Origin of the sequence: Pseudomonas sp. zjy_15 (assembly GCF_043101865.1) — a bacterium.
GTDB classification, from domain to species: domain Bacteria; phylum Pseudomonadota; class Gammaproteobacteria; order Pseudomonadales; family Pseudomonadaceae; genus Aquipseudomonas; species Aquipseudomonas putida_Y.
On sequence record NZ_JBICII010000057.1, the window covers coordinates 1 to 56,221 of the forward strand.

The 56,221-nt window shown below is 63.5% G+C and carries 40 protein-coding genes and 2 pseudogenes; 23 read left to right on the top strand and 19 right to left on the bottom strand.

The features are described from left to right. Positions 1-251: 251 nt before the first annotated feature. Positions 252-1,532, top strand: coding sequence for a serine/threonine transporter (locus tag ACF8EF_RS10845; RefSeq protein ID WP_176683282.1), 1,281 nt, complete (start codon positions 252-254; stop codon positions 1,530-1,532). A gap of 71 nt (positions 1,533-1,603) precedes the next feature. Here the strand turns inward: ACF8EF_RS10845 and ACF8EF_RS10850 are convergent. Beyond that, positions 1,604-2,792, bottom strand: a pseudogene (locus ACF8EF_RS10850) (Bcr/CflA family efflux MFS transporter). A 329-nt stretch (positions 2,793-3,121) separates the two neighbouring features. Between ACF8EF_RS10850 and tpx the strand changes: the two are divergent. From tpx to ACF8EF_RS10880, 6 genes are all read left to right on the top strand, one after another. Next, entirely contained in the window at positions 3,122-3,622 is a 501-nt protein-coding gene (gene tpx / locus ACF8EF_RS10855; protein WP_392461115.1) for a thiol peroxidase, read from the top strand. 347 nt (positions 3,623-3,969) lie between these two features. After that, positions 3,970-5,280: an MdtA/MuxA family multidrug efflux RND transporter periplasmic adaptor subunit gene (locus tag ACF8EF_RS10860; protein ID WP_392461116.1), complete on the top strand. Its 1,311-nt coding sequence runs from the start codon at positions 3,970-3,972 to the stop codon at positions 5,278-5,280. Continuing rightward, positions 5,277-8,375, top strand: a complete 3,099-nt coding sequence (locus ACF8EF_RS10865; RefSeq protein ID WP_392461117.1) for an MdtB/MuxB family multidrug efflux RND transporter permease subunit — start codon at positions 5,277-5,279, stop codon at positions 8,373-8,375. Before ACF8EF_RS10860 ends, ACF8EF_RS10865 begins: the two co-directional genes overlap by 4 nt. Further along, a complete protein-coding gene (locus ACF8EF_RS10870; protein ID WP_176683287.1) occupies positions 8,372-11,479 on the top strand; it encodes an efflux RND transporter permease subunit in 3,108 nt (1,035 codons plus the stop codon). The genes ACF8EF_RS10865 and ACF8EF_RS10870 overlap by 4 nt, the downstream gene beginning before the upstream one ends. Continuing rightward, positions 11,476-12,966 carry an efflux transporter outer membrane subunit gene (locus ACF8EF_RS10875; RefSeq protein ID WP_176683288.1) on the top strand — a complete coding sequence of 497 codons (1,491 nt, stop codon included), beginning with the start codon at positions 11,476-11,478 and terminating at the stop codon, positions 12,964-12,966. Before ACF8EF_RS10870 ends, ACF8EF_RS10875 begins: the two co-directional genes overlap by 4 nt. A 129-nt stretch (positions 12,967-13,095) precedes the next feature. Next, positions 13,096-15,183 (top strand): putative bifunctional diguanylate cyclase/phosphodiesterase, encoded by a 2,088-nt coding sequence (locus ACF8EF_RS10880; RefSeq protein WP_392461118.1) that lies wholly within the window; start codon positions 13,096-13,098, stop codon positions 15,181-15,183. 51 nt (positions 15,184-15,234) lie between these two features. Here the strand turns inward: ACF8EF_RS10880 and ACF8EF_RS10885 are convergent, their stop codons facing one another. Beyond that, on the bottom strand, positions 15,235-15,495 hold the full coding sequence (locus ACF8EF_RS10885) for a DUF1652 domain-containing protein (RefSeq protein WP_176683290.1): 261 nt from the start codon (positions 15,493-15,495) through the stop codon (positions 15,235-15,237). Positions 15,496-15,976: 481 nt separating this feature from the next. Here ACF8EF_RS10885 and pgm point away from each other — a divergent pair, with 481 nt between their 5' ends. From pgm to ACF8EF_RS10905, 4 genes are all read left to right on the top strand, one after another. After that, entirely contained in the window at positions 15,977-17,614 is a 1,638-nt protein-coding gene (gene pgm, locus ACF8EF_RS10890) for a phosphoglucomutase (alpha-D-glucose-1,6-bisphosphate-dependent) (protein ID WP_392461119.1), read from the top strand. A gap of 78 nt (positions 17,615-17,692) precedes the next feature. Continuing rightward, entirely contained in the window at positions 17,693-18,205 is a 513-nt protein-coding gene (locus ACF8EF_RS10895; protein ID WP_176683292.1) for a sigma-70 family RNA polymerase sigma factor, read from the top strand. Next, positions 18,202-19,146, top strand: a complete 945-nt coding sequence (locus ACF8EF_RS10900; RefSeq protein ID WP_392461120.1) for a FecR domain-containing protein — start codon at positions 18,202-18,204, stop codon at positions 19,144-19,146. Before ACF8EF_RS10895 ends, ACF8EF_RS10900 begins: the two co-directional genes overlap by 4 nt. 67 nt (positions 19,147-19,213) lie before the next feature. Beyond that, positions 19,214-21,619 carry a TonB-dependent siderophore receptor gene (locus ACF8EF_RS10905; protein WP_392461121.1) on the top strand — a complete coding sequence of 802 codons (2,406 nt, stop codon included), beginning with the start codon at positions 19,214-19,216 and terminating at the stop codon, positions 21,617-21,619. Between the two features lie 124 nt (positions 21,620-21,743). Here ACF8EF_RS10905 and ACF8EF_RS10910 read toward each other — a convergent pair whose 3' ends face one another. Further along, a complete protein-coding gene (locus ACF8EF_RS10910; protein ID WP_392461122.1) occupies positions 21,744-22,682 on the bottom strand; it encodes a LysR family transcriptional regulator in 939 nt (312 codons plus the stop codon). Positions 22,683-22,830: 148 nt separating this feature from the next. Between ACF8EF_RS10910 and ACF8EF_RS10915 the strand changes: the two genes are divergently transcribed. Next, a complete protein-coding gene (locus ACF8EF_RS10915) occupies positions 22,831-23,658 on the top strand; it encodes an amidohydrolase family protein (RefSeq protein WP_392461123.1) in 828 nt (275 codons plus the stop codon). Between the two features lie 285 nt (positions 23,659-23,943). Here the strand turns inward: ACF8EF_RS10915 and ACF8EF_RS10920 are convergent, their stop codons facing one another. Both ACF8EF_RS10920 and ACF8EF_RS10925 read right to left on the bottom strand, forming a co-directional pair. After that, on the bottom strand, positions 23,944-24,360 hold the full coding sequence (locus tag ACF8EF_RS10920) for a RidA family protein (protein WP_014590706.1): 417 nt from the start codon (positions 24,358-24,360) through the stop codon (positions 23,944-23,946). After that, positions 24,360-25,679 (bottom strand): flavin-containing monooxygenase, encoded by a 1,320-nt coding sequence (locus ACF8EF_RS10925; protein ID WP_392461124.1) that lies wholly within the window; start codon positions 25,677-25,679, stop codon positions 24,360-24,362. Before ACF8EF_RS10925 ends, ACF8EF_RS10920 begins: the two co-directional genes overlap by 1 nt. 317 nt (positions 25,680-25,996) lie before the next feature. On the opposite strand from ACF8EF_RS10925, the gene ACF8EF_RS10930 reads away from it, so the two are divergent. Together ACF8EF_RS10930 and argE are read left to right on the top strand one after the other, a co-directional pair. Next, entirely contained in the window at positions 25,997-26,674 is a 678-nt protein-coding gene (locus ACF8EF_RS10930; protein WP_176683298.1) for a DUF1028 domain-containing protein, read from the top strand. Further along, the gene (argE, locus tag ACF8EF_RS10935) at positions 26,667-27,827 is read left to right on the top strand and encodes an acetylornithine deacetylase (protein WP_392461125.1); all 1,161 of its coding nucleotides are present in this window, start codon (positions 26,667-26,669) and stop codon (positions 27,825-27,827) included. Before ACF8EF_RS10930 ends, argE begins: the two co-directional genes overlap by 8 nt. 41 nt (positions 27,828-27,868) lie before the next feature. Here argE and ACF8EF_RS10940 read toward each other — a convergent pair whose 3' ends face one another. The 3 genes from ACF8EF_RS10940 to ACF8EF_RS10950 all read right to left on the bottom strand — a co-directional run bounded on the left by ACF8EF_RS10940 (position 27,869) and on the right by ACF8EF_RS10950 (position 32,256). Beyond that, positions 27,869-29,137, bottom strand: coding sequence for a carbohydrate porin (locus ACF8EF_RS10940; RefSeq protein WP_392461126.1), 1,269 nt, complete (start codon positions 29,135-29,137; stop codon positions 27,869-27,871). Between the two features lie 100 nt (positions 29,138-29,237). Beyond that, the gene (locus ACF8EF_RS10945) at positions 29,238-31,655 is read right to left on the bottom strand and encodes a glucose/quinate/shikimate family membrane-bound PQQ-dependent dehydrogenase (RefSeq protein WP_209965424.1); all 2,418 of its coding nucleotides are present in this window, start codon (positions 31,653-31,655) and stop codon (positions 29,238-29,240) included. A 250-nt stretch (positions 31,656-31,905) separates the two neighbouring features. After that, on the bottom strand, positions 31,906-32,256 hold the full coding sequence (locus ACF8EF_RS10950; RefSeq protein WP_176683302.1) for a cupin: 351 nt from the start codon (positions 32,254-32,256) through the stop codon (positions 31,906-31,908). 117 nt (positions 32,257-32,373) lie between these two features. Here ACF8EF_RS10950 and ACF8EF_RS10955 point away from each other — a divergent pair, with 117 nt between their 5' ends. Together ACF8EF_RS10955 and ACF8EF_RS10960 are read left to right on the top strand one after the other, a co-directional pair. After that, positions 32,374-33,279, top strand: coding sequence for a LysR family transcriptional regulator (locus ACF8EF_RS10955; RefSeq protein ID WP_339444172.1), 906 nt, complete (start codon positions 32,374-32,376; stop codon positions 33,277-33,279). Between the two features lie 106 nt (positions 33,280-33,385). Continuing rightward, positions 33,386-34,585, top strand: coding sequence for an MFS transporter (locus tag ACF8EF_RS10960; RefSeq protein WP_392461127.1), 1,200 nt, complete (start codon positions 33,386-33,388; stop codon positions 34,583-34,585). Between the two features lie 48 nt (positions 34,586-34,633). Here ACF8EF_RS10960 and ACF8EF_RS10965 read toward each other — a convergent pair whose 3' ends face one another. Continuing rightward, positions 34,634-35,245, bottom strand: a complete 612-nt coding sequence (locus tag ACF8EF_RS10965) for a LysE family translocator (protein ID WP_392461128.1) — start codon at positions 35,243-35,245, stop codon at positions 34,634-34,636. Between the two features lie 104 nt (positions 35,246-35,349). On the opposite strand from ACF8EF_RS10965, the pseudogene ACF8EF_RS10970 reads away from it, so the two are divergent. Further along, positions 35,350-36,362: pseudogene (locus tag ACF8EF_RS10970) on the top strand (GlxA family transcriptional regulator). Here ACF8EF_RS10970 and ACF8EF_RS10975 read toward each other — a convergent pair. The 7 genes from ACF8EF_RS10975 to ACF8EF_RS11005 all read right to left on the bottom strand — a co-directional run bounded on the left by ACF8EF_RS10975 (position 36,329) and on the right by ACF8EF_RS11005 (position 44,140). Beyond that, positions 36,329-37,177, bottom strand: coding sequence for a CAP domain-containing protein (locus ACF8EF_RS10975; protein ID WP_392461129.1), 849 nt, complete (start codon positions 37,175-37,177; stop codon positions 36,329-36,331). The pseudogene ACF8EF_RS10970 and the gene ACF8EF_RS10975 sit on opposite strands and share 34 nt — an antisense overlap. Before the next feature lie 206 nt (positions 37,178-37,383). Further along, on the bottom strand, positions 37,384-37,995 hold the full coding sequence (locus ACF8EF_RS10980) for a cell wall hydrolase (RefSeq protein ID WP_392461130.1): 612 nt from the start codon (positions 37,993-37,995) through the stop codon (positions 37,384-37,386). 34 nt (positions 37,996-38,029) lie between these two features. Next, entirely contained in the window at positions 38,030-38,947 is a 918-nt protein-coding gene (locus tag ACF8EF_RS10985; protein ID WP_176683309.1) for an AEC family transporter, read from the bottom strand. A 135-nt stretch (positions 38,948-39,082) separates the two neighbouring features. Beyond that, positions 39,083-39,946 (bottom strand): LysR family transcriptional regulator, encoded by an 864-nt coding sequence (locus ACF8EF_RS10990; protein ID WP_252459178.1) that lies wholly within the window; start codon positions 39,944-39,946, stop codon positions 39,083-39,085. A gap of 93 nt (positions 39,947-40,039) precedes the next feature. Continuing rightward, a complete protein-coding gene (locus ACF8EF_RS10995; RefSeq protein ID WP_176683311.1) occupies positions 40,040-40,888 on the bottom strand; it encodes an ABC transporter permease subunit in 849 nt (282 codons plus the stop codon). Beyond that, positions 40,885-41,901 (bottom strand): ABC transporter substrate-binding protein, encoded by a 1,017-nt coding sequence (locus tag ACF8EF_RS11000; protein WP_176683312.1) that lies wholly within the window; start codon positions 41,899-41,901, stop codon positions 40,885-40,887. The genes ACF8EF_RS10995 and ACF8EF_RS11000 overlap by 4 nt, the downstream gene beginning before the upstream one ends. Positions 41,902-41,995: 94 nt before the next feature. Beyond that, complete coding sequence (locus ACF8EF_RS11005) at positions 41,996-44,140, bottom strand: methyl-accepting chemotaxis protein (RefSeq protein WP_176683313.1); 2,145 nt, start codon at positions 44,138-44,140, stop codon at positions 41,996-41,998. Between the two features lie 248 nt (positions 44,141-44,388). Between ACF8EF_RS11005 and ACF8EF_RS11010 the strand changes: the two genes are divergently transcribed. Further along, positions 44,389-45,708, top strand: a complete 1,320-nt coding sequence (locus ACF8EF_RS11010; RefSeq protein WP_392461131.1) for a Na+/H+ antiporter family protein — start codon at positions 44,389-44,391, stop codon at positions 45,706-45,708. A gap of 13 nt (positions 45,709-45,721) precedes the next feature. Here ACF8EF_RS11010 and ACF8EF_RS11015 read toward each other — a convergent pair whose 3' ends face one another. From ACF8EF_RS11015 to ACF8EF_RS11025, 3 genes are all read right to left on the bottom strand, one after another. Beyond that, the gene (locus ACF8EF_RS11015; protein ID WP_176683315.1) at positions 45,722-46,729 is read right to left on the bottom strand and encodes a FecR family protein; all 1,008 of its coding nucleotides are present in this window, start codon (positions 46,727-46,729) and stop codon (positions 45,722-45,724) included. 265 nt (positions 46,730-46,994) lie between these two features. After that, entirely contained in the window at positions 46,995-48,764 is a 1,770-nt protein-coding gene (locus ACF8EF_RS11020) for an acyl-CoA dehydrogenase C-terminal domain-containing protein (protein ID WP_392461132.1), read from the bottom strand. 95 nt (positions 48,765-48,859) lie between these two features. Then, entirely contained in the window at positions 48,860-50,482 is a 1,623-nt protein-coding gene (locus ACF8EF_RS11025) for an acyl-CoA synthetase (protein WP_019437073.1), read from the bottom strand. A gap of 196 nt (positions 50,483-50,678) precedes the next feature. Here ACF8EF_RS11025 and ACF8EF_RS11030 point away from each other — a divergent pair, with 196 nt between their 5' ends. The 5 genes from ACF8EF_RS11030 to ACF8EF_RS11050 all read left to right on the top strand — a co-directional run bounded on the left by ACF8EF_RS11030 (position 50,679) and on the right by ACF8EF_RS11050 (position 56,137). Then, positions 50,679-52,085: a sensor histidine kinase gene (locus ACF8EF_RS11030; RefSeq protein WP_392461133.1), complete on the top strand. Its 1,407-nt coding sequence runs from the start codon at positions 50,679-50,681 to the stop codon at positions 52,083-52,085. Positions 52,086-52,094: 9 nt separating this feature from the next. Then, a complete protein-coding gene (locus ACF8EF_RS11035) occupies positions 52,095-52,727 on the top strand; it encodes a response regulator (RefSeq protein ID WP_176683318.1) in 633 nt (210 codons plus the stop codon). A gap of 180 nt (positions 52,728-52,907) precedes the next feature. Then, positions 52,908-53,381 (top strand): MarR family winged helix-turn-helix transcriptional regulator, encoded by a 474-nt coding sequence (locus ACF8EF_RS11040; RefSeq protein ID WP_003247811.1) that lies wholly within the window; start codon positions 52,908-52,910, stop codon positions 53,379-53,381. Positions 53,382-53,411: 30 nt separating this feature from the next. Continuing rightward, positions 53,412-54,605 carry an HlyD family secretion protein gene (locus tag ACF8EF_RS11045; protein WP_392461134.1) on the top strand — a complete coding sequence of 398 codons (1,194 nt, stop codon included), beginning with the start codon at positions 53,412-53,414 and terminating at the stop codon, positions 54,603-54,605. Further along, positions 54,602-56,137 (top strand): DHA2 family efflux MFS transporter permease subunit, encoded by a 1,536-nt coding sequence (locus ACF8EF_RS11050; RefSeq protein WP_392461135.1) that lies wholly within the window; start codon positions 54,602-54,604, stop codon positions 56,135-56,137. The genes ACF8EF_RS11045 and ACF8EF_RS11050 overlap by 4 nt, the downstream gene beginning before the upstream one ends. The last annotated feature ends 84 nt before the right edge of the window (positions 56,138-56,221 follow it).

Here is a 56,221-nt window from a genome sequence, read left to right on the forward strand (position 1 = left end):
CTCCCACAGGCGGCTCCCACAGGCGGCTCACACAGGCGGCCCCACAGGCCCCCAGGCCGCTACATTCCATCGAACGACACCAGCAATGCCTTCCGCTTGTAAAGACAAGTGCAACCGCTCCTCGGAAAAGGGCTTCGCAAGTGCAACCTTTCCGTGCACAATCGCGCCCCTCTTTTCCGGTTGAGTTGGGCGAAACGTCTATTTCGCCATTCTCAGCCTGTTGCAGTCTTGCGAGTGGAGCTTCACCCGGAATGAATGAGCAGGCCCCAAGCGTTGAACAACGCTTTGCAGAATCGACCCCCGCCACCCTAGGCACCTGGGCGCGTCAAGACACCACCTGGATGCTGGGCCTGTTCGGCACAGCCATCGGCGCCGGGACACTGTTCCTGCCGATCAATGCGGGCCTTGGCGGCTTCTGGCCGCTGCTGATCCTGGCCGTGCTGGCCTTCCCGATGACCTATTTCGCCCACCGCGGGCTGACCCGTTTCGTCCTTTCCGGGCGCGATGGCGGCGACATCACCGAAGTGGTCAAGGAGCATTTCGGCGTCACCGCCGGCGCCTCGATCACCGTGCTGTACTTCTTCGCGATCTTCCCGATCCTGCTTATCTACAGCGTGGCGCTGACCAACACCGTGTCCAGCTTCATGGAACACCAGCTGCACATGCAGCCGCCGCCACGGGCAATCCTGTCATTCGTGCTGATTCTCGGCCTGCTGGCCATCGTGCGCTGCGGGGAGCAGGCCACGGTCAAGGTCATGAGCCTGCTGGTCTACCCGTTCATCGTCGCTCTGGCGTTGTTGGGCCTGTACCTGGTGCCGCACTGGACCGGTGGCATTCTCGACAGTGCCACAGAGGTGCCGCCGGCCTCGGCCTTCCTGCACACCCTGTGGCTGGCCATTCCGGTGATGGTGTTCTCGTTCAACCATTCGCCGATCATTTCGGCCTTTGCCGTCGACCAGAAGCGCCGTTACGGCGAGCACGCCGACGAGCGTAGCGGCCAGATCCTGCGTCGTGCCCACCTGCTGATGGTGGCGATGGTGCTGTTCTTCGTGTTCAGCTGCGTGCTCACCCTGAGCAGCGCCCAGCTGGCCGAAGCCAAGGCGCAGAACCTGTCGATCCTGTCGTACCTGGCCAACCACTTCAGCAACCCGACCATCGCGTTCGCTGCGCCGTTGATCGCCTTCGTGGCCATCGCCAAGTCGTTCCTCGGCCACTATATCGGTGCCAGCGAAGGCCTGAAGGGCATCATCGCCAAGACCGGTGCGCGTCCGGGCGCCAAAGCCCTGGACCGCGTGGTCGCTGCACTGATGCTGGTGGTGTGCTGGATCGTTGCCACGCTCAACCCGAGCATTCTCGGCATGATCGAGTCGCTCGGCGGCCCGATCCTCGCGGTGCTGTTGTTCCTGATGCCGATGTACGCCATTCGCCGTGTGCCATCGATGCGCAAGTACAGCGGTGCGGCCTCCAACGTGTTCGTCGTTGTGGTCGGCCTGGTTGCGCTGACTTCGGTGGTGTACGGCCTTGTAAGCTGATTCACCCGTTTCATTCAAGAATGCCCGGGGCGCTTGTCGTCACCCGGGCATTTTTCTGCCTGATCAAGGTTTCAACAGCGTTGCATTCCATCGTTCTTGGTGCGTGCAAGCAGCCACCACCCGCAAAGGCTGGCCACCACGAACAGCATGCCCAAGCCTGCCGGTAGCTCGCTTTCCAAAGCTGCGACCACACTGCTCGTCAAACCGGCACCGGCGAACAGCAATGTCGCATTGAGCGACGCTGCCGCACCTGCCTGACTCGGATAGCGCGCCAAAGCCTGGGTTGTTGCGGCGGGGCGTACCAAGGTTGTCCCGGTGGTACAGACAATCATCGGCAGTAGAACCCCCCAGCACAGATAAACCTGCTACCCGCCCCCACATCAAAAGGGTAATGCCCGCAGTACTTATAAGCAGCAAGCCTGCTTTTATTTGAGTTTGCGGGTTTACGCGACTGTTCAAGTAGGTCGCAGCCATGCCGCCGGCGATGTATGCCAACCCATAGCCGATAAAGACCAGAGAGAATTGATAGGCCGTCAGCTCCAGCCTGCCCATCAGCAGCAAGGGCGCTATGACGATAAAGGAAAAATGGCAGGCAAAGGCGAGGCTGGACAGCATGGAATGCGCGAGATAGTCCGTGTCTCGCAGCATCACCCGATAACTGGACATGCTTGGCGCCCGGTCGCGCGCCGCAGGTGTGTCATGAAGCAGCACATACGATAAAAGTGAAACGATTGCAGCGATGATCACGAATACCGTAAAGCTTGCCTTCCAGCCAAACGACTGTTGAAGCAAAGCACCTGCCAGCGGTGACAGGGAGATGAACAACCCGCTCGCGCTTGTTAACAGGATGCGCATGGCATTGCGTTGTGTACCGCTGTAGAGGTCCTGCACAAGCGCCTGGCCTAGCACGAGGCTGCCGCAACCCAGGGCCTGCACCAAGCGAAAGGCCATGAACGTTTCATAATGGGTTGAAAATACGCAACCGAGCGCCCCCACAATGGATACGCTCAACCCAGCGAGCAACAAACGCTTGCGCCCGATGCCATCCGACAGTGGGCCGATCACGATTTGCGCCATGGCCACACCAACAGCAAAAAAGCTCACCGAGTACGCAATCTGTTTTGTGTCGACTCGAAACTCATTGGCCAGCGCAGGGAATGACGGGAGGATCACGTCCAGGGGAAACACACCCAGCAGACATAACAGAATCAGCAGCGTCGAACACAGATAGCGCCGAAGCGAACCAGCGGGGCGGTGCACGCTGCTAACCACGAGCCAGGCTGGCCGGTTTTTCAGGTCTCGTGTTGGTAGCGTTCATCTATGTATTCCCCTTGTTGTCAGGCGTCTGATGGTAGCGCTGCCTTGAGGATGCACAAGCCGAACTGAGTGGCGAAATTTCTGATAGCGTTGTAGGTTCCTGCCGAGGGCTTATTGGCAGCCGTGAAGCAACTGGCCGTGACAGTCGGGGGTCGTCATTTTGTCCACAAAAATCGTCCGGCAATAGAACAATTTCACCTGCCCCCATAGGCACCCGGCTGCCTTCATGCTTAACTCAGTGTCCTTTTCAAACCCCGCATAAGGATTTCGTCATGGCTCAAGTGACTCTCAAAGGCAACCCGGTCCAGGTCAACGGCAACCTGCCACAGGCCGGCGCCCAGGCTCCGGCTTTCTCCCTGGTAGGTGAAGGCCTGGCTGACAAGTCGCTGAAAGACTACGCCGGCAAGCGCAAGGTGCTGAACATCTTCCCGAGCGTCGATACCCCGACCTGCGCCACCTCGGTGCGCAAGTTCAACGCCCAGGCCAACGACGTCGCCAACACCGTGGTGCTGTGCATCTCGGCTGACCTGCCGTTCGCCCAGGCACGCTTCTGCGGCACTGAGGGGCTGGACAACGTGAATAACCTGTCGACCCTGCGTGGTCGCGAGTTCCTCGAAAACTACGGCGTAGCCATCGCCGATGGCCCGCTGGCCGGCCTGGCCGCCCGCGCCGTGGTGGTGCTGGACGAGAACGACAAGGTGCTGTACAGCGAACTGGTTGGCGAAATTGCTGACGAGCCGAACTACGACGCGGCGCTGGCTGTACTGAAGTAAGGATTGCGTGGGGCAGTGCGGGCGTCTGTAGCCTGTGATGGCCTCTTCGCGGGTAAACCCGCTCCTACAACGTGCGGCACAGGTTTCAAAGGCTGTGACATCCCCGTAGGAGCGGGTTCACCCGCGAAAGGGCCAGACCAGGCAACCGAACCTTCAGGCCCGCCACCGCTCCAAGCAACACCCTGTAACGGCCCGGAACACGTTCCGGGCCGTTTTCATTTAAAATTCCGCCTCTTGGCAACGTCAGGCAAAGGTAAACCTCTGGTAAAGGCCCTTTGCTAAAACGATGGCAGTGCTTATCGTTCATCCTCCCCAAGTCGTCATTCCGAACAAGGTTCGTTCAACCCATGCAAGCGTCCAATTCCCGTTCCCTCCGTCGCTGGCTCGTCGGCCTGCTGATCCTGCTGCTGGTGGCTGCACTGGCCTGGTGGCTGTGGCCCGCAGCGACGCCTGCGCATAAAGAAGCCAGTGGCGGGCGCGGTGGCAAGGGCGTGGGCATGATCGGCGGCCGACCAGGTTTTGGCGGTTCCAGCGACCCGGTGCCGGTACGCGTCGTGCCGGCGCGGACAGGCGACTTCCCCCTCTACTACAAAGCCTTGGGTACGGTCACCGCGACCAATACAGTCAATGTGCGCAGCCGCGTGGCTGGCGAACTGGTGAAAATCCACTTCAAGGAAGGCCAGCGCGTCAAGGCTGGCGACCTGCTGGCCGAAATCGACCCGCGCCCTTATCGCATCGCCCTGCAGCAGGCCGAAGGTACCTTGGCGCAGAACCAGGCGCAGTTGAAGAACGCTCAGGTCGACCTGGCCCGCTATAAAGGCCTGTACGCCGAAGACAGCATCGCCAAGCAAACCCTGGACACTGCCCAAGCCCAGGTTGCGCAGTTCCAGGGGCTGGTCAAGACCAATCAGGCACAGGTCAACGACGCCCGCCTGAACCTCGATTTCACCCAGATCCGTGCGCCGATCAGTGGCCGGGTGGGCCTGCGCCAGCTCGATCTGGGCAACCTGGTGGCCGCCAACGACACCACCGCGCTGGTGGTGATTACCCAGACCGAGCCGATCAACGTCGCCTTCACCCTGCCGGAAACCGAACTGAGCACTGTGCTGGAGCGCTACCGCAGTGGCGCCAGCCTGCCGGTCGAGGCCTGGGACCGCAGTGACAGCAAGCTGCAGTCCACCGGTGTGCTGGGCAGCATCGACAACCAGATCGACACCACCACCGGCACCCTGAAGTTCAAGGGCCGCTTCGAGAACAAGGACCTGGCCCTGTTCCCCAACCAGTTCGTCAACGTGCGCTTGCTGGCCGACACCCTCAAGCAGGTGGTCATGGCCCCGGCCGCGGCCATCCAGTTCGGCAACGATGGCACCTTCGCCTATGTGGTCAACGAGCAGAGCACCGTCAATGTCCGCAAGCTGAAGGTGGGCGCCAGCGATGGCGAGAACAGCGTCATTCTCGACGGCCTGAAGGCCGGCGACCGCCTGGTGCTGGAAGGCACCGACCGCCTGCGCGAAGGCACCCAGGTGGAAGTGGTCGAAGACAGCTCGCAAGTGCCGACCAGCCCAGGCCAGCACCTGCAAGGGCAGGAAGCCAAGGGTGCGGCCCAAACAACAGGTGAAGCACAACCTGGCAACGCAGCAGGCAAGGCGGGCGCATGAACCTGTCGCGCCTGTTCATCCTGCGCCCGGTCGCCACCACGCTGAGCATGCTGGCCATCGTGCTGGCCGGCCTGATCGCCTACAAGTTGCTGCCGGTTTCCGCCTTGCCACAGGTGGATTACCCGACCATTCGCGTCATGACCCTGTACCCCGGCGCCAGCCCGCAGGTGATGACCAGCGCCGTCACCGCGCCATTGGAGCGGCAGTTCGGCCAGATGCCGGGCCTGGAACAGATGGCCTCGACCAGTTCTGGCGGCGCGTCGGTGCTGACCCTGCGTTTCAACCTCGACATGAACATGGACGTTGCCGAGCAACAGGTGCAGGCCGCGATCAACGCCGCCAGCAACCTGCTACCCAGCGACCTGCCGGCACCGCCGGTGTACAACAAGGTCAACCCGGCCGACACCCCGGTGCTGACCCTGGCCATCTCCAGCAAGACCATGCCGCTGCCCAAGCTCAACGACCTGGTCGATACCCGCGTGGCGCAAAAGCTTGCGCAAATCAGCGGCGTGGGCATGGTCAGCATTGCCGGTGGCCAGCGCCAGGCGGTACGCATCAAGGTCAACGTCGACGCCCTGGCGGCCAATGGCTTGAATCTGGATGACGTGCGCACGCTGATCGGTGCCTCCAACGTCAACCAGCCCAAAGGCAACTTCGACGGCCCGACCCGGGTGTCGATGCTCGATGCCAACGACCAACTGCGCTCTCCCGAGGAATACGCCAACCTGATCCTGGCCTACAACAACGGTGCGCCGCTGCGCCTGAAGGATGTGGCCGAAATCGTCGACGGCGCCGAAAACGAGCGGCTGGCCGCCTGGGCGAACCAGAACCATGCTGTGCTGCTGAACATCCAGCGTCAGCCGGGCGCCAACGTGATCGAAGTGGTCGACCGCATCAAGGGTCTGCTGCCGTCGATCACCGACAACCTGCCGGCCGGCCTCGATGTGTCGGTGCTGACCGACCGCACCCAGACCATTCGCGCCGCGGTCAAGGACGTGCAGCACGAACTACTCATCGCCATCGTTCTGGTGGTGATGGTCACCTTCGTTTTCTTGCGCCGCTTCAGCGCCACTCTCATTCCGTCGATTGCCGTGCCGCTGTCGCTGATCGGGACGTTCGGGGTCATGTACCTGGCCGGGTTCTCGGTCAATAACCTGACGCTCATGGCCCTGACCATCGCCACCGGCTTTGTGGTCGATGATGCCATCGTCATGCTGGAGAACATCTCCCGGCATATCGAAGAGGGCGAGACGCCCATGCAGGCGGCGCTCAAGGGCGCCCGACAGATTGGCTTCACCCTGATTTCGCTGACCTTCTCGCTGATTGCGGTACTGATCCCGCTGCTGTTCATGGCGGACGTGGTCGGTCGCCTGTTCCGCGAGTTCGCCATCACGCTGGCAGTGGCGATCCTGATTTCCCTGGTGGTGTCCCTGACCCTGACGCCGATGATGTGCGCGCGTCTGCTCAAGCGCGAGCCCAGGGAAGAAGAGCAAGGCCGCTTCTACCGTGCCAGTGGCGCCTGGATCGACTGGCTCATCAAGCACTACGGCAGTGCCCTGCAGTGGGTGCTCAAGCGCCAGCCGCTGACCCTGCTGGTGGCGGTGGCCAGCCTGGCGCTCACGGTGCTCCTGTACGTGGTCGTGCCCAAGGGCTTCTTCCCGGTGCAGGACACCGGGGTGATCCAGGGTATTTCCGAAGCGCCGCAGTCCACCTCGTTCGCCGCCATGAGCGAACGTCAGCAGGCCCTGAGCAAGGTCATCCTGCAAGACCCGGCCGTGCAAAGCCTGTCGTCCTACATTGGGGTAGACGGCGACAACGCCACGCTCAACAGCGGTCGCCTGCTGATCAACCTCAAGCCCCACGGCGAGCGCGATGTCAGCGCCAGCGAAGTGATCAGCCGCCTGCAGCCGCAAGTCGACCGGCTGGTGGGCATCCGCCTGTTCATGCAGCCGGTGCAAGACCTCAGCATCGAGGACCGGGTCAGCCGTACCCAGTACCAGTTCAGCTTGTCGTCGCCGGACGCCGACCTGCTGGCGCAGTGGAGCGGCAAGCTGGTGCAGGCGCTGCAGCAGCGCCCGGAACTGGCCGATGTGGCCAGCGACCTGCAGGACAAGGGCTTGCAGGTGTACCTGGTGATCGACCGTGATATGGCCAGCCGCCTGGGGATCAGCGTGTCGCAGATCACCAATGCCCTGTACGACGCCTTCGGCCAGCGGCAGATCTCGACCATCTACACCCAGGCCAGCCAGTACCGCGTGGTGTTGCAGTCCCAAGACGCCGCCACGATCGGCCCGCAGGCGCTGGAGTCGATCCACGTCAAGGCCACCGATGGCGGTCAGGTGCGCCTTTCGGCGCTGGCGCGGATCGAGCAGCGTCAAGCGCAGCTGGCTATTTCCCACATTGGCCAGTTCCCGGCGGTGACCTTGTCGTTCAACCTGGCCCACGGCGCATCGCTGGGCGAAGCCGTGCAGGTGATCGAGCAGGTGCAGAAGGACATCGGCATGCCGCTGGGCGTGCAAACCCGCTTCCAGGGTGCGGCCGAGGCCTTCCAGGCGTCGCTGTCGAGTACCTTGCTGCTGATTCTGGCGGCGGTGGTGACCATGTACATCGTGCTGGGGGTGCTGTACGAAAGCTACATCCACCCGGTCACCATCCTCTCGACCCTGCCGTCGGCGGCGGTCGGTGCCTTGCTGGCCTTGCTCATCAGCGGTAACGACCTGGGCATGATCGCCATCATCGGCATCATCCTGCTGATCGGTATCGTCAAGAAGAACGCGATCATGATGATCGACTTCGCCCTGGAGGCTGAGCGCAATCAGGGCATGAGCCCGCGCGATGCCATCTACCAGGCGGCGCTGCTGCGCTTCCGGCCGATCCTGATGACCACCCTGGCCGCGCTGTTTGGTGCGGTGCCGCTGATGCTTGCCACCGGTTCCGGCGCCGAGCTGCGTCAGCCACTGGGCCTGGTGATGGTCGGCGGGTTGCTGGTCAGCCAGGTGCTGACGCTGTTCACCACTCCGGTCATCTACCTGTACTTCGATCGCCTGGCCCGCCGCCTGCGCCCGGCCACTGACGTGAAGCAGGCCCAGGCATGAACCTGTCCGGGCCTTTCATCCGTCGCCCGGTGGCGACCATGCTGTTGAGCCTGGCGATCATGCTGCTGGGCGGGGTCAGCTTTGGCTTGCTGCCGGTGGCGCCACTGCCGCAAATGGACTTCCCGGTGATCGTGGTGTCGGCGAACCTGTCTGGTGCAAGCCCCGAGGTCATGGCGTCCACCGTGGCCACACCGCTGGAGCGCAAGCTGGGCAGCATCGCCGGCGTCACTACGCTCACCAGCAGCTCCAACCAGGGTTCGACACGGGTAGTCATCGGCTTCGAGTTGGGCCGTGACATCGATGGCGCAGCCCGTGAGGTGCAAGCGGCGATCAACGCTACCCGCAACCTGCTGCCCAGTGGCATGCGCAGCATGCCCACCTACAAGAAGATCAACCCGTCGCAGGCGCCGATCATGGTGCTGTCGCTGACCTCGGATGTGTTGCAGAAAGGCCAGCTGTATGACCTGGCCGACACCATCCTTTCACAGAGCCTGGCTCAGGTATCGGGGGTAGGGGAGGTGCAGATCGGTGGCAGTTCGCTGCCGGCCGTGCGCATTGCCGTCGAGCCGCAATTGCTCAACCAGTACAACCTGTCGCTGGACGAGGTGCGCACTGCGGTGTCCAACGCCAACCAGCGCCGGCCCATGGGCTTTGTCGAGGACGCCGAGCGCAACTGGCAGGTGCGGGCCAACGACCAGTTGGAAAGCGCCAAGGACTATGAGCCGGTGGTGATTCGCCAGCAGAACGGCACCATTCTGCGCCTGTCTGACGTGGCGACCGTCACCGACGGTGTTGAAAACCGTTACAACAGCGGTTTCTTCAACGACCAGGCAGCGGTGCTGCTGGTGGTCAACCGCCAGACCGGCGCCAACATCATCGAAACGGTCGACCAGATCAAGGCGCAGCTTCCGGCACTGCAGTCGTTGCTGCCAGCCAGCGTGCAACTGAACGTGGCCATGGACCGCTCGCCCGTGATCAAGGCCACCCTCAAAGAGGCCGAGCACACCCTGCTGATCGCCGTGGTGCTGGTGATTCTGGTGGTCTACCTGTTCCTCGGCAGCCTGCGCGCCTCGCTGATCCCCAGCCTGGCGGTGCCGGTATCGCTGGTGGGTACGTTCGCGGTCATGTACCTGTGCGGTTTCTCGCTCAACAACCTGTCGCTGATGGCGCTGATCCTTGCCACCGGGCTGGTGGTGGACGATGCCATCGTGGTGCTGGAAAACATCTCCAGGCACATCGAGAACGGCCAACCGCCGATGAAGGCGGCCTACCTGGGCGCCAAGGAAGTGGGCTTCACCTTGCTGTCGATGAACGTGTCGCTGGTGGCGGTGTTCGTCTCCATCCTGTTCATGGGTGGCATCGTGCGCAACCTGTTTCAGGAGTTTTCCATCACCCTGGCAGCGGCGATCATCGTCTCGCTGGTGGTGTCGCTGACCCTGACACCGATGCTCTGCGCCCGCTGGCTCAAGCCGCACCAGGCCGAGCAGAGCCGCCTGCAGCGCTGGAGCGACAAGCTGCATCAGCGCATGGTTGCTGCCTATGACCGCAGCCTGGGCTGGGCCCTGCGCCACAAGCGCCTGACCCTGCTCAGCCTGCTGGCCACCATCGGCGTCAACATCGCCCTGTACGTGGTGGTGCCCAAGACGTTGATGCCCCAGCAGGATACTGGCCAATTGATGGGCTTCATCCGGGGCGACGACGGCCTGTCGTTCAGCGTGATGCAGCCGAAGATGGAAATCTACCGCCGGGCCTTGCTGGCCGACCCGGCAGTACAGAGCGTCGCCGGTTTCATCGGTGGCAACAGCGGTACCAACAACGCTTTTGTGCTGGTGCGCCTGAAACCGATCAGCGAGCGCAAGATCGATGCGCAGAAGGTGATCGAGCGCCTGCGCAAGGAACTGCCCAAAGTGCCCGGCGGGCGCCTGTTCCTGATGGCCGACCAGGACCTGCAACTGGGTGGCGGTGGGCGTGACCAGACCTCTTCGCAGTACCTGTATACCCTGCAAAGCGGCGATCTTTCGGCATTGCGCGAATGGTTCCCCAAGGTGGTCGCGGCGCTGCGTGCACTGCCTGAGCTGACCGCCATCGACGCCCGCGATGGTGCTGGTACCCAACAGGTGACGCTGGTGGTCGACCGTGACCAGGCCAAGCGCCTGGGCATCGACATGGACATGGTCACCGCGGTACTGAACAACGCCTACAGCCAGCGGCAGATCTCCACTATCTACGACAGCCTCAACCAGTACCAGGTGGTGCTGGAGATCAACCCGAAATACGCCTGGGACCCGAGCACGCTGGAGCAAGTGCAGGTGATCACCGCCGACGGTGCCCGGGTGCCGTTGTCGACCATCGCCCACTACGAGAACAGCCTGGCCAACGACCGGGTCAGCCACGAAGGCCAGTTCGCTTCGGAAGACATCGCTTTCGACGTCGCCGAGGGCTACAGCCCCGACCAGGCCATGGCGGCGCTGGAGCGCGCGGTGGCCAAGCTGGGCTTGCCCGAGGAGGTGATTGCCAAGCTCGGCGGCACTGCCGATGCCTTTGCCAAGACCCAGCAGGGCCAGCCATTCATGATCCTTGGCGCACTGCTGCTGGTGTACCTGGTGCTGGGCATTCTGTATGAAAGCTACATTCATCCGTTGACCATTCTCTCGACACTGCCTTCGGCGGGCGTCGGAGCCTTGCTGGCGCTGTACGTCACCGGTGGCGAGTTCAGCCTGATCTCGTTGCTTGGGCTGTTCCTGTTGATCGGGGTGGTGAAAAAAAATGCCATCCTGATGATCGACCTGGCCCTGCAACTGGAGCGCCATCAGGGCTTTTCGCCGGAAGAGTCGATACGCCGGGCCTGCCTGCTACGCCTGCGGCCGATCCTGATGACCACCCTGGCGGCGATCCTTGGCGCATTGCCATTGCTGTTGAGCCAGGCTGAAGGCGCAGAAATGCGTCAGCCGCTGGGCCTGACCATCATCGGCGGCCTGGTGTTCAGCCAGATCCTCACCCTTTATACGACGCCGGTGGTTTACCTGTACCTGGACCGCCTGCGCCACCGTTTCAACCGTTGGCGCGGCGTGCGCACCGACGCCGCCCTGGAAACCCCGCTATGACTTTTGCCCAGACCCCACTTCATCGTGCACTGCAAGCACTGGCCCGTGGCCGTGGCTCGCGCCTGCTCGGCGCCGGGTTGTGCCTGGCCTTGCTCAGTGCCTGCACCCTGAGCCCCGATTACCACCGCCCCGAGCTGAACAGCACGGCGGCGCAGTTCAAGCACGCCGAAGGCTGGACCCAGGCCTCGCCGTCCGACGCCATCGCCCGCGGCGCCTGGTGGGAAATCTACGGCGATGCCGGGCTCAACGCGTTGGTCGAAGAGCTCAACCGCAGCAACCAGACCGTGGCGCAATCAGAAGCCCAGTATCGCCAGGCCCAGGCGCTGGTGCGCAGCAGCCGTGCGGCGCTGTTCCCCAGTCTGGACCTGAGCGCCAGCAAGAACCGCTCGGCGCAGGGAACCGGCAGCTCCAGTTCCAGCCTGTCCAATAACAGCAGTGGCATTCGCAACACCTACAACGCCCAGTTGGGCGTGAGCTGGGAGATCGACCTGTGGGGCAAGCTGCGCGAAACCCTGAATGCCAATGAGGCCAGTGCCGAAGCCAGTTTCGCCGACCTTGCGTCTATCCGCCTGAGCCAGCAGTCGGAACTGGTGCAGAACTACCTGCAATTGCGGGTTATCGATGAGCAGAAGCGCTTGCTGGAAGCCACCGTGGCGGCTTATGAACGCTCACTGCGAATGAACGAAAACCAGTACCGTGCCGGGGTCGCCGGCCCGGATGCCGTGGCCCAGGCCCGCACCCAGCTCAAAAGCACCCAGGCTGACCTGATCGACCTGATCTGGCAGCGTGCGCAGTTCGAAAATGCCATCGCCGTGCTGCTGGGCAAGGTTCCGGCCGACTTCGCCCTGGCCGACAGCAAGGCTATTCCCGAGTTGCCGCAAATACCGGTTTCGCTGCCTTCGCAACTGCTGGAGCGCCGCCCGGACATCGCTGCGGCCGAACGCAACGTGATGGCGGCCAACGCCAACATCGGGGTCTCGCGGGCAGCCTACTTCCCGGACCTCAGCCTGAGCATGAGTGGCGGTTATTCCAGCAGCAGCTTCAGCAACTGGATCGAGCTGCCCAACCGCTACTGGTCGGTAGGCCCGCAGTTGGCGCTGACCCTGTTCGACGCCGGCAAACGCAGCGCCGAGGTCGACCGCACGGTGGCCGTATATGACCAGACGGTGGCGCAGTACCGCCAGACCGTGCTGGACGGCTTCAGGGAAGTGGAAAACCTGTTGGTTCAACTGAAAGTGTATGGCGATGAAGCCGTGGTGCGCCAAGAGGCGCTCGATGCTGCCCGCGAGTCGTTGCGCCTGACCGAGAACCAGTACCGCGCCGGGCTGATCGGCTATCTGGATGTGGTCAACGTGCAAACCACGGCGCTGAGCAACGAGCGCAGCGTGCTGAACCTGCTGCAAGGGCGCCTGGTGGCCAGTGTGCAACTGGTGGCCGCGTTGGGCGGCGGCTGGGATGCAGAGCAGGCGTTTGCCGAGCAGAATTGACCACGCGCAGAGGGGCGCATTTGCGGTTATTGGGCCCATCCCCATTCGCAAAAACCCCGTGCGTTTCGCTTAAGCTTGAGTACAATCGTCAGCTTTTGCCGGCCCCCTGTTCCGGCGCTGGAACTTTCAATGCTGACCGGTAGCTACTCTTCTTCGCTGGTGTTGATTTCGCTGTGCGTGGCGATCCTGGCATCCTATACCGCTCTTGACCTGACTGGCCGCATCGCCACGGCCAAGGGCCGCGCTGCCTACCTGTGGATGGGCGGCGGTGCATTGGCCATGGGCATCGGCGTGTGGTCGATGCACTTCATTGGCATGCTTGCCTTCAGCTTGCCCATCGACTTGGGTTACGACCTGGCCCTGACCGCGTTCTCGCTGCTGATCGCTGTGCTGTCCTCGGGCTTTGCCTTGTGGCTGGTCAGCCAGCCGAGCCTGCCAGCGCTGCAGTTGGGGTTCGGCGCGCTGATCATGGGCTCGGGTATTGCCTGCATGCACTACACCGGCATGGCCGCACTGCGCATGCTGCCGGGCATCGACTACGACCCGACGTTGTTCGGTGCTTCGCTGCTGATTGCCGTAGGCGCCTCGGCGGCGGCATTGTGGATCGCCTTCCGCCTGCGCAAACACACCCCCTATGTACGGCAGATCCGTGGCCTGGCGGCAGTGGTGATGGGCTTTGCCATCGTTGGCATGCATTACACCGGCATGGCAGCGGCGAACTTCCCCGAGGGCAGCTTCTGCGGCGCGTTGGGGGGCGGGCTGCAGGGTGACAGCCTGGTTTACCTGGTGCTGATCACCACGCTGGCAGTACTGGCAGTGGCTCTGCTGACTTCGGTGCTGGATGCTCGCCTGGAGGCGCGTACTGCCGAGTTGGCCCGTTCGCTGACCTTGGCCAACCAGGAGCTGACCCAACTGGCCCTGCACGACACCCTCACGGGTCTACCCAACCGTACCTTGCTCGCCGATCGCATCGAACAGGCCATCGCCAAAGTGGCGGAGCAGGGCGGCTGTTTTGCCCTGATGTTCATTGATCTGGACGGCTTCAAGCCGGTCAACGATGCCTTTGGCCACCATATCGGAGACCTTCTGCTCAAGGCAGTGGCGGCCCGCCTGCGCGGCCACCTGCACAGCCAGGATACGCTGGCACGGATTGGTGGCGACGAGTTCGTTCTGCTGGTGGAACTGCAGGAACCGAACGATGCCATGGACGTGGCGGTCAAGCAGGTCAACCTGGTTTCCCGGCCTTTCCGCGTGGCCGAGCACGACCTGCAACTGTCAGCGAGCCTGGGCATCGTCCTGTACCCGGGCAACGGCCAGGACCAGCACGAGCTGCTGCGTAACGCCGACGCGGCCATGTACCATGCCAAGAGCGCTGGCAAGAACGGTTACAGCTTCTTCGATGTGTCGATGAACAGCAATGCTCGCCAGCAGTTGCAGTTGCTGCAGGACTTGCGTCTGGCGCTGGAGCAGCGCCAGTTCCGCTTGCATTACCAGCCCAAGTTCGACGCCCATACCTGCCAGCCGATTGGTGCCGAAGCACTGCTGCGCTGGGAGCACCCGCAGCAAGGCCTGCTGCTGCCTGACCGCTTCATCGGCCTGGCGGAAAAGACCGGCCTGATCATCCCCATTGGCGAGTGGGTACTCATCGAGGCCTGCCGTCAGATGCGTCAGTGGCTGGGCCAGGGCCACCTTGGCTGGCGCATGGCGGTGAACCTGTCGGCTATCCAGTTCTGCCACGCCGGCCTGGTCGACAGCGTGGCCCGTGCCCTGCAGCAGAACGGCTTGCCGGCCAACTGCCTGACACTGGAAATTACCGAAACCACCGCCATGCACGATGCCGACGCCAGCCTGACCGTGCTGCAGCGCCTGTCCGACATGGGCGTGGACTTGTCCATTGATGACTTTGGCACGGGCTATTCCAGCCTGATGTACCTAAAGCGCCTGCCAGCCAACGAGCTGAAAATCGACCGCGGTTTCGTGCGCGACCTGGAGCAGGACAGTGACGATGCAGCGATTGTTTCGGCAATTGTCGCACTGGGCCAGGCCTTGGGCCTGCGTATCGTTGCCGAGGGGGTTGAGACCGACAAGCAGCAGGACTTCCTGACCCGTCTGGGCTGTGATTCGTTGCAGGGCTACCTATTGGGCCAGCCCGTGCCGGCCGAGCAGTTCATGAGCAAGTTGCAGGCCATGGGCCCGGAATTCACCGCTGCGGGCTAAGCTCTGTATGAAAAGCCTTGATACTCGGTGAAGCTGCGATGAAAACAGCGCCTAGACTGCATCGCGCAGGGTAAAGGCGGGTATGAAGGCATCCATTTCCGCCTCGACGGCCTCGATGATGCGCTCTACATCGGCAGCGGGCATGATCGCCGCACAGGGGATGCCCGCAATCGCCAGCAAGGTTTCACCGCTGGCGCGGTCGAACAGCCGCGCGACCATGCTGCGTGGCGCATCCATGCTGGCCTCGAAACCCAATGGATGGAAATGCCAGCGCATCACCTGGCAGGCGTTGGGGAACGTCATCTTGTTCATGCCAGCCTCCTTGTCCGTCCCCGGACGTGATGAGCGGGTGGCCACATCGATGCGGCCGCCGGGAACATAAACATAGCACCTGCCATGCGCGATTTTCGGTTGTCGGCACGACAAATGTGTTAATGCATGACAGTGGTCACATCCTGGTCATGGGCGCTATGTGTCGACTGGTCGCATGGCAAACGTTTTCCCGGCCGGATGGTGCCGGGTAACCATTGGGTTTCGTGGATTTCGCTGACATACGACGCGCAGGTTTTTCAGACGAGCGGCTTGGGGTAGGGGCCGGCGACGGAAAGCCATGGGTTCCATTATCCAGGGGTATTGTTTCTACGCGAGACCGTTTACGCGCCATCACGCTTTGATGCGGTTCTGCAAGGGCGACGTGCACTGGCTGATTCTTTGATGCCCCCATCGCACGGCATTGCAACTCTCAGTACACTGCACGCTCCAACACCAACATCCGTTGAACTCGAGGTTTTGCATGACGCTCAGTCCTTTGGCAGGCAAGCCGGCTCCGACCAGCGTGCTGGTTGATATTCCCCGGCTGCTCACCGCCTATTACACCGGCCGCCCAGACGCTGCCGTGGCGGCCCAGCGGGTGGCCTTCGGCACCTCGGGGCACCGGGGCACTTCGCTTGAATTGAGTTTCAACGAGTATCACGTCTTGGCCATTACCCAGGCTATCTGCCTGTATCGCCAGGAAAAAGGTATCGATGGCCCGCTGTTCATCGGCGCCGATACCCACGCTCTGTCGGCCCCGGCTACCGCTAGCGCCCTGGAGGTTCTGGCCGCCAACGGCGTGCAGGTGATGCTGTCCAAGGATGACGAATACACGCCCACACCGGCTGTGTCCCACGCCATCCTCTGCCACAACCGTGGCCGCACACAGGGTTTGGCTGACGGTATCGTCATTACCCCGTCGCACAACCCGCCGCAAAGCGGTGGCTTCAAGTACAACCCGCCCAACGGCGGGCCGGCCGACAGCGACGTGACCAAGTGGATCGAGGGCAAGGCCAACGAACTGCTGGTGGCTAACCTGGCCGGCGTCAAGCGCATGGACCATGCCCAGGCGCTGCGGGCGCCGACCACCCACCGCCACGACTACGTCAGCAACTATGTGGCCGACCTGGAAAACGTCATCGATTTCGATGTGATCCGTGGCGCCGGGTTGCGCCTGGGCGTCGACCCGCTGGGCGGGGCAGGGGTGCGCTATTGGTCGGCAATTGCCAAGCACTACCAGCTTGACCTGGAAGTGGTGAACACCGAGGTCGACCCGACCTTCCGCTTCATGACCGTCGATTGGGACGGCCAGATCCGCATGGACCCTTCCTCGCCGTATGCCATGCAGGGTCTGATAGGCCTGCGTGAGCGCTTTGACGTGGCCTTCGCTTGCGACCCGGACCACGACCGCCACGGCATCGTCACCCCTGACGGCTTGCTGCAACCCAACAACTACCTGGCCGTGGCTATCGACTACCTGTTCCGCCACCGCCCGCAGTGGCGCAGTGACGCCGCCGTGGGTAAGACCGTGGTCTCCAGCGGCCTGATCGACCGCGTTACCCAACGCCTGGGCCGTGATCTGTATGAGGTGCCGGTGGGCTTCAAGTTCTTCGCCCAGGGCCTGTTCGACGGTTCGCTCGGTTTTGGTGGCGAAGAAAGTGCAGGGGCTTCGTTCCTGCGCCGCGATGGCTCGGTGTGGGCCACCGACAAGGACGGGTTGATCCCGGCCTTGCTGGCCGCCGAAATGACCGCCCGTACCGGGCGTAACCCGAGCCAGGCTTATGCCGACCTGACCGAGGCGCTGGGCAAGCCGTTCGCCACGCGTGTCGAGGCCAAGGCAGATGCGCGGCAGAAGGCGTTGCTGAGCAAACTGGCGCCGGAGCAGGTGACGTCGACCGAGCTGGCCGGTGAGCCGATCGTGCAGATCCTCAGCCACGCCCCAGGCAATGGCCAGGCGATTGGCGGGCTCAAGGTGATGACGGCCAATGGCTGGTTCGCCGCGCGCCCGTCGGGTACTGAAGACATCTACAAGATCTACGCCGAAAGCTTCATCGACGAGGCGCATTTGCAGCGTCTGGTGCAGGAAGCACAAGTGCTGGTCGATGAAGCAATCGCCTGACCGGTAACAAACCGCTTGGTTCTGTGGCGCGATGTAAATTAGAATTAATCTTATTTACTCCGCCGCAGGACCCTCCTCATGATCGACGCCGCGCCGCCACCGGAGCCTGGCCTGCCTGCCCTGTACCGGGAGCATCGCGGCTGGCTGGAAACCTGGCTGCGCCGGCGTATGGGCAATGCCTGGGATGCCGCCGACCTCAGTCAGGATACTTTTCTGCGCATTCTGGCCAGCGCCCAGCCGCTGGCAGACATACGCGAACCGCGCGCCTATCTGCTGACCGTCGGCAAGCGCCTGCTGAGCAACTTCCACCAGCGACGTAGCCTGGAGCAGGCCTACCTTGATGCTTTGGCGCAGTTGCCCGAGCAACACGTGCCGTCGCCAGAACAGCGCTGGGTACTGCTGGAAACCCTGCAAGCACTGGATGAATTGCTCGACGGCCTCAAGCCGGCGATACGCAAGGCCTTTCTCTGGAGCCAGCTGGAAGGCTTGGGCTACGCCGAGATTGGCCAGCGCCTGGGCGTTTGCCAGCGCTCGGTGAAACGCTACATGGCGCAGGCTTACGAACATTGCCTGTTGGCCGATTTGCAATGAGCCCCCACTCCCCAGAAACCCGCAAAGCGCTGCGTGCTGCGGCCCGTTGGCTGGCATTGCTGGATTCTGGCGACGCAAGCGAAGCTGACCTGCTGCGCCTGGCGCAATGGCGCGCCAGCAGTCACCTGCACGAAGACGCCTGGCAAAAGGCATCGCTGCTGCGAGCGCGGTTTGCCGGGTTGCCCGGCGCATTGGCGATGGCCGCCCTGGATCGTCCGGATGCCGGTCGTCGGGCATTGCTCAAACAAGCCCTGGGAGTGTCGGCGTTGTTGCCGGTGGCCTGGCTGGTGAGCCGTGAGCTGCCGCTGGATGCCTGGACCGCCGACATGCGCACCGCAGTAGGAGAGCGCAGGCAGGCTCTGCTGAGCGACGGCACCTGGTTGCAGTTGAACACCGACAGTGCGGTCGGTATCGAGCTGGGTGCAGGCCGCGTGGCACTGCTGCGCGGTGAAGTGGCCGTCAGTGTGCCCGCTAACCTTAGCCTTACCTTGCAGGTGCCTTACGGCCGGGTGGTGCTTAGTGAGGGCGAGGTGTGCCTGCGCCTGCTTGATGAGGCCTGCCGGGTGTCGGCGATCAAAGGGGCGGCCAGCCTGCAACCGTTGCGTGGTCCAGCCGTGATGCTGCAGGCCGGCCAGCAGGCCAGTTTGCAGGCGACCGGCGTTGGCCCCGTCAAAGCCTTCGACGAATGGCAACTGGGCTGGCGCGAAGGCGCACTACGGCTGGACGACCGCCCGTTGGGCGAGTTGCTGCACGAACTGCGCAGGTATCGCCCCGGCGTACTGCGCTGGGCACCGGAACTGGAGCGCTTGCGTGTGACCGGCACGTTCCGCCTTGACGACACCGACCGGGTGCTGGCCTTGCTCGCCGCCAGCCTGCCGTTGCAGGTGCAGAGCCGCACGCGTTATTGGGTGAGCCTGACCGCACGAGAAAAACGAGCATGAGGCTGTCCCCTTTTTTTCACTCGCCGGTCATTACCGGTAGGAGAAAATAAAAGGGGAGCCTTGTTCAATGCCTGCAGTAAAATCTTGCCGCCTGCGCCCACTGGTGCGCGCCGCACATCCATTGTTCGCGATGAGCCTGCTGTTGTGTGCGCCCACCTGGGCCGATGAGCCGGCCCGGCGTACGTTCCAGGTGGCGCCAGCCAGCCTGGGTGCTGCTTTGACCCATTTCGCCGACCAGGCCGGTGTCAGCCTTTCGCTGGACCCGGCATTGGTAGAGGGCCGGCAAAGTAACGGCTTGTCCGGTCGTTATAGTGTCGATGAAGGCTTCAGCCAGTTGCTGCGCAGTAGCGGCCTGCAGGCGCTGCCGGTGGGTGAGGGGGCCTTCACCCTGATGCCGGCCCCCCAGGCCAGTGGCGCTCTGGAAATCGCCCCCACCCGCATCGTCGGCGGCCTGGCCGCAGGCAGCGAAGCGCAGCCGTATGCCGGTGGCCAAGTGGCACGCCAGGGCGCGCAAGGCATGCTCGGTTCGCGCGACTTCATGGAAACCCCGTTCAGCATCACCAGCTACACCAGCGAACTGGTCAAGAACCAGCAGGCGCGCACCTTGGGCGAGCTGATTGCCAGTGACCCTTCGGTGCGTGCTACCAACCCGGCGGGCGGGCGTTTCGAGCAGTTCACCATTCGCGGCTTCAGCCTGTTCAACAGTGATGTGGCCTACAACGGCCTGTATGGCATCTTGCCGACGTATTCGATCGACATGGAAATGGCCGATCGGGTCGACATCATCAAAGGCCCCAGCCAGTTGATCAACGGCATTTCGCCGCGTGGCAGCGTGGGCGGCGGTATCAATGTGCAGCCCAAGCGAGCCGCTGACAAACCGATCACCGAATTCACCGGCAGCTACGCCTCGGCAGGCCAGGCAGGCGGCGCAGTGGACATCGGCCGTCGCTTTGGTGAAGGCCAGCAGTTCGGCGTGCGCTTCAATGGTGTGAAGCAGGCCGGTGATACCGAATGGGACCACCAGCGCGTTGACCGCGAAATGGCGGTGCTGGGCCTGGATTTTCGAGGCGAGCGCCTGCGGCTCTCGGCAGACCTTGGCCACACCGAACGCGACACCGACGCCCCGCAGGAGCGTGTGCTGGTCGGTGCCAATGCCAAGGTGCCCAATGCCAATGACGTACGCCACAACTACGCCCAGGCCTGGAGCAAGGCGCGTACCAACGACACTTTCGGTGCGCTGAACGCCGAGTACGATATCAGCGAATCGCTGCTGGCCTATGGTGCGATCGGTGCGCGCAAGAGCAACCACGACTTCCTGCGCCATAACGTGTCGATCACCAACGATGCCGGCGACTTCACTGTGCAGCCGCGTGACTTTACCCGGGACGAGTCGGTGCGCACCGCCATGGCCGGTTTGCGTCACTGGTTCCATACCGGGCCGGTGAGCCACGAGCTGAACCTGGCCGCCAGCTATTACTACATGGACTTCACCAACGGCGGGGCGCGCTATGCCTCGGCGCCGAGCAACCTCTACAACCCGGTGGCCGCAGCGACACCCGCTACGCCAACCCGCCTCGACCCCGAGGTTTACACGGAAAACCGCTTCTCCGGCGTGGCCCTGGCCGACACCCTTGGTTTTTTTGACGACCGCCTGCTGCTGACCCTGGGGGCGCGCTGGCAACGGGTGCAGGTGGATGACTGGAGCGACGGCGTCAAAGGCGAGACGGCCTATGACGAAGAAAAGCTCTCGCCTTCGGGGGGGATATTGCTCAAGGTCACCGACCAGCTCTCGTTGTACGCCAACTACATGGAGGGCTTGAGCCAAGGCAAGATCGCCCCATCGACCTCGATCAACGAAGACCAGATCTTCCCGCCGTTCACCAGCCGCCAGATCGAAGTGGGGGCCAAGTACGACCTCGGCCAGGTGGCCTTTACTGCCAGCGCCTTCCGCATTCGCCAGCCGGCCTACGAGACCAATCCCGTCTCGCGGGTGTTCGGCCCCAATGGCAAGCGTGACAACCGCGGCATCGAGCTGAGTGTGTTCGGTGAGCCAGTGCAGGGCGTGCGGGTGCTGGGTGGGGTGATGTATCTCGACAGCGAGCTCACCGACACCATCGGCGGTGCCTACGATGGCAACCGTGCGCCGGCCACGCCCGAATACAACGTCAATCTGGGGGCTGAATGGGACGTGCCAGGGGTGAACGGCCTGACCTTAACAGCGCGCGGCATTCACTCAAGTTCGCAGTACCTGGACCAGAACAACAGCAAGCGGATCGACGGCTGGGAGCGTTATGACCTGGGCGCGCGTTATGCCTTCAAGGTGGACGCCACCGAGGTTACCTTGCGGGCCAGTGTCGAGAATGTGCTGGATGATCGCTACTGGAGCTCGGCGGGGGCGTCGGATGACAGTGAGCCGGGATTGACCCTGTCTACGCCGCGGACCTACCTGCTCTCGGCCACGGTCGGCTTTTAAACTGAAGCCTTGTATACCCATCGGGAGCGTACATGCCCGCGAATCTGCCGACTCGATGCATTGCACCGGCTTCGGCAGTGTTTGCGGCTGAAACCTTTCCCACAGGGGGCGGTTGCGTAGATGATCAGCCCGGCGTCAGCGCCCGCCCCAGCTTCTGCGCCTGCCCCTGCAACACCCGCATCAACTGCAGTGCTGCATGCGATGGCGGCTCGAAGCGCGAATAGACGAAGCTGATATCGAAGTGAATATCATCGGCCAACGGCACCACCGCGAGCCCGCTGTCCTGTGCAACGAACTCGTCGATCACGCTGATTCCCATGCCTTGCTTGACCAACGCCACAGCCTCGTTTGCATTGGTGAACGACAACAGTGATTTCAGCTGTAGCCCGCGGCGCCCGATGTGTTCGGCCAGCAATTTGCCAAACGGCATGTCGGGCCGGAACAGCAGCAAGGCATGGCCCTCCAGCTGCTGCAAGGTCAGCGCGGGCTGACCGGCCAAAGGGTGGCCCGGCTGCATCACCACCACCATGCGTCCACGCATGAACGCTTGTGAATGCAGGTGGTCGTGCACCACCGGCAGGGCGGCTATCGACAGGTCGACCTTCTTCGACAAGATCTGGTTGGGCATTTCGCCCATCAGCGAGGTTTGCCACTCGATATTCAGCGCCGGTGATTCACGCTTGAGCTGGGCCAGGGCCATCGGGATCACCACCGTGGACAACGATGCGCTGCACGAGATACGCAGCTTGCGCTGGCCGCCAGCGCCCAGCGCGAGTGCGCATTCGTTGACCTGCAACGCAGCCTGGTACACCCGCTCGACCTCGCGAAACAGCACCTGCGCTTCGGCCGTCGGCACCAGGCGGTTGTTGACGCGCTCGAACAGCGGGTAGGCCAGGCGCGCTTCGATGTACTGGATCAGCTTGCTCACCGCCGGCTGCGACACATACAGCAATTTGGCCGCCGCGCTGATCGAGCCCGTCAGCATCACCGCCCTGAACACTTCCATGTGCCGCAGCTTGAACACCATGGGGCTTGCGTCTGCGCCTTCGTTGCCAAGCAGCATGTGTATTACCTTCGGTTATGGTTTTCGCCATCTGGGTATGAGCGTCAAAGCCGGCCACACAGTATCGTGAACCCCAGCCTAACCGCCCTTTCGGCGCACAATGACAAGATCTGCAGACAAGCGCAGTGGCGCTTGACGGGAGTGCTGCGTGAACATATTTGACGAAGCGAAGATCGATTGCCATAACCATTTGTTTGACCCCGCCCGGTTCCCCTATCACCCCGATGCACCCTATGCGCCCTCCGGCCAGGAGGTCGCCACCCAGGCGCAGTTCACCCGAGTGATGGACGCTTACGGCGTGCAACATGCCTTGCTGGTGGGACCCAACAGCGGCTACCACACCGACAACCGCTGCCTGCTGCATGCCTTGGCCAGCGGGCAGGGGCGGTTCAAGGGGGTGGCGGTGGTCAGGGCGGACATCAACCTCGATGCGCTGGCGGCGTTGCAGGCACAAGGCGTGGTGGGTATCGCCTTCAACCCCGCGCTGTCCGGGGTAGCCAGCCTAAAGGGCGTTGACGGGCTGTTCGGCAAGCTCGCCGAGCTTGGCATGTTCGCCCAATTGCAGGTGTGTGCCGACCAGTTGCTGGACCTGCACGGCCTGCTGCAAGGCTCGCAGGCTCGTCTGTTGATTGACCATTGCGGCCGCCCGGATGTCGCTGCCGGTGTGCAGCAAGCCGGCTTCCAGGCGTTGCTGCGGCTGGCCGACAGTGGCCGCGCCTGCGTGAAGCTGTCAGGTATGCAGAAGTTTGCCGCAGCGGATGCCTTGTTCGAACAAAGCAGTGCATACGTGCAGGCCCTGCTCGAAGCCTTTGGCGCCCAAGCCTGTGTGTGGGGTTCGGACTGGCCGTTCATTCGCCAGCCCGCGCGGGTGGACTACGGCCCGCTGCTGAAGCTGGCCGAGCGCCTGATGCCGGATGCCCGGCTGCGCCGCACGGTGATGTGGGAGACCCCTCGGCGATTGTTCGGGTTTGCCTAGCCGGTGGCCTGTGTGGCATTGGCCTGGCGACAGCCTTTACCACGGGTTTTGTGTTCGGCCTCGGCGGAGGGAGTGCGGCCTATTGAATGGGCAGGACCTGGCACACCTGACGGCGTTGGAGCTGGCGCCGGGTAGCCAGCTGCGCGCGAACTGCGGGCGACGTGTCAGCGTGGAAGTGTCGTCCGTTGGCGTGCCCGCACCTCAGCGCTTGCACGCTGCGGCACAAGCAACCCAGGCGTGGCTGGACGGCAGGTGGCAGTCGCCACCCGCCATTCAGGCCTGCGGTCATTGCTGATCGGGTACCACGGCAATCACGTCGATCTCCATCAGCCACTCGGCCTGGGCCAACCCGGCCACCACCAGCCCGGTGGAAATCGGGAATACGCCCTTGAGCCACTTGCCCACCTCTTTGTACACCGGCTCGCGGAAGCGCGGGTCGGTGATGTAGGTGGTGGTCTTGACGATGTGCGACAGGTCCGAGCCGGCTTCTTCAAGCAGTTGCTTGACGTTCTTCATCGCCTGTTCGGTTTGTGCGCGCGGGTCACCCAGGCCTACCAGCTTGCCTTCGAAGTCGGTACCGACCTGGCCACGCACGTAGATGGTATTACCCGCCCGCACGGCCTGGCACAAGTCGTTGTCCAGGGTCTGGTTGGGGTAGGTTTCCTTGGTGTTGAACATGCGGATGCGAGTATGGGTAGGCATCAGTGGGCTCCGAGGGTGCTGACATTGCTGATCTTGGCGGTTTGCTGCTCATCCGCTGCGCGTTGCTCGCGGTCGCGGTAGGCGGTGTAGGTACGCTGCGTGGCGATGTGGCCGGCGACGTGCTTGGCGTCGTGCCACACCCCCCAGATGAACGATGAACCACGGCGCGACAACCACGGCAGGCCGAGGAAGTACACGCCCGGTTCGCGGGCTACACCGCGCTGGTGCTGGGGCTTGCCGTTGGCATCGAAGGTGTCTACCTGCAGCCAGCTGAAGTCCACGCCGTAACCGGTGGCCCAGATGATGCTGCTGACGCCGGCTTTGGCCAGGTCCAGTTGCTGCAGCGGGTTGCACATGCACTCCGGGTCGGCCAGGCGCTGGCGGGCTTCGGGCTCTTCCGGCAGGTCCAGGCCGTTGCGTTCGATGTAGGCATCGGCCGCATCCAGCAGGGCCAGGTAGTTTTCGTCGCCGCGGTTGATGTTCTCGACCAGGTTGTCCTGGAAGCGCGCTACGCCGTTTTCGAACGACTGGGTCAGGCCGACCAGGGTCATGCCTTGGTGGGCGAGGGCGCGGAAGTCCACGGTGTGGCCACCACGGGCGCCGCTGACCGCGATGGTCACATGCTCGCGACCGGGCTTGGCAATTTCCGCGTCCCACTCGCCCAGCACGCCCAGCCACCAGCAGAAGTCGCGGTTGCGGTAGGCACGCGGCGGGCGGTCGTGGGCGCCAACCGACAGGTACACCTGGCGCCCGGCGCGCATCAGTTCTTCGGCGATCTGCACGCCGGAGGAACCGGCACCGACTACCAGTACCGCGCCTTCAGGCAACTGCTCTGGGTTGAAATAAGCCGCGGAATGAATCTGGTGCAGGTTGCTGTCTTTCGGCGCGATGGCCGGGATCACTGGCTTCTGGAACGGGCCGGTGGCGGCGACTACGCGGTTGGCGCGAATCACGCCTTCATTGGTTTCGATGGTGAAGCCGGGGCGGTCGCTGTTACGCACCACGCGCTTCACTTCAATGCCGGTGCGCACGGGCAGGTTGTACTTGCGTACGTACTGCTCGAAGTAGTCGGCCACTTGGTCCTTGCCGGCGAACGCATCGGCGTCAAGGTTGAATTCCAGCCCTGGGAAGCGGTCGTGCCAGACCGGGCCGTTGGCGACCAGCGAGTCCCAACGGCCGGTACGCCAGGCCTGTGCGATGCGGTTGCGCTCCAGTACCAGGTGCGGCACGCCAAGCTTGCTCAGGTGTTCGCTCATGGCCACGCCGGCCTGGCCGGCGCCGACGACGAGGGTGTCGATTTCGAGGTTGTTCAGTGTCATGTCCGAGCCCTTGTTCAGGCGGTTATTGTCAGGTCGGTTTGGAGGACCGCCGTTGCCTGGAGCCAGACTAGGGATGCCGTGGAAATGGCGAAAATAGTATTTAGCTGGTACTTGCCGATAAAACGGCGAAGGCCTTGATTTCTCTGGCCTGTGGGGTGGGTTGGTCGGGTGGGTGCCGTGTTTTTCCGGGGTGGTGCAGAGGTCCAGCGCCTGAGCATAGTTTTTTCCTGCCTACCCCCTCGGAAAAAGGTCGTTTCGCCCACCCGAAGGTTCCACTCAGAATGCCGTGTATTGCACAGCACAACAGGAACCATGACATGACGTTCTCCATCATCGGTCGTTGCCAGGAAACCGGCCAGGTCGGTATTGCCATCAGCTCGTCGAGCATCGCCGTGGGTGCCCGTTGCCCCTGGGTGCGTGCCGGTGTGGGCGCGGTCTCTACCCAGAACATCACCCTGCCGGCGCTGGGGCCGCAGATTCTCGATGCCCTGGAGCATGGCCAGTTACCGCCTGCTGCTGCGCTGGACAGGGTGCTCAGTGCCAATGGCTGGAGTGAATACCGCCAGGTCACGGTGATCGACAGTCACGGCCAGGTGGCATTGTTCACCGGGCGGGAAGCACTGGGCACACACCATGCAGTGGCCGGCGAACAATGCGCGGCGGCTGGAAACCTGCTGTCCTCGACCCAGGTGATCGAAGCCATGGTACTGGCCTTCGAGCAGGCCGGCGGCCACCTGGCCGACCGCCTGTTGGCAGCCATGCACGCGGCGATGGCCGCGGGTGGTGAAGCCGGGCCTGTGCACTCGGCGGCGCTGAAGATTGCGGGCGAGCTGACCTGGCCGCTGGTGGACCTGCGCGTCGACTGGGCCGATAGCGACCCGATCGGCGCGCTCGATGGCCTGTGGCAAGCCTATCGCCCGCAGATGCAGGATTACGTTACCCGCGCCCTCAACCCGACTGCCGCGCCAAGCTATGGGGTGCCGGGCGATGAGTGAATTTGCCAGCCGCACGCTGCTGGCCCGGCTGATCGGCTTTGCCACGGTGAGCCGCGACTCCAACCTGGCGCTGATCGGTTTTATCCGTGATTACCTGGCCGAGTTGGGAGTGGAATGCGAGCTGTTCCATAACCCGGAGGGCACCAAGGCCAACCTGTTCGCCACCATCGGCCCCAGAGATGTTGGCGGTGTGGTGCTGTCTGGCCATACCGATGTGGTGCCGGTGGATGGCCAGGCCTGGACGGTCGAGCCGTTTGCCCTGAGTGAGCGTGACGGCCGCCTGTATGGCCGCGGCACGGCCGACATGAAAGGCTTTATCGCCTCGGTGTTGGCTGCTGTGCCCGCTTTTCTCGCCCAGCCGTTGCGCATGCCGATACACCTGGCATTTTCCTATGACGAAGAAGTTGGTTGCCTGGGCGTGCGCTCGATGCTGGCTGCCCTCGAACAGCGCCCGTGTAAACCACGGCTGTGCCTGATCGGTGAACCCACCGAACTCAAGCCGGTGCTGGGGCACAAGGGCAAGCTGGCTATGCGTTGCCAGGTACAGGGCGCAGCGTGCCATTCGGCGTACGCGCCGTATGGGGTGAACGCCATCGAATATGCGGCGAAACTGATTGGCAAGTTGGGTGACATCGGCGATGCCCTGGCACTACCGGCTCATCACGATGAGCGCTTCGATCCGCCGTTCTCCACGGTGCAGACCGGGGTGATCAAAGGGGGCAGGGCGCTGAACATCGTGCCGGCCGAGTGCGAGTTCGATTTCGAAATACGCGCGCTCCCTGGGTTCGAGGCGCAGGCGGTGGCCGACCAGTTACAAACGTATGCTGAAGCCGAGTTGCTGCCGCGTATGCGCAAGGTCAATACTGCCAGCGCCATTCGCCTGGAGCCGCTGAGCGCCTATCCGGGGCTGGCGACACCGGAGGACAGCGAGGCTGCGCGGTTGGTGGCGTTGCTCAGTGGTTCGGATGCGTTCGGTACCGTAGCGTTTGGTACCGAAGGTGGCTTGTTCGACCAGGCGGGCATCCCCACCGTGGTGTGCGGGCCTGGCAGCATGGACCAGGGCCACAAGCCGGATGAGTTTGTCAGTGTCGAGCAGTTGCGGGGTTGTGATGCCATGTTGCTGAGGCTGGTGGACTACCTCAAGCAGGCTTGATGGTTGCGACGGTGGATGGGCCGCAGCGCGGCCCCGGTGACTCAGAAGGTCGCCTTGACCTGCAGGCCAACCACCAGTGCGTTGTCGATGTCTTTGCCCGAAAACGCCCCTGGCTCGATGATGTATTGCACATCCGGGCGCAGGTTCAGCCATGGCGTGGCCTGGTAGCCGTAGCTCAGTTCGATCAACTGCTCGGCGCTGTCGATATCCGGGAACTGCTGGCCCGCGTCGAAAGCGGCATCTTCCAGCACATCGCGGCTACGCGGGTTGGGCACGGCCCGGCCGTAACCCAGTGCCACGGTATCCTTCGGGCGGCCTTCGAACGGTTTGTACAGCACCACGCCGGCGCCATACCACTTGGTGAACGGCGAAGCGGCCTTGCTTGACGCCGAGTACTGGCCGAAGGCGTGCAGGCTTCGGCCTGGGGAGGCCTGGTCGTTCCACACCGCCTGGTCGATCAGCAGGTAATGGCCACCTCGGCCGGACACTTCATCGTCGCTGCCAATGCGTTTCACATCGGAGCTGTCGTAGTAGTAGCCCAGCTTGTACTCGCCTGGCAGTTCACCTTGCAGCTTGTAGATAAGCTCTACCGGTACCACGGTGCCGGTGGTGTGTTTGGGCCCCAGGTGCCAGGCGCGGCTTGAGTTGCCATTGCTTTCGGGGTCGACGTTGAACGCCGCCACGCGCAGTTGCCAGGCGGGCGACAGGTCGTACTTCATCCGCACACCGAGGTGAGCGTTGGGGTAGTTGGCCCAGCCACTGCCGCCGGACATGTTCAGCGGGTGGCCGCAGAAGCCGGCGTTCATGAAATTGCACAGGATGCCGCTGTCCAGGCCGCCGAGGTCGTTGCCCATGGCCATGTAGCCGAGCTTGACGTTGAGCGCCGGGGTGAACAGCGTGCGCTCGTAGCTCAGCTCGGTCAGGCGAGTGTACAGGCCGCCGTAGTTTTCCTGGATCGGCAGGCGGTTGCCTACCAGGTCTTCCGAGGCGCTGTTACCGCGGCGGTCGTTGATGGTCAGCTGGACCTTGCCGCCGTTGTCCAGGCCGTACAGTTTCGACAGGTCGAACTGCACGCCCAGCTTGACGTTCTGCGAATAGCGCGCCGAGCGGTGCAGGCCACCGTGGGCGTTGTAGGCGGTTTCACCGCTGTAGTCGCCGGTGATCTTGACGCCGTCTTCTTCGAGTTGATGGCGCAGGCCGCCCCAGTCACCGGTCAGGGTGCTGCGGGTCAGCAGGTCGTCGTTGGCAAGGGCAGTGGTGCTGGCCAGGGCCAGCAGCAGGGTGGGGGTGATGCGAATTGCGGATGGCATTACAGAATCTCGGATTGTCTTTGAGGGGCATTCGCGGGCAAGCCCGCTCCTACAGGGGCCTTGTAGGAGCGGGCTTGCCCGCGAAGCAGGCGACGCGGTCTTACGGCAGAGCGTAAGAAATCACGTAGTCGCCACGGTCAGTCGACTGGCGTGCACCGCCAGCAGTGATCACCACGTACTGCTTGCCGGTTTTCGGCGAGACGTAGGTCATCGGGCCGCCCTGGCTGCCTACTGGCAGGCGAGCCTTCCAGATTTCCTTGCCGTTGCTGCTGTCGTAAGCGCGCAGGTAGAAGTCCTGGGTGCCGGCGATGAACACCAGGCCGCCTTGGGTCGACAGGGTGCCGCCAAGGGTTGGCAGGCCGATCTTGATCGGCAGGTGCATGCGGATGCCGAGCGGGCCGGTGTCTTCAACGGTGCCGACCGGTACCTGCCAGGCTACCTGGCGGGTCTTCATGTCGATGGCGGTCAGGGTGCCGAACGGCGGTGCCTGGCATGGAATGCCGGCGACCGACAGGAAGCGGTTCTTGTTCACGGCATACGGGGTGCCCTTGAGCGGTACCGCGCCCATGCCAGTGTTCAGTGCTTCGCCACCGGACGCTGCGCCACCTTTGTTCTGCGACGGGATCATCTGGATCCACAGGCCCAGGCGCATGTCGTTGACGAAGATGAAGCCATGTACCGGGTCGGTAGAAATGCTGCCCCAGTTCATGCCACCCAGCGAACCCGGGAAGCTCAGCGACAGGTCGGTGCCCGGCGCGGTGTACAGGCCGTCGTAGCGCATCTTCTTGAAGTCGATGCGGCACAGCAGCTGGTCATATGGGGTGGCACCCCACATGTCCGATTCGGTCAGGGTCTGCGCGCCAATCTGCGGCATGCCCACCGACTTGGGCTGGGTAGGGGAGTACGGCTCGTTCGGGATGTTGCTTGGCTTGACCGGTACTTCGTCGACCTGGGTCAGCGGCTTGCCGGTGGCGCGGTCGAGCACGTAGATCTGCCCGGCCTTGGTGCCGATCACCACCGCAGGTACCGACTGGCCGTCGTCCTTGGTGAAGTCGATCAGGCTCGGCTGCATGGGCAGGTCGAAGTCCCAGAGGTCGTTGTGCACGGTCTGGAACACCCACTTCTGGTTGCCGGTGGTGGCGTCCAGGGCCAGCACCGAAGCGCCGTACGTGTGGTCCAGTTTGCTGCGCTCTACGCCGTAGATGTCGGTGGACGACGAACCCATGGGCAGGAACACGGTGTTCATCGCCGGGTCGTAAGACATCGGCGCCCAGCTGTTCGGCGTGCTGCGCACATAGGTGCTGTCGGCTTGTGGTGCCTGGCGATCTTCCGGGTTGCCCGGGTCGAAGGCCCAGCGCATTTCACCGGTGATCACGTCAAAACCACGGATCACGCCACCTGGCATGTCGGTCTGGACGTTGTCGGCAACCCGGCCGCCGACCACTACGGTAGTGCCGGCCATCAGCGGTGCCGAGGACAACTGGTAGTAGGAGTCCGGCACATCACCCAGGCCGGCCTTGAGGTCTACCTGGCCATTGTTGCCGAAGCCCTGGCAGAACTCGCCGTTGTCGGCGTCGACGGCAATCAGGCGGCCGTCGATGGTGTTGGTCAGCAGGCGACGCTGGCAGTTGGCACCGGCTGGTACGCTAACGCCGGTGATCGGTGAGCTGTTCGGCTGGGTTGGCTGGGCGATGGCGGCAGTGGCGTCGAAGTAGGCCATGCCACGGCAACGCTGCCAGACCTTGGACTGGGCGTTGATTTCGTTCTTCCACAGCTCCTTGCCGGTGTCGGCATCGAGTGCGATCAGGTTGTTGTGCGGGGTGCAGATGAACACCTTGCTGCCGATCTGCAGCGGGGTGAGCTGGTCTTCGGCACCGTTGCCGTCACTGATGGCGACGTCGCCGGTGTGGTAGGTCCAGGCCACTTTCAGCTTGTTGACGTTATCCCGGTTGATCTGGTCAAGCGCGGCGAAGCGGCTGCCACCTTCGGTGTTGCCGTAGTGGGCCCAGTCTTTCTGTTCCTTGCCGGTTTCGACCGGGGTCATGCCCGGGCCTTTGCCGTTGGGGGCGACGCTTGGGTGGGCAACGAACATGTTGCCGACCGCGATCACCAGTACCACGGCCATTACCCCGGCGACGCCGTAGGCACCGCGCCCGGCGCTGGCGCCGTTGGCACGCGCCAGCAGCGGGTAGACCAGCGCCACGACCATGCCGATTGCGCCGAACATGAACAGGCGCGAGAACAGCGGCCAGAACACCAGGCCTGCATCGATCACCGCCCAGATGGCAGTGCCGACCAGGAACACGGCATACAGCCAGGCGCCAGCCTTCTTGCGCCGAGCAATGAGGACACCGGCGATGGCCATGGCCAGGCCGCCGATCAGGAAGTACCAGGAACCGCCCAGACCGGCGAGCTTGACGCCGCCAGCAGCCAGGAGGAGGCCGAGCAGGGCGATGATCACGCCCAAGCCGACCAGGATGAAGTGTGTGGCGCCAGAGGCGCGCGGTATTTCTTTCATGCCAGGGATCTCAGCAGGTGGAATGCGCGCAGTTTAAGCCCTTAGCTTGCTAATTAACAAGTTGGTACATAATTGAGCGAGGCTGATTGTCGCAGGGCTGAACTTACGAAGATGTGGCTAAAAGTATAGATAAGGTGCTGAAAAACGCACTGAACGGGGCGTTAATGCGCATGTTCGATTTGTATTCATGCTTTGGTCGTAAGCCCAACCTTCCACGGCTACGTGACAACAGCGTCATGTGCATGGCCCTTCATGCCGGCCATGGGGTGCTGCTGCTATAGAACACCGCGAGCCAGATGGTGGCCGTGCCGGGTGCGGTCCATTCCACGCGGTGGCGGTGGTGCGGGGGGATGTCCAGACAATCGCCCGGCGCCAACAGGCGGGTGTGGTGCTCGTGCTCGAAACGCAGGGCGGCAGCCCCCCTGAGCAACATGATCCACTCACCTTCAGCCTGGTCGTACCAGAAACCGGGTGGGCTGGCTTGCCCGCTGGAGACGATACGCTCCACGCGCACGCCTGGGCGGCTGAGCAATTCGTCGACACGTTCGGCGCTGGCGGGATCGCAGGGCGGCAGGGCGGTCAGCAGGTTGTTCAGGGTCATGGCAAGCCTCCTTGGAATTGGGTTGATTTCACTATGGACGCAATTGCCGTGGGGCGCGCTGCTTGACCCGCCCGGCTGTTTGTAAGAACTTTCCGGTTTTTGGAAGACGGGCTGAACATGGACAAGCTGCTGGCGATGAAAATGTTCGTGGCCACTGTCGATGCCCAAGGCTTTTCTGCTGCCGCGCGCAGGCTAGGGCTGGCGACATCGTCGGTGACACGTCTGGTCGATGCCCTGGAAGCGTCGCTGGGCGCCACCTTGCTCAACCGCTCGACGCGCCAGGTCAGCCTGACCGAGGCCGGCGCCCGTTACTACCAGCGGGCACGGGGCATTTTTGAAGCACTGGACGAGGCTGATGCCAGCATCGCCGATCGCGGCGAGGAGCCTGTGGGTGTACTGCGCCTGAGCCTGCCAGTGGAGTTTGGTCGGCGGGTCATCGCCCCGCACCTGGGGGCATTCCTGGCGCAGCACCCGGCACTGGAACTGGACATCGACCTCAGCGACCGCCTGGACGACTTGCTTGACGGGCGCTATGACCTGTCGATTCGCCTGGGCGACCCCTCGCCCAATGACGAGCTGGTGTGCCGCCGGCTCGGCGGTTTTCAGCGTTGGCTAGTGGCCAGCCCGGCCTACCTGGTCGGGCGTGAGCCACTGCAGCATCCCCGGGAGTTGCTTGACCATGCCTGCCTGCGCTTTCGCTATGGGCAGAAAGCGCGCCCCTGGCGCCTGACCTGTGGCCAGGAGAGCCTGGAGCTGGACGTAAACGGGCCACTGCGCAGCGCCAACGCCGACCTGTTGCGTGAAACGGCACTGGCAGGCAGTGGTATCGCACTGCTGGCCGACTGGCTGGTACGCGACGATGTGCTGGCGGGGCGCCTGCAGCGGGTTTTCCCCGACTGGCAGGCCAGCCCTGGCACAGCCAATAGCAGCATCAACGCCTTGTATATGCCCAACCACCGGGGCTCACGGCGGGTAAACGCATTCATCGACTTTTGCGAAAATTTGCTCATACGCGGCAACTAGTGTTGCGCTGTGCGCAAAGCCACATTGCGCCACCGCCGGATTCTCGGCGATGGCGTGCATGGGTAAGGTGGCCAGCATCTCCCCATCCCTTGTCGAGGAACTTCGCATGAACCCCTCCCTTGCGACAGCGCAACCGGCAGCCGCCAGCCTGAGCCGGGCTCTGGTAGTGCTGCTGGCGTTCTGCTGCGGCGCGATCGTCGCCAACATCTACTACGCCCAGCCCATCGTCGGGCTGATCGCCCCGGACCTGGGGCTGTCCACCGAGCATGCCAGCCTGATCGTTTCTCTCACTCAGATGGGCTATGCCTTGGGCCTGTTGTTGCTGGTACCGCTGGCCGACCTGCTGGAAAACCGCCGCCTGATGGTGGCCACCGCGGTCCTGGCGTGCGTCAGCCTGCTGCTGGCGGGCACCAGCAGCAGTGGCCAGGGCCAGCTGTTCCTGGGTTATGCACTGCTGATCGGCTTCAGTTCGGTGTCGGTGCAGATGCTCATCCCGCTGGCGGCGCATCTGGCGCCGGAGCAGCAGCGTGGGCGTGTGGTCGGTAACATCATGGGCGGCTTGTTGCTGGGCATCCTGCTGGCACGACCGCTGTCGAGCCTGGTGGCCGACCACTTCGGCTGGCGTGCAGTGTTCATTGGCGCCGCCGGGATAATGCTGGCGATCGTCCTGTTGCTGGTGTTGACCTTGCCGCAGCGGCGTCCCGAGCACAAAGCCAGCTATGCCGGGTTGATGCTGTCGCTGCTCACACTGCTGCGTCGTTATCCGCTGTTGCGCCAGCGTTCGTTGTACCAGGCATTGATGTTCGCAGCGTTCAGCCTTTACTGGACGGCGGTGCCGATGGCGCTCGCCGGTGAGCATGGGCTGTCACAAAGCCAGATCGCTGTGTTCGCCCTTGTCGGCGCGGTGGGCGCCGTTGCTGCACCCTTGGCCGGCCGCCTGGCCGATGCCGGGCATGCCCGGGCCGGCTCGCTGCTGGCGCTGTTGCTGGCGCCGGCGGCCTTGTTGCTGGGGCTGACAGTACCGGGTTACAGCGTGATTGGCCTGGGCCTTACCGGCGTGTTGCTGGACTTTGCGGTGCAGATGAACATGGTCATCGGCCAGCGCGAAGTGTACGCACTGGACCCTGCCAGCCGCGGGCGGCTGAATGCGGTGTACATGACCAGCATCTTCCTCGGCGGGGCGCTGGGGTCGGCGGTGGCAAGTGCGCTGTTCAGCCTGTTTGGCTGGCATGGCGTGGCACTGGTGGGGGCGGGGTTGCCGGGTGTGGCGCTGGTTGTGTTTCTACTCAAAGCACGCCGGGGTTGAACCGGTACGCGATGGAGGGCACGGGCTTCGCCCGTGTTCGCGGGCCCGCTATCGGCCAAGCGGCAGCGCCAGGCCAATCAAGGCAAACAGGCTCCCGCAGCAACGATTGAAACCTTTGCCACCCTTGGCCAGCCATGGCCGAATGCGAAACGCCAGGCGCGCCAGCAGGTATTCGACCAGGCACTCGACGCTGGCAAAGGTCGCGGCCATCACCGCAAATTGCAGCACCAGCCCTCGCTGTGGGTCGATGAACTGCGGCAGGAAGGCGCCATAGAACAGCAGCACCTTGGGGTTGGCCATGGCCGAAAGCAGGCCCTGGCGAAACAGCCCGGCATTGCCGCGCCGCGCGCTTTGCTCGGTCAGTTCCAGCTGCAGGCCGGGGCTGCGCCACAGTTGAATGCCCAGCCAGATCAAATAAGCCCCACCCGCCCACTTCAGGACGCCCAGCACCGACGCCGAGGTCTGGAGCAGTGCGCTGAGGCCGAACATGGCCAAGGCGATGAGGGCGCTGAAACCAAATACCCCACCCACGATGGTAAACAGCGTTCGCCGTGCGCCATAGAGCGCGCCATGGGTCAACGCCAACAGGCTGTTGGGCCCAGGGGTCAGCGACAGGCCGATGCTGGCCAGCAGGTAGATAAGCCAGGTGTCCAGTGCCATGTTGAACATTGCCTTGTTCGAGAGAGAGCGCCAGTCTATGGCGCAACGCTCAAGCTGGAAGAGTATTATCTGGTCATACAAGGGTCTTTTCTGGACGTGGTTTCATGCCGCCCGACATTCGCTTGCTGATCATGCCGTTACCGGATTTTGCCTTGCTGCCGTTTGGCGCCTTTCTCGACAAATTGCGCTTCAGCGCCGACGACGAGGACTACAGCCAGCAACGCTATTGCAGTTGGACGGTGGCGGGGCTCAGCCTCGAGCCGGTACCGTCAAGCAGTGGCGCGGTGCTGCAGGTCGAGGCCATTGCGGATCAGCTCGAGCTGAGCCGTTTCGACTACCTGGTGGTGTTTGGCGGCCGCAGTGCCTTGGCCACCGTGGAGCTGGCGCCACGTTATCGGGCTTTGCTCAGGCAGGCCGCCAAGGCAGGTGTCAAGCTGGTGGGGGTCGACAATGGCGCCTTCCTGCTGGCGGCCTGCGGCCTGCTGCAGGGGCACAAGGTGGTGGTGCACTGGCGTCACGAAGCCGAGTTTCGGGCTGCTTTTCCGCAGTTGCAGCTGCTGCGCGAGCAGTTGTACTGCATCGATGGCAACCGCATCACGTGCGCCGGTGGCACTGCCGCCATCGACCTGGCCGTTGCCCTACTGTCACGTGCTTGCGGGCGAACACGTGCGCTCAAAGGGCTGGCTGACATGCTGGTGGACGAGACCCGCGACAGCCGTCATGCCTTGCGCTCGCTGGAGCTGGGAGCCGGTCAGGGACGCCAGGTGCAGCGGGCGCAAGCACTGATGCGTCATCACCTGGGCACGCCGTTGGCCGTGGAGCAACTGGCGGCGGAACTGGGCATTAGCCGGCGTCAACTGGACCGGCAGTTCCAGGCCAGCCACGGCATGAGCGCCAAGGCCTGGTGGCTGGAGATGCGCTTGCAGCAGGCGCGCTGGCGTTTACTCAACTCCAGCCACAGCCTGGCGCAGATTGCCGATGAGGTGGGCCTGGGGGATGCCAGCTACCTTGGCAAGTGCGTGCGGCGTCGGTTTGGTTGTACAGCTTTGCAGTTGCGTGCAGGCAATTGCCCCTTCACGTGACCTACTGCGGCGTCCCGAACACGCCTGTCCAGTAGATCCCGGCATCACTCTTGGGGTCTACCGCATACGCAGCGCCCAGTTCACGGAAGGCCGGATTCATCAGCGTGGCGCAGTGCCCCGGGCTGTCCAGCCAGCCGTTGACGACCTTTTGCGCGGTGTCACGCCCGGCAGTGATATTTTCGCCGATCTGCTGGTACAGGTACCCGGCCAGTTCCGCCCGGTCACCGGGTGTGCGGCCATCTTTGTCGATGTGGTCGAAGAAGTTCTGGTTGGCCATGGCCCGTGTGTGGTTGGCGGCGACCCCGGCCAGCACTGTACTCCAGCTGAGTGCCGGGGCGGCGGCAAACGGCTGGCCGCCGCATTGCCGTGGCACCTTGCGCGCGGCGTTGACCTCCTGCAGCACCTTCTGCCCCTCGGCCTGCCAGTCGCCCAGGCGGCCGCTGAGCAGCGGCCGTGCCAGTACGATGCGCCAGTCGCGGCCCTCCTGGCTGACGCCGATATCGACGAATTGCGGGTCGAGCACCACCTGGCAGAAGCTTTCCTCGATGGCATGCATGGCGGCGCGTGCATCGCGTGGCCCCGACAGGCTGATGGCCTGGACGCTGACCATCGGGTAAGCGGCGCGGGTCATGGCCTGTTGCAGGTCGCGGGTGCCCTCTGGCGACAGCGCAAGGCGTGTGTCGCTATTGAGCGGTGGCAGTTCCAGCGACGCCCCGCCACCGCAGGGCTGGGCCTTGCTGCGGTAGACATTGATCGAATCGATCAGCTGCGCCTCTTCGCCGGTGGCTGCCAGCGCCCCGGTCGAAACGACCAGGCTCAGCGACAAGACGACGGATGTCAGGACGCGCATGTGGATCTCCCTTTGACTGGCAGCGTCGTGGTATGCGCTGCTCATCCTACACAAGCCCGCGGCTTTTGGCCCGAGGTCGTGCAAGGCAATGAAAACGCCGGCAATCGTTACTGGCGGCAAAAGAGGGGGTAGACCCCTGGTCGATGGAAAAGTGCGGTCAGTTGCCAATCATTCGTATCAGGCCAGCGTTGTCAGCCGTTTACGCGTCAATGGGCCAACGCCTGGTCTGGCTTGTAGAACAGGAAGTGGGTCGTCTGCGCGGTCTTTCGATATGCCTTCGCCCAGTCGGGGCGCACAGTGCGATCGTGAAAGTACAACGCACCGCCGGTGGGGTCTTTCAACTGCTGGTTCAGTGCCTTGCGTGCGATCTCTTTGGCAACATCGTAGCGTTGCGGCTCCTCGACCTGGTCCGGGCGCCCGTCACACCACCATGAGAACTGGCAGGCCTTGGTCTCCACACCCTGTTTGACAACCCCGCAGATGGTATCGGGAAAGCCATCGTGGCCCAGGCGGTTGAGCACCACGCTGGCCACTGCGGTCATGTCTTTGGCGTCGGCGCCTTTGGCTTCCCAGTAGAGGGTACGAGCCAGGCAGGTGATGCTGTCATCCAGCGGCGCCTTGCCAGCCGGGTCCACTGCCTGTGCTTCGCCGGGGGTCAGTTTCTCTGCTTTTTTGGGGGGAGGCGCATCTACAACGACCTTTTCTTCAAGCACTTCGGCCTTGTCCTCGGCAACGGCCGCTTTGGCCGGGTCAGCGGCATACAGGGGGCCTGCGAGCAGGGCCGAGGTCAAGCCGATCAGCATGCAGTAAAGGTGCATGGGCGAACTACCAGACGGTGGGCAGAGTTTCAGTCTAGCCAAGCGTAAGCATTAACACCAAAGGCAAGGTGGCGGCGGCAGCCACGGTCTGCAGAGCGATGATGGTGGCCATCAGTGGCGCATTGCCGCCCATTTGCCGGGCCATGACATAAGACGATGAAGCGGTTGGCAGCGCCTGGAACAGCACCGCCACCACCGCTGCCTGGCCACTCAAGCCGAGCAGCCGGCAAAGGCCCCAGGTGGTCATTGGCATGACCAGGAACTTGAACGCCGATGCCGCCATCAGCGGGCGCACCTGCTGGCCGAGGCTGGCGCCGCCCAGTGCTGCACCGACACACAGCAGGCCCAGAGGCAAGGCGGCGTGGCCCAAGGCCTTGACCGTGGCGTCGATACCGGCTGGCAAGCCCAGCCCCGAGACCCGTAGCATCAGCCCCCCAGCGCAGCCGATGATCAGCGGGTTGGCGAAGATCGCCCGAAGCACTGTGGCAGGGGAACTGTGACGGGCGCTGAAGCGGGCAAACACCAGCACGCAGAGCAGGTTGACCAAGGGCACGATGGCCGCGTTGGCCACCGCTGCCAGGGCAATCCCGGCGCTGCCATAGATGCCCGCAGCCAGGGTGGCGCCGATGTAGTTGTTGAAGCGGATACCGCCCTGAAACACTGAAGTGAAGTCGGCTCCATCATGGTTCGCCGTGCCCTGATACAGCACCAGCAACACGGCACCTGCCAAGGTTGAGAGCATCAGGGCGCCGGCCATGCCCAGCACCGGTATGCCATCGAGGTTGGCAGTGGCCAGGCCATGGAGGAACAGCGACGGCAGCAGGACGTAATAGCTCAGGCGCTCGGCGCCAGGCCAGAAGTTCTCGGCAAGAAAACCGCGAAGTCGCAGGAAGGTACCCAGGGCAATCAGCAGGATGATGGGTAGCAGGGTGGTCAGCAGCAAGTGCAGCATGGTCAGCATTCCGTGGTCGGGTACGGGCATAGACTACGGGTGCGGATCAATCTGGAAAAACGTTGTTTTCTTCAGTGACCGTTGAGGAAAAGTGCATGTTGGTGGGTGCTCGTCTCGCCCGGGAGCAGCCTGACTTCAGGCTTCCAGGGCGGTCTTCAACACCGCACTCAAATGCCGCCGCTGGCTTTTTTCATGCTCCAGCAACACCACCCGCCGGGTCAGCTGCGGCTCGCCAAACGGCAGGCAGGTGGCGGGTGGCAAGCGTTGCAGGTCGTCGTCCGCCATGGGGATGACCGCCACGCCCAGGCCCATCACCGCCATGCGCGCCAGGGCTTCCTGGCTGTCCAGCTCCATCAGTTCGCTCACTTGTACATGCTGGCGGCGTAGCTCCTGCTCGATCTGCCGGCCGGCCCAGGCACGCTTGTCGAAGCGCAGGAATGGCTGGCTGGCCAGCAACTGCGGCACGCTATACCCGGCCAGCTCAGGGCTGGCAATGGCCCAGAAACGGTCCTCGAACAGCGGTGTGAAGTCCAGGTTTTGCGGGTAAGGGCTGACCGGTTCGGTAGTGATTGCGGCATCGAGCTCACCGTCTTCCACGCGCCGCGCCAGCTCCGCCGACATGCCTGAGGCCACGCTGATGTGTAGCTGCGGGTGGTGGGCCTTGATCCACACCAGCGCTTTAGGCAAACGCCGCGCCAGCACCGTGTGGATCGCCCCCAGGCGCAAGCGGCCGCGCAGGCTTGGGCCGCTGGCCAGGGCATCGGCCAGTTCGTCATAGGCAGCCAGAAGGCTCTCGGCGCGGGCCACCGCCAACTGGCCGGCTTCGGTCAGCACCACCTGCCTGCGGCTACGGTCGAACAAGGCCACCTTCAGTTCGTCTTCGAGGGTTTTGATGTGCAGGCTGACCGCCGAGGGGGTGAGGCTGAGCAGGTCGGCGGCGCGGGCAAAGGTGCCGTGGCGGGCGATGGTCACCAAGGTGCGCAGGGCTTTCAGGGACATGCGGTTGAGGTCCGGTTCTCAGCTGACAGAGGCGTATTGTCAGGCCCGGCCCTCTCGCAGCACAAGGCTGCTCCCAGGCCTTGGCGATACGGTTCAGCGACTGCTGCGCCCATAGGCCTGGCTGATCCGGTCGATCACCATGGCCAGGGCGACAATTGCCAGCCCGGCCTCCATCCCTTGGCCAACATTCAAGGTCTGGATCCCCGCCAACACATCCTCACCCAACCCACGGGCGCCGATCATCGACGCCACCACCACCATCGACAGGGCCATCATGACCGACTGGTTGAGCCCGGCCATGATGCTTGGTAGCGCCAGGGGCAGGGCGATGCGCCGCAACCGCTGCCAGCGGCTGGCGCCAAGGCCGTGTGCGGCCTGCAACAACGAGGGGTCGATCTGGCTCAAGCCCAGTTCGGTCAACCGCACCAGCGGCGGCAGGGCGTAGATCAGCGTGGCGAACACGGCAGGCACCTTGCCCAGGCCAAACAGCATCAGCACCGGGATCAGGTAAACGAACGCAGGTAGCGTCTGCATCACATCGAGGACCGGCAACAGGAGCCGCCTGGCCAGTGGCCGGGCGGCCAGCAGGATGCCCAGCGGTACACCCACCAGTACGCACAAACCGGTACTGACCAGCACCAGGGCCAGGGTCTGCAGCAGCTTGTCCCAGAGCCCGAGCATACCGATCAGGGCCAGCAGCGCGACCAGCACGGCGCTGCGCAGCAGGCTGCGGCTGGCGTGCCAGGCCAGCAGACCCACCAGCAACAACAACAGCCACCAAGGCAACAGACGCAACAGGTTCTCCAGGCCGACCAGCAGTTGCAGCAACTGGTCAGAAAAACTGCGCAGGTGGTCGCCGTAGTTCAATACCAACCCGTCGACCAGGCGGTTGATGCTGTCGGCAAAGGAAAACTGCAGGGTCTGCGGGAAACCGCCGCTCACAGGCTGGCCTCGACCTTGGCGGCGATGTCCGCCGGCAGCCAGGCTTTCCACACCTCGCGGTTATCGCGCAGGAAGGTGAGGGCGGCTTCGCGCGCGGGCGTGCGTTTTTCGCTCATGACGGCCAGGGCCTTGTTCAGGCGATCGATGGGCAGGTCTACCTGTTCGAACACGCTGACCAGGTCTGGGTAGTTTTCGCGAAAGGCTTTGGATACGCCGATCGACAACTTTGCCGGCAGCGAGCGGCTGCCCTTCGGGTTGGGGTTGGCGGGGTCGGTGAGGGTGGCCCAGGCCTGGGCATCGAACGGTGGTTCTTCCAGCCGGATGAGCTTGTAGCGCCCCATCAGCGGGGTCGGGTTCCAGTAGTAGAACAGCACGGGTTTGCCACGGCGGATTGCCGAACCGATCTCGGCGTCCATCGCGGCGCCGGAGCCACTGCGGAAGTTGCTGTAGAGGCCATCCAGGCCATAGGCCTTGAGCTTCTGGCTGTTGACGGTTTCGGACGTCCAGCCGCTCGGGCTGTTGAGAAAACGCCCTTTACCGGGTGATTCGGGGTCGGAAAATACCTGTGGGTAACGCTTGAGGTCCTCGACACTGTGCAGCTCAGGCGCCACGGGTTTCAGATTACGAGCGGCATCACCCTCGATCACATAGGCCGGTACCCACCAACCTTCCTCTGCATGCTTGACCGTATCGCCCAGTGCGAACACCTGGCCGGCCTGTTCGGCCTTGACCCAGGCAGGGCTGCGCCCGGCCCATTCCTCGGCGATCACTTGCAGGTCATTGCGCGCCAGGGCCACCTCCATGCTGACCGTGCTGCCAGGCAGGGTGTCTGTGCGGTAGCCGTAGCCGCGCTCCACGATCAGGCGCAGGATCTCGGTGGTGAGGGCGCCGCTTTCCCAGCCGATGGCACCAAAATGGATAGGTGCAGGCTGTTCTGCCGATGCGGCGCTGTCCGTGCTGGCCAGGCCCACCGTCAACAGCAGCCCGGCCAGCAGCGCTGGAATTCGCTTCATGTAAACCTCGTCGTTCGCACCCCTTGGCGGTGGGGGCAAGTGTAGACGACGAGGTTTTGTCGGTTTCAGGGCCACTGGCGTGGCCCCGTTTGCTTCAGACGCGGAACTGGTCCATCAGCGCTTGCTGCTGGTTGGCCAGGCTGTTCAGCGACTGGCTGACCCGCGCCGACTCGTTGGCCTGGCCTGACAGGGATTCAGTGACGTCACGAATGGTCGCCACGTTGCTGTTGATTTCCTCGGCTACCGCGCTTTGCTCCTCGGCGGCAGAGGCAATCTGCAGGTTCATGTCGGTGATCACCGTCACTGCCTGGCCTATGCGCTGCAATGCCGTGACGGCTTGGCCTACCTGCTCCACGCCACCTTGGGCCTGGCGGTGGCTGTGGTCCATGGCGCCGACCACTTCGCGGGTGCCGTTCTGCAGTGCTTCGATGACCTGACGGGTTTCTTCCACCGACTCCTGAGTGCGCTGGGCCAGGTTGCGCACCTCATCGGCGACCACGGCAAAGCCACGGCCGGCCTCACCGGCGCGGGCAGCTTCGATGGCAGCGTTGAGCGCCAGCAGGTTGGTCTGCTCGGCGATCGAGCGGATCACTTCCAGTACCGAGCCGATCTTCTCGCTGTTCTGCGCCAGGCCTTCTATTTCGGCCATGGTGTCGCTCATGTTGGCGGCCAAGGCACCGATGCTGCTGGTGGTGCGGTCGATTACCGCCAAGCCCTCGCGGGTGGCCTGGTCGGCATCGCGTGCAGCCTGTGCAGCCTGGGCGGCGCTGCGGGCAACGTCCTGGGCGGTGGCGCTCATTTCATGCGAGGCGGTGGCCACCTGGTCGACCTGGCGGTACTGCTGTTCCATGCCGGCGCTGGTTTCAGTGGCAATCGCCGAGGATTGGTCGGCCGTGCCTCGGGCGGCCTGCACCGAGCTTTTGACCTCGGCGATGGTTGGCTGAAGCTTGTCGAGGAAGCGGTTGAACCAGCCGGCCAGTTCGCCCAGTTCGTCCTGCTTCTGGTAGGTCAGGCGACGGGTCAGGTCGCCTTCGCCGCTGGCAATGTCCTTGAGCATGGCGGCCACGCCAAGGATCGGCCGGGTAACGCCGCGAGCCATCAGCCAGACCAGCAGCAGGCCGGCAATGGCTGCCGCCAGGCCCAGGCTCAGTTCCAGCAGGGTGCCACTGGTGTTGAGCGCGTCAAGTTCCTGCTTCAGGGTTTCGGCCGGCCCGGTCAGGGCGTTTTCCGGCACATCCAGCAACACGCCCCAGGGCTGGGCGTCCGGGATTGGCCGGAATGCCGCCAGCACCTTCAAGCGCTGGCGGTCGTGGAGGATGGTCAGTTTGCCATCGGCCAGCTTGCGCACCAGCTCGGCGCCTTTGGCCGGGTCTACCTGGTCGAAGCGCTGGGCCAGCTTGCTGGCATCGGCGCTGTAGCCTGCCAGCAGGCCGACCGGGGTGAGAATGCCGACCGTGGTGCGGCCTTCGTAGAGGCTGCGGCTGGCCTCCTGGCTCAGCGCCTGCAGGCTGTTGAGGTTGATGTCGATGGACAGGGTGGCAATGATCTTGCCGTTGACCGCCAGCGGGAACACGATGCTGGTCATCAGTACCTGCTGGCCGTCGATGTCGTAGAAGTAGGGCTCCACCACACACACCTTGCCGGATGTGCGAGGGCACACCCACCAGGTGTTGGCCGGCTGGCCGCTGGGGCCGATCTCGGTGTTGGCCATGTCATGTTCGGGCAGGGCCATCGAGGTCAGCTGGCCTGCGCGTGGCTGCGACCAGTACAGGGCAAAGCGCCCGGTTTCGTTGCTGCCCAATTCTGCCTTGCCGGCAAACAGGCTGTCCTTGTCGTCCAGGGCATTGGGCTCGAACACCAGTGACAGGCCGAGCAGGTCGGGGTTGGCTTGCAGTGCGGCGCGCACCTGGCGGGTCATGTCCTCACGCAGGTCGAAGGCATCGAGAAAGCGCTTTTCGGCCTGCTCACGCAGGAACAGCACCTGGCGGGCGAAGCCGGCGCCGTACTGGTAGGCATCCATGAACTGGCGGCGGATGTTCAGCGCTTGCACTTCACCTTGTGACTCGATACGCGACTGCGCCGCCTCGGTCAGCATCTGCATGCTGCTGGCCTTGACCAGGTCCGAACTGTGATCCATGCGGTACAGCGACAGGCCGACGAGCAAGGTGACGATAGCGGCCAGACAGAGACCGGCGAGCAGGGTGATCTTCCACTGGATGGAGAGTTGTCGCAAAGGCATGGGGGCGGATCCCTTTTTTGGCAGTAAGGGTTATGGCTTCATCTGCGGTGGGGCCGGGAGGTGCCAAAGCGCTCCAGCCAGGCACCTCGCTGCCTCTCACGGTATCGGCTCAAGCCGTTTTTTCTTTATTCAAACATTCAATTTAAATTCGACCGTCAGTTAACGCGCCGTATCAAGGCGCTTTTGACATCTGCCGCCTACTGCTTCAGAGTTCGCGCTTTTTTCTGTCGTAATGAGGTAAGCCAACCATGAATGCAGTGATCGCCGCGGTCGGCATCATGCTGATACTCAGCCTGTCCCGCGTGCACGTGGTCATCGCCCTGATCATCGGCGCCCTGGTCGGTGGGCTGGTGGGCGGCCTGGGCATCGAAGGCACGCTCAAGGCCTTCAACGGTGGCCTCGGTGGTGGTGCCACGGTGGCTTTGTCCTATGCACTGCTGGGTGCCTTTGCCGTGGCGATTGCCAAGTCTGGCCTGGCCCATGCGCTGGCCGACCGCGCCCTGGCCATGATCGATCGGCGGGGCGACGCCAGTGGCGGCAAGCTCAAATGGCTGATGATCGGCCTGATGCTGGTGGTGGCCGTGTCGTCCCAGAACATCCTGCCCATCCACATTGCCTTCATCCCGCTGCTGGTGCCGCCTCTGTTGTACGTGCTCACGCGCCTGCGCATCGACCGCCGGCTGATCGCCTGTGTGATCACCTTTGGCCTGATCACCCCGTACATGTTCCTGCCGGCGGGCTTCGGCAATATCTTCCTCAACGAGATCCTGCTGGCCAACGTTGCCCGCGCAGGTGTCGATGTGAGCGGCGTCAACGTCACCCACGCCATGGCCATCCCGGCCGCCGGCATGCTCGTCGGCCTTCTGGTGGCGGTGTTCATCAGCTACCGCAAGAAGCGTGACTACGACCTGACGCGCATCCAGCAGGTGGAGCAGGTGAGCGTGCAGTACAACCCGCTGACCTTGCTGGTGGCCGGGCTGGCGATCGCTTCAGCCTTCATCGTTCAGCTGTTGCTGGACTCGATGATCATCGGCGCCATGGTCGGTTTCCTGATCTTCTCGCTGTCGGGCATCGTCAAGTGGAAAGATACCGACGACCTGTTTACCGAAGGCATGAAGATGATGGCCATGATCGGCTTCATCATGATTACCGCGTCCGGCTTTGCCGAGGTCATGAAGGCCACCGGTGAGGTGATGAGCCTGGTGGAAACCTCGGCGCAGTGGATCGACCACAGCAAGGGCATCGGTGCCTTGCTGATGCTGCTGGTAGGTCTTCTGGTGACGATGGGGATCGGCTCGTCGTTCTCCACCGTGCCGATCCTGGCCGCGATCTTCGTGCCGCTGTGCGTGCAACTGGGCTTCGACCCGTTGGCCACGGTGTGCATCATCGGTACCGCCGGTGCGTTGGGCGATGCCGGGTCGCCGGCCTCTGACTCGACCCTGGGCCCGACCTCGGGCCTGAACGTGGATGGCCAGCATCACCACATCTGGGACACCGTGGTGCCGACCTTCATCCATTACAACTTGCCGTTGATGGCGTTCGGCTGGTTGGCAGCGATGACCTTGTAAGGCGGGGAGGGCGTCAGCCCTTGTCGGGCGGCGGCGAGATGCGATTGAGCACGGTGCTGCCGTCCTTGCTGCGGGTCAGGTAGACCGGTAGGACTTTGGGCAGGTTGTTGACCAGACGCCCCACTTCACGGGTGTTGTAGATGCCGCTGATGCGGATGCGGCCGGTGCTGGCATCGGCCAGTAGCAGCGGGGCGTCGAGGTAGCGGTTGATCACCGGCAGCGCCTGTTCCAGGCTCAGGTTGTCGAGCACCAGCTTGCCGCTGCGCCATGCCAGGCTGTTGCCATAGTCGTCGCTTTGCTCCAGCTGCGGCTCGAAGTCGCCCTTGTGGTAGCTGGCCTGCATGCCAGGGCCAAGGCGGTAGCCACCGGCACTGCCCTCACTGGACACCAGCACTGAACCTTCCACCAGGGTGACCTTCACCTGGTCTTGGTACTTCCACACGTTGAACTGGGTGCCGGTGACCCGGGTCTGGCCACTGCCGGCACGCACGATGAACGGGTGGCTGCTGTCGTGGTGCACCTTGAAGAACGCTTCGCCGCGCTTGAGTGTGACCCGGCGCTGGTCCTTGTAGTTGAGGAAGGTGAGCTCGGTGTGCAGGTTGAGCTGTACCGTGCTGCCGTCGCTGAGCTCCACGGTCTGCATGCCGTCACCGGTTTCAACGTGCTGGTAGTGGTTGGGCAACCAGCCCTGTTCCCACCCCATCCACCCGGCCAGCGGCAGCACTGCCAGGGCGATGGCCGCAGCAGATGCCAGCGGCCGCCAGTTGCGAGGGCGGGCGGCGTGTCTGGCGGGTGGGTTGAAGTCGATGACGGTGGCGCTGCGCGGCAGCAGGTCGGCGGTTTGCCAGATTTCCAGCATCGCCTGGTACTCTTCGGCATGCCGCGGGTCGGCCGCCAACCAGTCAGCGAATACGTCACGCTCGGCCTGCGTGCAATCTTCGGCGTGCAGGCGCATGCACCAATGCGCTGCGGCGTCGGTGATGGCATCGTCTGGGTTGGGATTGAGGCGGTCGTGGTTCATTGTGGCTCCGGGTTTTGCGCATTCTACCCTTGCGGGAGGGCTCCCGAGAACCAATGTAATGGCGAATGACTATCAGTTGTGCCGGTTTTTCGTCGGATTAGCCATGGTTTTTCAGCGTTTGAGAACCCTTCGCGGGCGCATGGCGTTGTCTGCAATCGTTTCTGCAGGGGTAGCCTGATGCTGCGAAGAGACCCTTCGCAATCCTGTACCGGACTCTTCGCAGCACACGGCACCCCTTGCAACAAGCGCGTCAGTGACACACCGGTCAGAACTGTGCGGCCTCTAGTCCATAAAGGCTGCCACTGCCGGCCCGAATACTCGCCTCCAGCCCCAACCCCCGCGGCAAGACCCGCTGGAAGTAGAACGCCGCACACGCAAGCTTCGCGCCATGAAACGCATCATCCTCATCACGTTTGGCCAGCGCCACCGCCGCCATCCGCGCCCACATGTACGCATATGCGGTCAGCCCGAACAGCTGCAGGTATTCAACCGCCACCGCACTGACCAGGTTGGCATCCTCGCCAGCCTGCTTCCGCAGCCAGTTGCTGGTGGCCTCCAGCCGCGTCAGGCTCGCCTGCAGGGCCTCGCGGTGCAAGGGCGCATCCACACTGAAGGCTCGCACTTCGCTGGCAAAGCTGGCCAACGCCTGACCACCGTCGGCCAGCACCTTGCGCCCCAGCAGATCAAGGGCCTGGATGCCGTTGGTGCCTTCATAGATCTGCGCAATGCGCACGTCTCGCACGCGTTGTTCCTGGCCCCATTCGCGGATGTAGCCATGACCGCCATACACCTGCTGCCCAAGCACGCAGCTTTCCAGGCCGTTATCAGTGAAGAATGCCTTGGCCACCGGCGTCAGCAGTGCCACCAGGCGCTGGGCATGCTCGCGCTCGCCGGCGTCCTCGGCATAGCGTGCCACGTCCAGTTGCTGGCCAACGTACACGGCGAACGCCCGACCCGCTTCGGTGAGGGTGCGCATGGTCAGCAGCATGCGCCGGACATCGCCATGGTGGATGATCGGGTCGGCCGCCTTGTCGTGTGCCCGCGGGCCAGTCGCTGCGCGGCTCTGCAGGCGCTCGTTGGCGTAGCGGGCGGCGCTCTGGTAGGAGGCTTCGGCACAACCGATGCCCTGTATGCCGATGGACAGGCGCTCGTAGTTCATCATGGTGAACATCGCTGCCAGGCCCTTGTTCGGCTCGCCCACCAGGTAACCGATGGCACCATCAAAGTTCATGACACAGGTCGCCGAGGCCTTGATGCCCATCTTGTGTTCGATCGAGCCACAATGGACAGCGTTGCGCGCGCCCAGACTGCCATCGGCCTCGACCAGGAATTTCGGTACCAGGTACAGCGATATACCTTTGGCACCGGCGGGCGCATCCGGCAGTTTGGCCAGCACCAGGTGGACGATGTTCTCGGTCAGGTCCTGTTCGCCGCCGGTAATGAAGATCTTGCTGCCACTGATGCGCACGCTGCCATCGGCCTGGGGCTCGGCGCGGGTGCGGATCAGCCCCAGGTCAGTGCCGGCATGGGGTTCGGTCAGGCACATGGTGCCGGCCCAGCGGCCTTCGTACAGTGGTGGCAGGTAGGTGGCCTTGAGCGTTTCACTGGCGTGGGCATCGATCGCCAGGCAACTGCCGGCGCTCAATGCCGAATACAGGCTGAAGCTGCAGTCAGCGGCGTAGAGCATCTCTTCGAACAGCACGCCGAGCATCTTTGGCATGCCCATGCCGCCGTGTTCCGGGTTGCCGCCCAAGCCGACCCAGCCACCTTCGCGGTAGGTGTTCCAGGCCTCGCGGAAGCCATCAGGGGTGGTGACCTGGCCTGCGTCGAAGCACACACCTTGCTCGTCACCGTTGCGGCTGAGCGGGGCAATCAGCTGGCCGGTGACTTTGGATGCTTCCTCGAGAATGGCGTCGGCAGTATCGGCATCGATGCGTTCGGCCAGGGCGGGCAGGCGGGCCCACAGGCTCGAAGCGTTGAGCACGTCATGTAGGACAAAGCGCATGTCGCGCAGGGGGGCGGAAAAGGTGGTCATCGGCAGCTCTTGCAATAGTGGGGGATGGTTGGGCGTGCGCTGAACCCTCAGGCGCAGCCTAGTGCTGCGCGCCTGAAGGGGGAACGACTACGGCATCAGAGCGCCTTGGCCCGGTCGCGCAGCACGTATTTCTGGATCTTGCCGGTCGAGGTCTTGGGCAGCTCGCCGAACACCACGGTCTTCGGCACCTTGAACCCGGCCAGGTGTTCGCGGCACCAACTGGTGATGTCGGCTTCACGGGTGTCCTCCCGGCCCGGCTTCAGGGCGACGAAGGCGCACGGGGTTTCCCCCCATTTTTCATCCGGGCGTGCCACCACGGCGGCTTCCAGCACTGCCGGGTGCTTGTACAGGGCGTCCTCGACCTCGATGGTGGAGATGTTCTCGCCACCGGAAATGATGATGTCCTTGAGCCGGTCCTTGATCTCGATATAGCCGTCGGCATGCCACACGGCCAGGTCGCCGGTGTGGAACCAGCCGCCACGGAAGGCTTCGGCGGTGGCTTCAGGGTTTTTCAGGTAGCCCTTCATCACCGTGTTGCCGCGCATGAAGATCTCGCCCAGGGTATCGCCGTCGCGGGGCACCGGCTGAAGGGTTTGCGGGTCGGCCACCATCAGGCCGTCGAGGGTCGGGTAGCGCACGCCTTGGCGAGACTTGATCCGGGCACGCTCTTCCAGCGAAAGCGCATCCCATTCGTCATGCCAGGCACACACGGTCACCGGGCCGTAGACCTCGGTCAGGCCATAGGTGTGGGTGACCTTGATGCCCATTTGCTCCACGGCGCCGATGACCTTGGCCGGTGGTGCGGCGCCGGCGACCATGGCCTGCACCGGGTGCTCGATGGCTGCCTTGGCCGCCTCGGGCATGTTGACCAGCGCGTTGAGCACGATCGGTGCACCGCACAGGTGGCTGACTTTGTGCTCGCGGATCAGGGTCAGGATTTTCTGCGGGTCGACCCGGCGCAGGAACACATGGGTGCCGGCCAGGGCGGTGATGGTCCAGGGGTAGCACCAGCCGTTGCAGTGGAACATCGGCAACGTCCACAGGTACACCGGGCGGTGGCCCATGGCCCAGGTCATCTGGTTGCCCAGTGCGTTCAGGTAGGCGCCACGGTGGTGGTAGACCACGCCCTTGGGGTTGCCGGTGGTGCCAGAGGTGTAGTTCAGCGAAATGGCCTGCCACTCGTCATCGGGCCATTCCCAGGCAAATTCCGGGTCGCCTTCGTTGAGCAGTGCCTCATAGTCCAGCTCGCTGACCGCGCGGCCTTCGCCGTACTCCGGGTCATCTACATCAACCACCAGCGGCGGGTGTTCAAGCAGTGCCAGTGCACCTTCGATGACTGCATGGAACTCGCGGTCGGTGATCAGCACCTTGGCCTCGCCATGCTGCAGCATGAAGGCGATGGCCTCGGCATCCAGGCGCACGTTCAGGGTATTGAGCACGGCACCAGTCATGGGTACGCCGAAGTGCGCCTCGAGCATGGTCGGGGTGTTGGGCAGCATCACTGCCACGGTGTCGCCGCGGCCAATGCCACGGCCGGCCAGGGCGCTGGCCAGGCGCCGACAGCGTTGGTAGGTTTCTTGCCAGTTGCGGCGGATGGCGCCGTGGATGACGGCCGGGTAGTTGCCGTAAACGGCAGCGGTGCGTTCGATGAAGCTCAGCGGGGTGAGGGCGACATGGTTGACGGCAGCGGGCATCAGGCCCTGGGCATAGATCGACATGCGGTAATCCTGTAAGGGAGGCAGGCGCAGCCTGTGCACCTGACCCCCGATGGCTGATTGTTAGCTCTGTTCAGGGTGCAGTGGGGGCGGACGGTGGGCCGCCCCCTCTGTCGCAGTTTTACGCGAGTCGCTATGGTATTAGGAATATCGACTATAGCAATATAGTAAAACTACTATAAGAAACAGGCCGCCTACTGTGGATGACACTGCTTACCCCTTGCTCACCAACGACCCACAACCCAGTCTGTTGCTGGCCAGTGATGCAAGCCCGCTGGCACTCAACCCGGCACTGCAGGCCTGGGTCGCCGAAGGGCCTGAGCTGGCTCGCTGGCTGCCGGCCAATTGCGCTGCACTGGTACGTGCCTGTTTGCGCCAGCATCGGGCGATCAGCGATGTCGAGGTGCAGGTCGGCGAACGCATCGTGTTGTGGACGTTCATGCCGGACAACCAGGGCCAGCAGGTGCTGGGCCGCTGCCGCGATGCCAGTGAAGAGCGCCATGGCGCACGCGAAGCCAGCCGCGCCCGGCGCCTGTATCGGCTGATCATCGAAAACACCACCGACCTGATTTCCCGGCACAGCCCCGATGGCCGCTTTCTCGATGCCTCACCGGCAGCCTACCGCCTGCTCGGCCTGTGGCCCGAGCAGCTGCGTGGCATGCCTGTACATACCCTGCTGCATCCGCGCGAACGGCGTCAGGTGCTGCGTCAGGCCGCTGCCGCGCTGGACCAGGACGGCTACCACACGATGACTTGCCGGGTGCGCCAGGCGACAGGTGGCTACCGTTGGTTCGAAATCGCCAGCCGGGCGATCCGTGAGACTTACACCGGCGCGGTGGTGGAGGTGGTCAGCGTGTCCCGCGACATCACCTTGCGCATCGAAGCGCAGGAAAGCCTGGCGCACAGTGCCCGCCTCGCTACCCTGGGCGAGCTGGCCTCGGGTATCGCCCACGAGATCAACCAGCCACTGGCCGCCGTGGTCAACTATGCCAACGCCAGTCAGCGTTATCTGCAGGGCCTGGACCGTGACCCCTTGGCTCGCGAGCGAGTAGGCCAGGGTCTGCAGCGTATCAGCGAGCAGGCCACCCATGCCGCCGAAGTGATCCGCCGCCTGCGTGCCTTCCTGCGCAAGGGGCCGCGCCGCCTGGAGGCGCTGGATGTGGCCGAGCTGGCTGGCGAAGCCATGCGTCTGTGTGCCTGGGAAGCCGCGCGGGACCAGGTGCAGGTGGAACTTCGCATGAGCGCTCAACTGCCCTTGGTGTATGCCGACCGGGTGCTGCTGGAGCAGGTGCTGCTCAACCTGCTGCGCAATGCCATCGATGCCAATCGCGAGCAGCAGGGGGAGCGGCCGTCACGTATCCTGCTCTGCGCGGCGCGCGATGGCGATGGGGTACTGGTTGAGGTAGCCGACCAGGGCCCGGGCGTGGCGCCGGAGCGGCTGGATGAAATCTTTACGCCGTTTACCACCAGCAAGGCCGACGGCCTGGGCTTGGGCTTGAGCATGAGTCGCAGCCTGATCGAAGGCTTTGGTGGCAGCCTGTGGGCGCGGGCGGGTGACAACGGCGGTCTGGTACTGTGCTGCCGGCTGGCGGTCAGCAGGGAATAAGGGGAGGCGGTGTTGCAAGCAAAAGTGTATGTGGTCGATGACGACCAGGGGATGCGCGACTCTACGGTCTGGCTGCTGCAGTCGGTGGGCCTGCAAGCCTTGCCGTTCGCCAGCGGGCAGGCGTTTCTCGACGCCTGCATCGATGATGGGCCCGCTTGCGTATTGCTGGATGTGCGCATGCCGGGGTTGGGCGGGTTGGCTGTGCAGCAGGCGATGCGTGAGCGTGGCCTGATGGTGCCGGTGATCTTCGTCAGCGGTCATGCCGATGTCCCGATCGTGGTGCGGGCGTTCAAGGCCGGCGCCTGCGACTTCATCGAAAAACCCTACAACGACCAGTTGCTGCTCGACAGCGTTCAGGCTGCGCTGGAGCACGCCGGGCTGGCGCGACAGGGCGATCAGGCGCTGGCCTTGGTGCAGGCGCGAATCGATGGCCTGACGCCGCGTGAGCGAGACGTCTTCGTACCCTTGGCCCAAGGGTTGAACAACCGCGAGATTGCCGAGCAGTTGGGCATCAGCGTCAAGACCGTGGACCTGTACCGAGGCCGGGTGATGAAGCGGTTGCAAGCGGGCAGCCTCGCAGAGCTGGTGGGAATGGCGATTGCTTGCGGGGCTGTGGAGGCGTTGGGCCTGCGAGCACGTTAACCGCCTTTACGCACACCCTTGCAGGCGCGGCCTTGTGTGTAGCAATGGGCCGCAATGCGCGCCTGCTGGGAGCGATGAGACTGGCAGAAGACATGAAATATTTCATAGCTTGCTAATGAAGGCTTTGACATTCACTGCCTAGGCAGTAATATTTCTACACACTTAGCTGAGCAGTCAAAGATGGCCCATTTCTCCCCCGAAAACTTCCAGACCTGCGCCATCGGCATGTTGCTTGGCCGCGCAGCGATCCTCAAAGACCGCATTCTTGACTGGCACCTGGAGTCAGAGGGCGTCACTGCCGCGCAGTTCAAAGTGCTGATCATCGTCACCCAATACCAGGTGGATACCCCGGCCGAGCTGTGCCGGTACCTGGGCCTGGACAGCGGTTCGATGACTCGCATGCTCGACCGCCTCGAGCAGAAGGAGCTGATCGTGCGCAACCGCTGCGCCGACGACCGTCGCCAAGTGCGCCTGGCACTCACTGCCGACGGCCAGCGCCTGGCCAACCGCCTGCCGGAAATCGGCGCCGCCGCCATGAACGAGTTGTGCGGCGTGCTGGCACCAGAGGAGCTCAAGACCCTGGAAGGCCTGCTGGCCAAGGTGCTGCTCGGTGCTGGCGACCCTCTGACGATCCGCCGCTTCGGCGACCGTTGAACCCTGTAACGAATTATCCAAGGTATTGTCATGGCCACACCTACAGATACCCCGACTCCCTCCGTCGCGCCTGAGCCGTCACGCAAGCGCAAGGCCTGGCTGCTTGGCCTGCTGTTGCTGCTGATCCTTGCCGGGGCAGGCACCTGGGCCTGGTACAGCATTGTCGGGCGTTGGCACGAAAGCACCGACGATGCCTATGTCAACGGCAACGTGGTGGAGATCACCCCGCTAGTCGCTGGCACCGTTACCAGCATCGGGGCCGATGACGGCGACCTGGTCCACGCCGGCCAGGTATTGCTGCAATTCGACCCGGCCGACAGCGAAGTCGCCTTGCAGTCCGCCGAAGCCAAGCTGGCACGCACCGTGCGGCAGGTGCGCGGGCTGTACAGCAACGTCGACTCGCTAAAGGCTCAACTGGAAACGCGCCAGGCCGAACTGCGCAAGGCGCAGCAAGACTTCAACCGGCGCAAGGTGCTGGCTGACAGCGGTGCGATTGCCGCAGAAGAACTGTCCCATGCCCGCGACGACCTGACCGTTGCCCAGGCCGCCGTCAACAGCGCGCGCCAACAGCTCAGCACCAGCAGTGCGCTGGTCGACGACACCGTGGTGTCCTCGCACCCCGACGTCATGGCTGCTGCTGCCGACCTGCGCCAGGCCTACCTCGACCATGCCCGCACCACGTTGGTCGCGCCGGTCACCGGCTACGTCGCCAAGCGTACCGTCCAGTTGGGCCAGCGCCTGCAGCCGGGCACCGCGACCATGGCAGTCATCCCGCTGGATCAGGTGTGGATCGATGCCAACTTCAAGGAAACCCAGCTGCGTGAGATGCGCATCGGCCAGCCGGTGGAAATCACCGCTGATTTGTATGGCAGCGAGGTCAAGTACAGCGGCACGGTCGACAGCCTTGGCGCGGGCACCGGCAGCGCCTTTGCCTTGCTGCCGGCGCAGAACGCCACCGGTAACTGGATCAAGATTGTTCAGCGAGTACCCGTGCGCATCCACCTCAGCCCCGACCAGCTCAAGGACCACCCCCTCCGTATTGGCCTTTCCACCGTGGTCGAAGTCGACCTGCATGACCAGAGCGGTCCGGCCTTGGCCCAGCAGCCACCGCAGAAGGCCAGCTACATCACCCAGGTGTATGACCACCAGCTGGTCGAAGCCGACAACCTGATCGCCCGGCTGATTCACGAAAACAGCGCAACCGGCAAGACGGCGCAGCGATGAGCAACAACGCCGCTGCCCAGTTCACGCCGCCGAGTCTGCTGCTGACCACCATCGGGCTGTCGCTCGCGACGTTCATGCAGGTGCTGGACACCACCATCGCCAACGTGGCCTTGCCGACCATTTCCGGCAACCTGGGGGTGAGCTCTGAGCAAGGCACCTGGGTCATCACCTCGTTCGCGGTGAGCAACGCTATCGCCTTGCCGCTGACCGGCTGGCTGAGCCGGCGCTTTGGTGAAGTGAAGCTGTTCATCTGGGCCACGCTGCTGTTCGTGCTGGCGTCGTTCCTGTGCGGTATCGCCCAGTCGATGCCCGAGCTGGTCGGGTTTCGCGTCTTGCAGGGCGTGGTCGCCGGGCCGCTTTACCCGATGACCCAGACCCTGCTGATTGCTGTCTATCCCCCTGCAAAACGGGGGATGGCACTGGCGCTGCTGGCGATGGTCACGGTGGTGGCGCCGATTGCCGGGCCGATACTGGGGGGCTGGATTACCGATAGCTACAGCTGGCCGTGGATCTTCTTCATCAACGTGCCCATCGGCCTGTTCGCTGCTGCCGTGGTGCGCCAGCAGATGCGCACGCGCCCGGTGGTCACCAGCCGCCAACCGATGGATTACATTGGCCTGTTGACCCTTATTATCGGCGTCGGTGCCTTGCAGGTAGTGCTGGACAAGGGTAACGATCTGGACTGGTTCGAGTCGTCGTTCATCATTGTCGGCAGCCTGATTTCGGTGGTGTTTCTGGCGGTGTTCGTGATCTGGGAGCTGACCGACCGGCACCCGGTGGTCAACCTTCGGCTGTTCGTGCACCGCAACTTCCGCATTGGCACTATCGTGCTGGTTGGGGGATATGCCGGGTTCTTCGGTATCAACCTGATCCTGCCGCAGTGGTTGCAGACGCAGATGGGCTATACCGCGACCTGGGCAGGCCTGGCGGTGGCGCCGATCGGCTTGCTGCCGGTGATCATGTCGCCGTTCGTGGGCAAATATGCGCACCGGTTCGACCTGCGGGTGCTGGCTGGGTTGGCGTTCCTGGCGATCGGCACCAGTTGCTACATGCGTGCCGGTTTCACCAGCGAGGTGGACTTCCAGCACGTGGCCTTGGTGCAGTTGTTCATGGGGATTGGCGTGGCGTTGTTCTTCATGCCGACCTTGAGCATCCTGCTGTCAGACCTGCCGCCGCACCAGATTGCCGACGGTTCGGGGCTGGCGACTTTCCTGCGGACCTTGGGCGGGAGTTTTGCGGCTTCGTTGACTACCTGGATCTGGATTCGTCGGGCGGACCAGCACCATGCCTACCTGAGCGAGCACATCAGCCAGTTCGATCCGGCGACGCGGCATACCCTTGAGCAGTTGGGCGGCGCCAGTCCGCAGAGTTACGCGCAGTTGGAGCAGATACTCAATGGGCAGGCTTACATGATGTCGACGGTGGATTATTTCACCTTGATGAGCTGGGTATTTGCCGGGTTGATTCTGCTGGTGTGGTTTGCCAAGCCGCCCTTTACCGCCAAGGCGGGTCCGGCATCGGCGGGGCATTGAGCTAAACAAGGCAAGATCCCGATGCTCTCGCTCTCGCTTCGGCTTTTGATTTTGCTTCTAAGCGCGCGATAGCCCAGGCGCCGC

Excerpts from the sequence above, each read along its gene's own strand:
- ACF8EF_RS10845 (WP_176683282.1), top strand. The coding sequence starts at position 252 with ATGAATGAGCAGGCCCCAAGCGTTGAACAACGCTTTGCAGAATCGACC.
- tpx (WP_392461115.1), top strand. The coding sequence starts at position 3,122 with ATGGCTCAAGTGACTCTCAAAGGCAACCCGGTCCAGGTCAACGGCAAC.
- ACF8EF_RS10860 (WP_392461116.1), top strand. The coding sequence starts at position 3,970 with ATGCAAGCGTCCAATTCCCGTTCCCTCCGTCGCTGGCTCGTCGGCCTG.
- ACF8EF_RS10865 (WP_392461117.1), top strand. The coding sequence starts at position 5,277 with ATGAACCTGTCGCGCCTGTTCATCCTGCGCCCGGTCGCCACCACGCTG.
- ACF8EF_RS10870 (WP_176683287.1), top strand. The coding sequence starts at position 8,372 with ATGAACCTGTCCGGGCCTTTCATCCGTCGCCCGGTGGCGACCATGCTG.
- ACF8EF_RS10875 (WP_176683288.1), top strand. The coding sequence starts at position 11,476 with ATGACTTTTGCCCAGACCCCACTTCATCGTGCACTGCAAGCACTGGCC.
- ACF8EF_RS10880 (WP_392461118.1), top strand. The coding sequence starts at position 13,096 with ATGCTGACCGGTAGCTACTCTTCTTCGCTGGTGTTGATTTCGCTGTGC.
- ACF8EF_RS10885 (WP_176683290.1), bottom strand. The coding sequence starts at position 15,495 with ATGAACAAGATGACGTTCCCCAACGCCTGCCAGGTGATGCGCTGGCAT.
- pgm (WP_392461119.1), top strand. The coding sequence starts at position 15,977 with ATGACGCTCAGTCCTTTGGCAGGCAAGCCGGCTCCGACCAGCGTGCTG.
- ACF8EF_RS10895 (WP_176683292.1), top strand. The coding sequence starts at position 17,693 with ATGATCGACGCCGCGCCGCCACCGGAGCCTGGCCTGCCTGCCCTGTAC.
- ACF8EF_RS10900 (WP_392461120.1), top strand. The coding sequence starts at position 18,202 with ATGAGCCCCCACTCCCCAGAAACCCGCAAAGCGCTGCGTGCTGCGGCC.
- ACF8EF_RS10905 (WP_392461121.1), top strand. The coding sequence starts at position 19,214 with ATGCCTGCAGTAAAATCTTGCCGCCTGCGCCCACTGGTGCGCGCCGCA.
- ACF8EF_RS10910 (WP_392461122.1), bottom strand. The coding sequence starts at position 22,682 with ATGCTGCTTGGCAACGAAGGCGCAGACGCAAGCCCCATGGTGTTCAAG.
- ACF8EF_RS10920 (WP_014590706.1), bottom strand. The coding sequence starts at position 24,360 with ATGCCTACCCATACTCGCATCCGCATGTTCAACACCAAGGAAACCTAC.
- ACF8EF_RS10925 (WP_392461124.1), bottom strand. The coding sequence starts at position 25,679 with ATGACACTGAACAACCTCGAAATCGACACCCTCGTCGTCGGCGCCGGC.
- ACF8EF_RS10930 (WP_176683298.1), top strand. The coding sequence starts at position 25,997 with ATGACGTTCTCCATCATCGGTCGTTGCCAGGAAACCGGCCAGGTCGGT.
- argE (WP_392461125.1), top strand. The coding sequence starts at position 26,667 with ATGAGTGAATTTGCCAGCCGCACGCTGCTGGCCCGGCTGATCGGCTTT.
- ACF8EF_RS10940 (WP_392461126.1), bottom strand. The coding sequence starts at position 29,137 with ATGCCATCCGCAATTCGCATCACCCCCACCCTGCTGCTGGCCCTGGCC.
- ACF8EF_RS10945 (WP_209965424.1), bottom strand. The coding sequence starts at position 31,655 with ATGAAAGAAATACCGCGCGCCTCTGGCGCCACACACTTCATCCTGGTC.
- ACF8EF_RS10950 (WP_176683302.1), bottom strand. The coding sequence starts at position 32,256 with ATGACCCTGAACAACCTGCTGACCGCCCTGCCGCCCTGCGATCCCGCC.
- ACF8EF_RS10955 (WP_339444172.1), top strand. The coding sequence starts at position 32,374 with ATGGACAAGCTGCTGGCGATGAAAATGTTCGTGGCCACTGTCGATGCC.
- ACF8EF_RS10960 (WP_392461127.1), top strand. The coding sequence starts at position 33,386 with ATGAACCCCTCCCTTGCGACAGCGCAACCGGCAGCCGCCAGCCTGAGC.
- ACF8EF_RS10965 (WP_392461128.1), bottom strand. The coding sequence starts at position 35,245 with ATGGCACTGGACACCTGGCTTATCTACCTGCTGGCCAGCATCGGCCTG.
- ACF8EF_RS10975 (WP_392461129.1), bottom strand. The coding sequence starts at position 37,177 with ATGCGCGTCCTGACATCCGTCGTCTTGTCGCTGAGCCTGGTCGTTTCG.
- ACF8EF_RS10980 (WP_392461130.1), bottom strand. The coding sequence starts at position 37,995 with ATGCACCTTTACTGCATGCTGATCGGCTTGACCTCGGCCCTGCTCGCA.
- ACF8EF_RS10985 (WP_176683309.1), bottom strand. The coding sequence starts at position 38,947 with ATGCTGCACTTGCTGCTGACCACCCTGCTACCCATCATCCTGCTGATT.
- ACF8EF_RS10990 (WP_252459178.1), bottom strand. The coding sequence starts at position 39,946 with ATGTCCCTGAAAGCCCTGCGCACCTTGGTGACCATCGCCCGCCACGGC.
- ACF8EF_RS11000 (WP_176683312.1), bottom strand. The coding sequence starts at position 41,901 with ATGAAGCGAATTCCAGCGCTGCTGGCCGGGCTGCTGTTGACGGTGGGC.
- ACF8EF_RS11005 (WP_176683313.1), bottom strand. The coding sequence starts at position 44,140 with ATGCCTTTGCGACAACTCTCCATCCAGTGGAAGATCACCCTGCTCGCC.
- ACF8EF_RS11010 (WP_392461131.1), top strand. The coding sequence starts at position 44,389 with ATGAATGCAGTGATCGCCGCGGTCGGCATCATGCTGATACTCAGCCTG.
- ACF8EF_RS11015 (WP_176683315.1), bottom strand. The coding sequence starts at position 46,729 with ATGAACCACGACCGCCTCAATCCCAACCCAGACGATGCCATCACCGAC.
- ACF8EF_RS11020 (WP_392461132.1), bottom strand. The coding sequence starts at position 48,764 with ATGACCACCTTTTCCGCCCCCCTGCGCGACATGCGCTTTGTCCTACAT.
- ACF8EF_RS11025 (WP_019437073.1), bottom strand. The coding sequence starts at position 50,482 with ATGTCGATCTATGCCCAGGGCCTGATGCCCGCTGCCGTCAACCATGTC.
- ACF8EF_RS11040 (WP_003247811.1), top strand. The coding sequence starts at position 52,908 with ATGGCCCATTTCTCCCCCGAAAACTTCCAGACCTGCGCCATCGGCATG.
- ACF8EF_RS11045 (WP_392461134.1), top strand. The coding sequence starts at position 53,412 with ATGGCCACACCTACAGATACCCCGACTCCCTCCGTCGCGCCTGAGCCG.
- ACF8EF_RS11050 (WP_392461135.1), top strand. The coding sequence starts at position 54,602 with ATGAGCAACAACGCCGCTGCCCAGTTCACGCCGCCGAGTCTGCTGCTG.